At 62.5% G+C, this 55002-nt stretch carries 57 protein-coding genes and 1 pseudogene; 28 read left to right on the top strand and 30 right to left on the bottom strand.

All coding sequences use genetic code 11. From position 1 onward, the window contains the following. Positions 1 to 96: 96 nt before the first annotated feature. Genes CG51_RS06965 through CG51_RS06955 form a run of 3 tightly spaced genes read right to left on the bottom strand, consistent with a single transcriptional unit; the run spans position 97 to position 2247 of the window. Positions 97 to 699: a Smr/MutS family protein gene (locus CG51_RS06965; RefSeq protein ID WP_035743414.1), complete on the bottom strand. Its 603-nt coding sequence runs from the start codon at positions 697 to 699 to the stop codon at positions 97 to 99. 1 nt (position 700) lies between these two features. Then, positions 701 to 1588 (bottom strand): murein transglycosylase A, encoded by an 888-nt coding sequence (gene mltA, locus CG51_RS06960; protein ID WP_084695079.1) that lies wholly within the window; start codon positions 1586 to 1588, stop codon positions 701 to 703. Next, positions 1585 to 2247: a Tim44/TimA family putative adaptor protein gene (locus CG51_RS06955; RefSeq protein WP_035743412.1), complete on the bottom strand. Its 663-nt coding sequence runs from the start codon at positions 2245 to 2247 to the stop codon at positions 1585 to 1587. Before CG51_RS06955 ends, mltA begins: the two co-directional genes overlap by 4 nt. 139 nt (positions 2248 to 2386) lie before the next feature. Here CG51_RS06955 and CG51_RS06950 point away from each other — a divergent pair, with 139 nt between their 5' ends. Next, on the top strand, positions 2387 to 2878 hold the full coding sequence (locus CG51_RS06950; protein WP_035743410.1) for an FxsA family protein: 492 nt from the start codon (positions 2387 to 2389) through the stop codon (positions 2876 to 2878). 54 nt (positions 2879 to 2932) lie between these two features. Then, positions 2933 to 3427: a protein-export chaperone SecB gene (secB, locus tag CG51_RS06945; RefSeq protein WP_035743408.1), complete on the top strand. Its 495-nt coding sequence runs from the start codon at positions 2933 to 2935 to the stop codon at positions 3425 to 3427. A 4-nt stretch (positions 3428 to 3431) separates the two neighbouring features. Here secB and dnaQ read toward each other — a convergent pair whose 3' ends face one another. Genes dnaQ through CG51_RS06925 form a run of 4 tightly spaced genes read right to left on the bottom strand, consistent with a single transcriptional unit; the run spans position 3432 to position 6148 of the window. Continuing rightward, positions 3432 to 4121: a DNA polymerase III subunit epsilon gene (gene dnaQ / locus CG51_RS06940; protein WP_035743406.1), complete on the bottom strand. Its 690-nt coding sequence runs from the start codon at positions 4119 to 4121 to the stop codon at positions 3432 to 3434. Then, on the bottom strand, positions 4114 to 4719 hold the full coding sequence (gene coaE, locus CG51_RS06935; RefSeq protein WP_035743404.1) for a dephospho-CoA kinase: 606 nt from the start codon (positions 4717 to 4719) through the stop codon (positions 4114 to 4116). Before coaE ends, dnaQ begins: the two co-directional genes overlap by 8 nt. Then, a complete protein-coding gene (locus CG51_RS06930; RefSeq protein WP_035743402.1) occupies positions 4716 to 5552 on the bottom strand; it encodes a shikimate dehydrogenase in 837 nt (278 codons plus the stop codon). Before CG51_RS06930 ends, coaE begins: the two co-directional genes overlap by 4 nt. Next, positions 5549 to 6148 (bottom strand): Maf family protein, encoded by a 600-nt coding sequence (locus CG51_RS06925; RefSeq protein ID WP_035743400.1) that lies wholly within the window; start codon positions 6146 to 6148, stop codon positions 5549 to 5551. The genes CG51_RS06930 and CG51_RS06925 overlap by 4 nt, the downstream gene beginning before the upstream one ends. A 400-nt stretch (positions 6149 to 6548) precedes the next feature. Between CG51_RS06925 and hemJ the strand changes: the two genes are divergently transcribed. From hemJ to CG51_RS06890, 7 genes are all read left to right on the top strand, one after another. Next, positions 6549 to 6998, top strand: a complete 450-nt coding sequence (gene hemJ, locus CG51_RS06920; RefSeq protein ID WP_035743398.1) for a protoporphyrinogen oxidase HemJ — start codon at positions 6549 to 6551, stop codon at positions 6996 to 6998. Between the two features lie 121 nt (positions 6999 to 7119). Then, positions 7120 to 8391 (top strand): transcription termination factor Rho, encoded by a 1272-nt coding sequence (gene rho / locus CG51_RS06915; protein ID WP_035743547.1) that lies wholly within the window; start codon positions 7120 to 7122, stop codon positions 8389 to 8391. A gap of 24 nt (positions 8392 to 8415) precedes the next feature. Continuing rightward, positions 8416 to 9696: a tRNA uridine-5-carboxymethylaminomethyl(34) synthesis GTPase MnmE gene (gene mnmE, locus CG51_RS06910; protein ID WP_035743396.1), complete on the top strand. Its 1281-nt coding sequence runs from the start codon at positions 8416 to 8418 to the stop codon at positions 9694 to 9696. A gap of 2 nt (positions 9697 to 9698) precedes the next feature. Further along, a complete protein-coding gene (gene mnmG / locus CG51_RS06905; protein ID WP_035743394.1) occupies positions 9699 to 11573 on the top strand; it encodes a tRNA uridine-5-carboxymethylaminomethyl(34) synthesis enzyme MnmG in 1875 nt (624 codons plus the stop codon). Beyond that, positions 11573 to 12175: a 16S rRNA (guanine(527)-N(7))-methyltransferase RsmG gene (rsmG, locus tag CG51_RS06900; RefSeq protein ID WP_084695090.1), complete on the top strand. Its 603-nt coding sequence runs from the start codon at positions 11573 to 11575 to the stop codon at positions 12173 to 12175. The genes mnmG and rsmG overlap by 1 nt, the downstream gene beginning before the upstream one ends. Further along, positions 12168 to 12959: a ParA family protein gene (locus CG51_RS06895; protein ID WP_035743390.1), complete on the top strand. Its 792-nt coding sequence runs from the start codon at positions 12168 to 12170 to the stop codon at positions 12957 to 12959. The genes rsmG and CG51_RS06895 overlap by 8 nt, the downstream gene beginning before the upstream one ends. Positions 12960 to 12969: 10 nt before the next feature. Beyond that, entirely contained in the window at positions 12970 to 13845 is an 876-nt protein-coding gene (locus CG51_RS06890; RefSeq protein WP_035743388.1) for a ParB/RepB/Spo0J family partition protein, read from the top strand. Here the strand turns inward: CG51_RS06890 and CG51_RS06885 are convergent. Genes CG51_RS06885 through rph form a run of 5 tightly spaced genes read right to left on the bottom strand, consistent with a single transcriptional unit; the run spans position 13814 to position 17037 of the window. Further along, the gene (locus CG51_RS06885; RefSeq protein WP_035743386.1) at positions 13814 to 14176 is read right to left on the bottom strand and encodes a YbaN family protein; all 363 of its coding nucleotides are present in this window, start codon (positions 14174 to 14176) and stop codon (positions 13814 to 13816) included. The two genes, CG51_RS06890 and CG51_RS06885, sit on opposite strands and share 32 nt — an antisense overlap. A 2-nt stretch (positions 14177 to 14178) precedes the next feature. After that, the gene (gene hemW / locus CG51_RS06880; protein ID WP_035743385.1) at positions 14179 to 15351 is read right to left on the bottom strand and encodes a radical SAM family heme chaperone HemW; all 1173 of its coding nucleotides are present in this window, start codon (positions 15349 to 15351) and stop codon (positions 14179 to 14181) included. Further along, positions 15348 to 15722: a RidA family protein gene (locus CG51_RS06875; protein WP_035743383.1), complete on the bottom strand. Its 375-nt coding sequence runs from the start codon at positions 15720 to 15722 to the stop codon at positions 15348 to 15350. The genes hemW and CG51_RS06875 overlap by 4 nt, the downstream gene beginning before the upstream one ends. Further along, complete coding sequence (rdgB, locus tag CG51_RS06870; RefSeq protein ID WP_035743382.1) at positions 15719 to 16327, bottom strand: RdgB/HAM1 family non-canonical purine NTP pyrophosphatase; 609 nt, start codon at positions 16325 to 16327, stop codon at positions 15719 to 15721. Before rdgB ends, CG51_RS06875 begins: the two co-directional genes overlap by 4 nt. Further along, a complete protein-coding gene (rph, locus tag CG51_RS06865; RefSeq protein ID WP_035743380.1) occupies positions 16324 to 17037 on the bottom strand; it encodes a ribonuclease PH in 714 nt (237 codons plus the stop codon). Before rph ends, rdgB begins: the two co-directional genes overlap by 4 nt. 138 nt (positions 17038 to 17175) lie before the next feature. On the opposite strand from rph, the gene hrcA reads away from it, so the two are divergent. Further along, complete coding sequence (gene hrcA, locus CG51_RS06860) at positions 17176 to 18237, top strand: heat-inducible transcriptional repressor HrcA (protein ID WP_035743379.1); 1062 nt, start codon at positions 17176 to 17178, stop codon at positions 18235 to 18237. Positions 18238 to 18240: 3 nt separating this feature from the next. Beyond that, the gene (locus tag CG51_RS19970) at positions 18241 to 18783 is read left to right on the top strand and encodes a nucleotide exchange factor GrpE (RefSeq protein WP_035743377.1); all 543 of its coding nucleotides are present in this window, start codon (positions 18241 to 18243) and stop codon (positions 18781 to 18783) included. Between the two features lie 51 nt (positions 18784 to 18834). Here CG51_RS19970 and CG51_RS06850 read toward each other — a convergent pair whose 3' ends face one another. From CG51_RS06850 to CG51_RS20705, 3 genes and pseudogenes are all read right to left on the bottom strand, one after another. Further along, entirely contained in the window at positions 18835 to 20154 is a 1320-nt protein-coding gene (locus CG51_RS06850) for a cytochrome c (RefSeq protein ID WP_035743375.1), read from the bottom strand. Positions 20155 to 20166: 12 nt separating this feature from the next. Beyond that, positions 20167 to 21936: a GMC family oxidoreductase gene (locus CG51_RS06845; RefSeq protein ID WP_035743374.1), complete on the bottom strand. Its 1770-nt coding sequence runs from the start codon at positions 21934 to 21936 to the stop codon at positions 20167 to 20169. 151 nt (positions 21937 to 22087) lie between these two features. Further along, positions 22088 to 22471: pseudogene (locus tag CG51_RS20705) on the bottom strand (gluconate 2-dehydrogenase subunit 3 family protein); the annotation flags it as partial. A gap of 369 nt (positions 22472 to 22840) precedes the next feature. Here CG51_RS20705 and CG51_RS06840 point away from each other — a divergent pair. From CG51_RS06840 to CG51_RS06820, 5 genes are all read left to right on the top strand, one after another. After that, entirely contained in the window at positions 22841 to 23872 is a 1032-nt protein-coding gene (locus CG51_RS06840) for an LLM class flavin-dependent oxidoreductase (RefSeq protein ID WP_035743372.1), read from the top strand. Between the two features lie 139 nt (positions 23873 to 24011). Beyond that, entirely contained in the window at positions 24012 to 24536 is a 525-nt protein-coding gene (locus tag CG51_RS06835; protein WP_035743370.1) for an RBBP9/YdeN family alpha/beta hydrolase, read from the top strand. Positions 24537 to 24615: 79 nt separating this feature from the next. Then, positions 24616 to 25365, top strand: a complete 750-nt coding sequence (locus CG51_RS06830) for an ABC transporter permease (protein WP_035743369.1) — start codon at positions 24616 to 24618, stop codon at positions 25363 to 25365. Between the two features lie 29 nt (positions 25366 to 25394). Continuing rightward, positions 25395 to 26405: an ABC transporter substrate-binding protein gene (locus tag CG51_RS06825; protein ID WP_035743368.1), complete on the top strand. Its 1011-nt coding sequence runs from the start codon at positions 25395 to 25397 to the stop codon at positions 26403 to 26405. Then, complete coding sequence (locus CG51_RS06820) at positions 26402 to 27238, top strand: ABC transporter ATP-binding protein (protein WP_233141330.1); 837 nt, start codon at positions 26402 to 26404, stop codon at positions 27236 to 27238. The genes CG51_RS06825 and CG51_RS06820 overlap by 4 nt, the downstream gene beginning before the upstream one ends. Before the next feature lie 68 nt (positions 27239 to 27306). Here CG51_RS06820 and CG51_RS06815 read toward each other — a convergent pair whose 3' ends face one another. Next, positions 27307 to 28236 carry an XdhC family protein gene (locus tag CG51_RS06815; RefSeq protein WP_051930175.1) on the bottom strand — a complete coding sequence of 310 codons (930 nt, stop codon included), beginning with the start codon at positions 28234 to 28236 and terminating at the stop codon, positions 27307 to 27309. Between the two features lie 159 nt (positions 28237 to 28395). Here CG51_RS06815 and CG51_RS06810 point away from each other — a divergent pair, with 159 nt between their 5' ends. Next, positions 28396 to 29580 (top strand): MalY/PatB family protein, encoded by a 1185-nt coding sequence (locus CG51_RS06810; RefSeq protein ID WP_035743367.1) that lies wholly within the window; start codon positions 28396 to 28398, stop codon positions 29578 to 29580. A gap of 622 nt (positions 29581 to 30202) precedes the next feature. Here CG51_RS06810 and lpxK read toward each other — a convergent pair. The 6 genes from lpxK to CG51_RS06780 form a co-directional block, all read right to left on the bottom strand. Continuing rightward, positions 30203 to 31195: a tetraacyldisaccharide 4'-kinase gene (gene lpxK, locus CG51_RS06805; protein WP_035743365.1), complete on the bottom strand. Its 993-nt coding sequence runs from the start codon at positions 31193 to 31195 to the stop codon at positions 30203 to 30205. Then, positions 31195 to 32478: a 3-deoxy-D-manno-octulosonic acid transferase gene (locus CG51_RS06800; RefSeq protein ID WP_051930173.1), complete on the bottom strand. Its 1284-nt coding sequence runs from the start codon at positions 32476 to 32478 to the stop codon at positions 31195 to 31197. Before CG51_RS06800 ends, lpxK begins: the two co-directional genes overlap by 1 nt. Beyond that, complete coding sequence (locus CG51_RS06795) at positions 32471 to 32713, bottom strand: DUF4170 domain-containing protein (RefSeq protein WP_035712519.1); 243 nt, start codon at positions 32711 to 32713, stop codon at positions 32471 to 32473. The genes CG51_RS06800 and CG51_RS06795 overlap by 8 nt, the downstream gene beginning before the upstream one ends. Before the next feature lie 73 nt (positions 32714 to 32786). Continuing rightward, complete coding sequence (locus CG51_RS06790; RefSeq protein ID WP_035743363.1) at positions 32787 to 33572, bottom strand: 3'(2'),5'-bisphosphate nucleotidase CysQ; 786 nt, start codon at positions 33570 to 33572, stop codon at positions 32787 to 32789. After that, entirely contained in the window at positions 33559 to 34899 is a 1341-nt protein-coding gene (locus CG51_RS06785; RefSeq protein WP_035743361.1) for a TldD/PmbA family protein, read from the bottom strand. The genes CG51_RS06790 and CG51_RS06785 overlap by 14 nt, the downstream gene beginning before the upstream one ends. Positions 34900 to 34959: 60 nt before the next feature. Then, positions 34960 to 36537: a DUF2125 domain-containing protein gene (locus tag CG51_RS06780; RefSeq protein WP_158212560.1), complete on the bottom strand. Its 1578-nt coding sequence runs from the start codon at positions 36535 to 36537 to the stop codon at positions 34960 to 34962. A gap of 105 nt (positions 36538 to 36642) precedes the next feature. Between CG51_RS06780 and CG51_RS06775 the strand changes: the two genes are divergently transcribed. The 3 genes from CG51_RS06775 to CG51_RS06765 are packed head-to-tail and all read left to right on the top strand — an operon-like array spanning position 36643 to position 39195. Continuing rightward, positions 36643 to 37398 (top strand): SDR family oxidoreductase, encoded by a 756-nt coding sequence (locus CG51_RS06775; RefSeq protein WP_035743357.1) that lies wholly within the window; start codon positions 36643 to 36645, stop codon positions 37396 to 37398. Then, a complete protein-coding gene (locus tag CG51_RS06770; protein WP_035743355.1) occupies positions 37395 to 38012 on the top strand; it encodes an enoyl-CoA hydratase/isomerase family protein in 618 nt (205 codons plus the stop codon). Before CG51_RS06775 ends, CG51_RS06770 begins: the two co-directional genes overlap by 4 nt. Next, the gene (locus CG51_RS06765; protein ID WP_035743353.1) at positions 38005 to 39195 is read left to right on the top strand and encodes a TIGR03862 family flavoprotein; all 1191 of its coding nucleotides are present in this window, start codon (positions 38005 to 38007) and stop codon (positions 39193 to 39195) included. Before CG51_RS06770 ends, CG51_RS06765 begins: the two co-directional genes overlap by 8 nt. A 3-nt stretch (positions 39196 to 39198) precedes the next feature. On the opposite strand, the gene CG51_RS06760 is transcribed toward CG51_RS06765, so the two are convergent. The 3 genes from CG51_RS06760 to CG51_RS06750 are packed head-to-tail and all read right to left on the bottom strand — an operon-like array spanning position 39199 to position 40961. Beyond that, the gene (locus tag CG51_RS06760) at positions 39199 to 39405 is read right to left on the bottom strand and encodes a Trm112 family protein (protein ID WP_035743352.1); all 207 of its coding nucleotides are present in this window, start codon (positions 39403 to 39405) and stop codon (positions 39199 to 39201) included. Next, a complete protein-coding gene (locus CG51_RS06755; RefSeq protein WP_035743539.1) occupies positions 39402 to 40028 on the bottom strand; it encodes an LON peptidase substrate-binding domain-containing protein in 627 nt (208 codons plus the stop codon). The genes CG51_RS06760 and CG51_RS06755 overlap by 4 nt, the downstream gene beginning before the upstream one ends. 21 nt (positions 40029 to 40049) lie before the next feature. Beyond that, complete coding sequence (locus tag CG51_RS06750; RefSeq protein ID WP_035743351.1) at positions 40050 to 40961, bottom strand: thioredoxin family protein; 912 nt, start codon at positions 40959 to 40961, stop codon at positions 40050 to 40052. 204 nt (positions 40962 to 41165) lie between these two features. Here CG51_RS06750 and CG51_RS06745 point away from each other — a divergent pair, with 204 nt between their 5' ends. Beyond that, positions 41166 to 41501 (top strand): NirD/YgiW/YdeI family stress tolerance protein, encoded by a 336-nt coding sequence (locus tag CG51_RS06745; protein WP_158212559.1) that lies wholly within the window; start codon positions 41166 to 41168, stop codon positions 41499 to 41501. 1 nt (position 41502) lies between these two features. Here CG51_RS06745 and CG51_RS06740 read toward each other — a convergent pair whose 3' ends face one another. Together CG51_RS06740 and CG51_RS06735 are read right to left on the bottom strand one after the other, a co-directional pair. Beyond that, positions 41503 to 42291, bottom strand: coding sequence for an exodeoxyribonuclease III (locus CG51_RS06740; protein ID WP_035743347.1), 789 nt, complete (start codon positions 42289 to 42291; stop codon positions 41503 to 41505). Positions 42292 to 42486: 195 nt separating this feature from the next. Then, positions 42487 to 43173: a response regulator transcription factor gene (locus tag CG51_RS06735; RefSeq protein ID WP_035743345.1), complete on the bottom strand. Its 687-nt coding sequence runs from the start codon at positions 43171 to 43173 to the stop codon at positions 42487 to 42489. A 172-nt stretch (positions 43174 to 43345) separates the two neighbouring features. On the opposite strand from CG51_RS06735, the gene ribA reads away from it, so the two are divergent. Then, a complete protein-coding gene (gene ribA, locus CG51_RS06730) occupies positions 43346 to 44434 on the top strand; it encodes a GTP cyclohydrolase II (RefSeq protein WP_035743343.1) in 1089 nt (362 codons plus the stop codon). Between the two features lie 50 nt (positions 44435 to 44484). Further along, on the top strand, positions 44485 to 44979 hold the full coding sequence (locus tag CG51_RS19475) for a L,D-transpeptidase family protein (RefSeq protein WP_084695086.1): 495 nt from the start codon (positions 44485 to 44487) through the stop codon (positions 44977 to 44979). Here CG51_RS19475 and CG51_RS06725 read toward each other — a convergent pair. Continuing rightward, positions 44928 to 45584 (bottom strand): YggS family pyridoxal phosphate-dependent enzyme, encoded by a 657-nt coding sequence (locus tag CG51_RS06725; protein ID WP_035743342.1) that lies wholly within the window; start codon positions 45582 to 45584, stop codon positions 44928 to 44930. The two genes, CG51_RS19475 and CG51_RS06725, sit on opposite strands and share 52 nt — an antisense overlap. A 127-nt stretch (positions 45585 to 45711) precedes the next feature. Then, positions 45712 to 46725: a porin gene (locus CG51_RS06720; RefSeq protein WP_035743341.1), complete on the bottom strand. Its 1014-nt coding sequence runs from the start codon at positions 46723 to 46725 to the stop codon at positions 45712 to 45714. A gap of 252 nt (positions 46726 to 46977) precedes the next feature. Here CG51_RS06720 and CG51_RS06715 point away from each other — a divergent pair, with 252 nt between their 5' ends. The 5 genes from CG51_RS06715 to CG51_RS19095 all read left to right on the top strand — a co-directional run bounded on the left by CG51_RS06715 (position 46978) and on the right by CG51_RS19095 (position 52268). Continuing rightward, positions 46978 to 47487 carry a DUF3576 domain-containing protein gene (locus CG51_RS06715; RefSeq protein WP_035743340.1) on the top strand — a complete coding sequence of 170 codons (510 nt, stop codon included), beginning with the start codon at positions 46978 to 46980 and terminating at the stop codon, positions 47485 to 47487. 97 nt (positions 47488 to 47584) lie between these two features. Beyond that, on the top strand, positions 47585 to 50122 hold the full coding sequence (gene leuS / locus CG51_RS06710) for a leucine--tRNA ligase (protein ID WP_035743339.1): 2538 nt from the start codon (positions 47585 to 47587) through the stop codon (positions 50120 to 50122). Beyond that, positions 50109 to 50600, top strand: coding sequence for a hypothetical protein (locus CG51_RS06705; protein WP_035743337.1), 492 nt, complete (start codon positions 50109 to 50111; stop codon positions 50598 to 50600). The genes leuS and CG51_RS06705 overlap by 14 nt, the downstream gene beginning before the upstream one ends. Then, on the top strand, positions 50597 to 51622 hold the full coding sequence (gene holA, locus CG51_RS06700) for a DNA polymerase III subunit delta (RefSeq protein WP_035743335.1): 1026 nt from the start codon (positions 50597 to 50599) through the stop codon (positions 51620 to 51622). Before CG51_RS06705 ends, holA begins: the two co-directional genes overlap by 4 nt. Positions 51623 to 51722: 100 nt before the next feature. Continuing rightward, the gene (locus CG51_RS19095; protein ID WP_051930171.1) at positions 51723 to 52268 is read left to right on the top strand and encodes an acyloxyacyl hydrolase; all 546 of its coding nucleotides are present in this window, start codon (positions 51723 to 51725) and stop codon (positions 52266 to 52268) included. A 3-nt stretch (positions 52269 to 52271) separates the two neighbouring features. Here the strand turns inward: CG51_RS19095 and CG51_RS06690 are convergent, their stop codons facing one another. After that, entirely contained in the window at positions 52272 to 53975 is a 1704-nt protein-coding gene (locus tag CG51_RS06690; RefSeq protein ID WP_035743333.1) for an ABC transporter ATP-binding protein, read from the bottom strand. Positions 53976 to 55002: the final 1027 nt, after the last annotated feature.

The raw sequence follows: 55002 nt of genomic DNA, 5'->3' as shown, positions 1-55002 counted from the left end.
TCACAAGCCAGAATTCATGGTTTCCAGGGCGCTCTTCAATAATGTGAGGAGTATCTCCACTTGAGAGCAGCCCCGGAGTGCTTTTTCAGCAGCCTGCTAGGCCCGGTTCCGGCGCAGATAGACATAATAGGCCCCAGTGCCGCCATGGCGGATATGCGCCGGGGTCACCTGCAAGACGAGCCCGCCCAGCGGTGGCAGTGTCAGCCACTGCGGCACCTGATGTCGAAGCGCCCCCATACGTACGGGAATAGGCCCCTCATCGCTCGGGTTTCGGCCCTTGCCCGTAATCACCAGCAACAGCCGACGCTGCCGACGATGACCATCCATCACGAAGCGGACAAGCGCGCCATGCGCCTCTGCCAGCGTCATCCCATGGAGGTCGAGCCGCCCTTCAGGCGAGATCTTGCCGCGGTTCATCTGATCGAAGGTGCGCCGGTCCATCCTGACGCCCCCCGAGGCCAACCGTTCCGGCAGAGAACCAAGCAAGGTATGGGGCCGCCTCGCATCCGCCCGCTCCCCGACCCGGAAGGCCTGAATCGCGGCCTGTGTAGGCTCCTCCGTACGGGGCAGGATGGGCCGCGCGGGACGTTCCTCCGGCTCGGGCAGGGGTTCGATGCGATGCATCGGCAGAGTGGAGCGCGCCACGCTTTGCCAGAGTTTCGCCTCCTCCGGGGTGATGTCCCGCCGTTTGCGCCCCATTTCAGTCCTCCCTTGGGAGAAGCAGAAAAGCCCGTCCGTGGTGCCGTAGCCGCCCCGCACGTTGCCCCGCCTCCACGCCCGAGCCGAAGAAGATGTCACCCCGCGACCCCTTGATCGCGCTGCCGGTGTCCTGCGCCACCATCAGGCGCGCCATGTTCTCCACCCTTATCCAGACTGCTGCGCCGAGCGGCACGACAGAAGGATCCACGGCTAGGCTCCGGCCAGCCGTCAGCGGTCGCTCCATCGCGCCCAGAGGGCCCACCGCCGGGGGAAGATCCAACAGGCGGAAGAAGACGTAAGAGGGGTTGGTGTTCAACAGGGCGGGCAGCCGGTCAGGGTTCCGGCGTGCCCAGTCGCGAATAGCTTCGGTGGACATCGCTTCCAGCGGGATTTCGCCCCTGAGAACAAGCTGCCGGCCGATGGAAACGTAGGGATGACCATTCCGACCGCCATAACCAAGGCGCAGGACGCGTCCATCCTCCAGCACCAGACGCCCGGAGCCCTGAACCTGCAGGAGAAACGCCTCGAGCGGGTCTTCCAGCCACGCGATCTCCTGCCCGCGAAGCAGGTCGCCCGCAGCGATCTCCGCACGGCTGAACCAGGGCCTCTGTGCAGGCAAACCCTCAGGCAGACGGTGAACCGGATAGCGGAAGCGGGCATCCGGCTGGGTGCGAGCCGGAAGTTCAGGCTCATAATAGCCGGTGAACATCCAGTCTCCAGCAAGCTCCACAGCTCGGAACCCCTGCTCCCAATAGCGTCGCGCGGGACCGCCCGTCGCGGTCGAAGTGACCAAAAAGGCGGCCAAGGCCGCCTCATGATCGTCCTCACTCCACCCCGGCAGGGCGTCAGGTGACAATCCCGCCCCTGCCCCAGCCAAGCGCTCCGTCATTCTCCGGTCGCGACAAGCTGCCAGTTGGGGTCGTTCGATCCCATGATTCGGGCGAAAGTCCAAACATCGCGCTGACGGCGGATCTCGTTCGGATTGCCCTCCACGATCTGTCCCGCCGCATCACGGACGACCGACGTCAACTCGCCGGTGAAGCGCACGGTGACTGCCCCTTCCCTGCTTGCCTGATCGAAGCTTGCATCCGCCAGCGAAAGCTCCCGGATACCGACGAAGGTGGACTGAACTGTCAGCCCCTCCCGCCTGCGGCTTTCGATCACATCCGCAAATGTGGCATACACCTGCTCTGAAACATAAGGTTTCACGCTCTCGATCTCGCCGCGCTCAAATGCCATGAGGATCATTTCATATGCCGCACGGGCCCCATGCAGGAACTCGCCCACGTTGAAGGCAGGGTCGACCTTCTTCATGCTGGTGAGCGCTACGGCAGCGGGAGAGCCGTCAGGCACATGATCCGTGATGTCCTGATCGGGACCACCATCGATGACCTCGAAATTCCGGCGGGGCGTCGGGCGAGCCTCATCTCCCACAGGAAGGGGCGGCTTTTCAAATCCTTCGCGGCTGCCCAGAACGCTCCGCAGCCTCAGGATCAGGAACACGGCGATCCCGGCAAGAACGATGAGTTGGATAACGGCGGAGCTCATTTATACCTCGGGGTGCGTCAAAAGAGGTCGGAACATGGCATTCGGCGGCTGTTCTACCTATGTAGGGGAGCAGGGGGCCTGAGTCCACCGCAGCGCCTCGGATCAAATGACGCAACCCCATAAAGGCCTCGAACCGGATATGTATTTGCTCCTCGCCCTTGTCCTTCTTCCGTTGGTCGAGATTGCGCTGTTCATTCTTGTCGGAGGATGGATCGGTGTGTGGCCCACGCTTGGCCTGATCGTGCTGTCCGCGCTGGCAGGCATGGCGGTCGTGCGGCGGCAGGGCCAGGGCGCGCTCAACGATATGCGGCGGCGGTTTGAGACGCTGGGCGATCCATCCGCACCGATGGCGCACGGCGCCATGATCATGATGGCTGGATTCCTGCTGATGCTTCCTGGATTCTTCACCGATGCCGTGGGTATCCTGTTGCTCATTCCGCCCGTCCGTCGCTTCATTCTGAGAGAGGCCTCACGGCGCATCCAGGTACGCACCTTTGGGGTGCGCACGGCAGGTGACGCGCGCCGTCCGAATGAGCAGAGCCCTAAGGATATCGTCATAGATGCGGAGTTTGAGGAAATTCCTCCCGGCAAGAATCCCACGCATGGAAATTCCGGCTGGACGCGGCATTGAGGCAGGCTCTGCGACCTGATAGTCACGAACCCAAACGACCTTGAGGAGGTTCTGATGGCTGAAGTGGCGAATGGCGGGGCCCCCGAGGCGCCGCAAGTCAGGATGCAGGTGCTCGCGCAGTATACGCGCGATCTGTCGTTCGAGAATGTCGTAGCCCAAAAGGGTGCGCAGAACGGCGAGATGCAGCCCGACATCCAAGTGCAGGTAAGTCTTGATGCCCGCAAGCGCGGGACGACCAACCACTATGAAGTGGTAACCAAGTTCAAGATCACCTCGCGTAACAAATCCAACAACGAGCCGCTGTTCCTGTTGGAACTGGATTACGCCGGTGTCTTTGCGATAGAGGGCGTGCCAGAGGATCAGCTGCACCCATTCCTGCTCATCGAATGTCCGCGCATGTTGTTCCCCTTCGTGCGCCGGATCGTCTCCGACGTGACCCGCGACGGCGGGTTCCCTCCGCTGTCGCTCGACAACATCGACTTCCTTGCCCTTTACCGGCAGGAGCTGGCGCGGCGCGCGACGCAACCGCCGGCAATGACGCCGAACTGAAGTCTCAGGTGTAGCGGCGCCAAAGCGCAGCCTCGCCCATGCCCGCCACGAAGGCGGCATGGGCTTCCTTTTCTTCTTCCGTCAGGCGCGGAGGAAGAGCCGCGGGACGCGGGCCTGGGCGCCAGACACGGATCTCCGTTCTTTGCCGCGTTTCTTGGACGGCACCGAGCGCGAAGTCCGGCTGCCGCCCGCCGATCAGTTCCAGATAGACTTCGGCAAGTATCTCGCTGTCCAGCAGCGCGCCGTGTTTTTCCCGCCCCGAATTATCCACGCCGAACCGCCGGCAGAGCGCATCCAGCGACGCCGGTGAACCCGGAAACCGCCGTCGTGCGATGGCGAGCGTATCCAACGCCTGCTCGAACGGTATTCTCGGCAGGCCGAGCCACCCCAGTTCGGCATTGAGGAACTTCATGTCGAAGGCCGCATTGTGGATGACAAGCCGCGCGTCTCCGACAAACGTCAGAAAGTCCTGCGCCACTTCACGAAAGACCGGCTTGTCGCGAAGAAAGTCGTCGCCCAGCCCATGAACCTCGAACGCCTCCGCTGGCATGGAGCGTTCAGGATTGATGTAAACATGGAACGTCCGCCCGGTGGGCATGTGATTGAAGAGCTCAACCGCACCGATTTCGACGATGCGGTCGCCCTGCTCCGGTTCAAAACCGGTGGTTTCGGTATCGAGAACGATCTCACGCATGCTGGCTTTTCCTGATCTGCTCGATCAGGGAAAGCACAGCATTGCGGGCTTCTTCAAGGCTATTGGTCTCAATCACGTAATCCGCGCGGCCACGTTTCTGTGCATCCGGCATCTGTTTTTCCAGAATCGCATCGAACTGTGCAGGTGTCATCGTACCGCGAGCCAGCACCCGCTCCCGCTGAACGGCAGGATCGACAGTGACGACAGCCACCGCATCCATCCAGGTGTCATGGCCGGTTTCGAAAAGCAGGGGAATGTCCAAAACGACCATATCCACCCCGTCTGCCTCCGCTTGTTTCATAAAGCGCGCTCGGTCCACCGCTACCAGCGGATGTATGACGGCTTCGATCTGAACCAGCGCATGCGCGTCCTCGGCAATCCATTGTTTCAGGCGATCCCGGTCCACTGCGCCATCCACCAGCGCCGTGGGATGAAGCGACCGAATAGCTTCGGCGCCTTGTCCCCCCGCCGCGTATAGACGGTGTACTGCAGCATCGGCATCCCAAACAGGAATTCCTGCTTCTGCGAAAAATGCAGCGGTTGTGGATTTTCCCATCCCGATGGAGCCGGTCAGTCCGAGAACGAAGGGCGTCGTCATGATGCCAGCACTGCCTCCCGCGTTTCCTCATCCACCTCCGGTCGTCGACCGAACCAGCGCTCGAACCCCGGAACGGCCTGATGAAGGAGCATGCCGAGACCGTCCACCACGGTACACCCCCGGGCCTCTGCCTCCAGCAGGAACCCGGTGCGGAGCGGCGTATAGACGATATCTGTCGCCAGCGCCCTGGGTGAGAGGGCGTCCAGCGGCACCCGCAGTTCCGGCTTGCCAACCATGCCCAGCGAGCTCGTGTTTACCACGGTGAGGCAGTTCTCAAGCATCCCGCCTGCCTGCACCCAGTCGTGAACGACGATCCGGGTACCAAAGTCATGCCGCAGCGCCTCTGCACGCGGCTTGGAGCGGTTGGAGAGACGGATCTCGGGCACGCCCACTTCGATCAAAGAGGCAATGACGGCGCGGGCTGCACCACCTGCACCGAACACCGCGGCCGGCCCGGCCTTCGGATCCCAGAGCGGCGCATTCTGACGCAGGTTCGCGATGAAGCCGTAGCCATCGGTGTTATCCGCGTGGATTTTGCCATCCCGACGAAAGATCAACGTATTCGCGGCGCCGATCAAGGCCGCCCGGTCGGTGACGAGATCCGCCAGCTTCAACGCGCTTTCCTTGTGCGGGATGGTGACGTTCACACCCACGAATCCCGCCTTCGGCAGGCTGCGGATCACCTCGACCAGATCGGCCTGGGCGACATTCATGGGAATATAGAAGCCTCGGATACCGTATTGCTTCAGCCAGTGACCGTGCAGAATCGGTGATTTACTGTGTTCAACAGGGGACCCGATCACCCCTGCGAGGGGAATTCCGCCCTCCGTCATGACGGGATGACCTTTCGCGCAGCAAGGTAGTTCAGAAGTTCGACAAGTGGCAGACCAAGCACCGAAAAGTAATCTCCCTCGATCCGGGAGAAGAGACGAACGCCCTCTTCCTCCAGCTTGTAGGCTCCGACCGCGTGCCGGATGCTCTCCCAGTTCCGCGCGACATACCCGTCCAACCAATCGTCGGAGAATGTCCGCATCGTCAGACTGACCTCTCCGATCTGCCGCCAGACAGGCGCAGCAGCTTCATATACCACGGCTGCCGAAAGAAGCCGGTGCCGCCTTCCCCGAAGCTCCAGCAACTGTGCTTTCGCTGCATCACGGGTTTCTGGCTTCCCATAGATCCGCCCCTCGCACTCCAATACCTGATCACAGCCGATCACCAGAGCCTCGGGCCGCTTCTCCGCCACCTTGCGTGCCTTGAACTCCGCCAGCGCATCGGCCACGTCGCGCGGCTTCGCGCCCTCCGCCTCCAGGGCAGCCCGGATAGTCACCTCGTCTATCCGGGCTGGAACGGTCTCAAACGTCACACCGGCGTTACGCAGCAGCGTCGAGCGAATTTCCGAAACTGAGGCAAGGACAAGAGGCACCATCATGTATTATCCTGTGGACAACCGCGTTATAGTTCTGTGGAAGGCGTGCAGGTGATCCATACCGATCCCCGAAATCCAGATCCGCTGTCAAGCAACGGCCCTCTTTCCCACAGTGGGACGGATCCGTCATCGGCCGGTGGACGACTCGCGGGATCCGTGCGATTCGCCTCGGGTCGCCACAGCTATCCACAAAAAAATCACAAGCCATCTCATTGATCCCACAGATTGATTCACTGTTATCCACAATCCGGTTCCGGGATCCGTGACTCTTATCGACAGATCCGTCGCGCTGTGGAACAGATCTGGGGCAACATCCGGGATTCAGTTATCCCAAGGCCCTACATCAACTTCATCTTCTCTTTATTTTCTTATTTAAGAGTAGAAGTATGAGAGCGAGGTTCCGATGAGCGAGCTGCTGGCCACCCTCTATCCATGGACATTGTCCTTTCATGTCATCAGCGTGATCGCTTGGATGGCTGGGTTGTTCTATCTGCCACGGCTCTACGTGTATCACACCGAGCGGGTTCAACCGGGTGGTGAGACGGATCTGCTGTTTCAAACGATGGAGCGTCGGCTGCTTCGGGCTATCATTAACCCCGCAATGATCGCGGCATGGTTGTTCGGGCTTTGCTTGGTGCTGACGCCAGGGATTGTGAATTGGTCAATGGGGTGGCCTTGGGTTAAGGCGGCTGCGGTGCTGGCCATGAGCGCCTTTCACGGTTGGTTGGCTGCGCGACGGAAGGACTTCGTACAGGGGACCAATAGCGTCAGCGGGCGCAGCTATCGCATCATGAACGAGGTGCCGACACTGCTGATGATAGTCATCGTCATTTCGGTCATCGTGAAATACTGAAAACGTTGACTCGACCACGACGGATCTCTATATGGCGGCTTGCGTGACCGTCCGGTCCTTCGCGTTTTCCGCAGACAATTTTGTCAAACGTGCCGTCCGGCGCCTTCGAGAACCTATCCCCATGACCCAAGAACGCCTTAGCCTCGCCGATCTCAAGGCAAAGAGCCCCGCTGACCTCCTCGCCATGGCGGAGGAGTGGGAGATCGAGAACGCCTCTTCCATGCGGAAGGGGGAAATGATGTTCCAGATCCTCAAGGAACATGCCGAGGAGGGCTGGGAAATCGGGGGAGACGGCGTTCTGGAGGTGCTTCAGGATGGCTTCGGATTCCTGCGTTCGCCCGAAGCAAACTACCTGTCCGGGCCGGATGACATTTACGTCTCGCCCGAGATGATCCGTCAGTATTCCCTGCGCACCGGCGATACTGTCGAAGGCGTGATTCAGGCGCCGCGAGAGAACGAGCGTTACTTTGGTCTCGTTGCTGTCAACCGGATCAACTTCGATGATCCGGAAAAAGCGCGCCATAAGGTGCATTTTGACAACCTGACGCCGCTCTATCCCGATGAGCGGCTGAAGATGGAGATCGAGGATCCGACCATCCGTGACCGTTCAGCGCGGATCATTGATCTTGTGGCGCCCATCGGGAAGGGACAGCGGAGTCTCATCGTGGCTCCGCCGCGCACGGGCAAGACCGTGCTGCTTCAGAACATCGCCCATTCGATCGAGCGCAATCACCCGGAATGCTATCTCATCGTCCTGCTGATCGACGAGCGGCCTGAGGAGGTCACCGACATGCAGCGGAGCGTCCGTGGCGAGGTCATTTCATCCACATTCGATGAGCCTGCGACGCGTCACGTCGCCGTTGCGGAAATGGTCATAGAAAAGGCCAAGCGACTGGTGGAGCACAAGCGGGACGTGGTGATCCTGCTGGACTCCATCACGCGTCTTGGCAGGGCCTTCAACACCGTTGTTCCCAGCTCCGGTAAGGTCCTGACCGGCGGCGTGGACGCCAATGCGCTCCAACGGCCGAAACGCTTCTTCGGTGCTGCCCGGAATATTGAGGAAGGCGGTTCGCTAACCATTATCGCAACTGCTCTTATCGATACCGGCAGTCGGATGGATGAGGTGATCTTCGAGGAATTCAAAGGCACTGGTAACTCCGAAATCGTGCTTGACCGGAAGGTCGCGGATAAGCGGGTGTTCCCGGCCATGGATATCCTCAAATCGGGCACTCGGAAGGAAGACCTGCTGGTGGACAAGTCGGACCTGCAGAAAACCTATGTTCTGCGGCGAATCCTCAACCCCATGGGTACCACGGATGCGATCGAATTCCTGATTTCGAAGCTGAAGCAAACAAAGTCGAATTCGGAGTTCTTCGAGTCTATGAACGCTTGATTTTTACTTTAGAATCAATGAGTTATGGATACGATCTACGCCTTGGCGACGGCACGGGGACGTGCAGGGGTCGCGGTCATACGTATTTCCGGGCCTTTGGCCTGGGAGGCGTCGGCCGCGCTTGCCGGGGCGTTGCCTGAACCACGGCATAGCGCACTTCGGCGGCTGAGGTGGGCGGGCGATGTGCTTGATGAAGCTCTCGTGCTGGTATTTGAGGCTGGACGAAGTTTCACCGGCGAGCGAGTTGTGGAGTTGCATTTGCATGGCAGCATTGCCGTGGTTTCCGCAGTCCTATCTGCTTTGGGTGAGCAGCCAGGTCTGCGCCCTGCCGAGGCAGGGGAGTTTACGCGGCGTGCGCTTGAGAATGGACGATTGGACCTGACGCAGGTCGAAGGGCTCGCAGACTTGATCGATGCTGAAACGGAAATTCAACGAAAACAAGCTCTCAGAATATTTTCAGGCGCGATATCAGCGAAAACAGAAGTGTGGCGTATGCGGCTCATCAGAGCTGCTGCTTTGATCGAAGCCACAATTGACTTCGCAGATGAGGAAGTTCCTGTGGACGTAGGTCCAGAGGTTATGGAACTCATTGGTAGTGTTGTATCCGATATTCGAGATAACCTCAGGGGAGCTGCGGTATCCGAGAGAATCCGGGATGGCTTCGAAGTGGCGATCATCGGTGTACCTAACGCCGGAAAATCTACACTTCTGAACGCTTTGGCTGGGAGAGAAGCGGCCATCACCTCAGAGATCGCCGGAACCACTCGCGACGTCATAGAAGTCCGCATGGATCTTAAGGGATTGCCAGTTACGTTACTGGACACAGCAGGTCTGAGAGATACCGGAGATATAGTCGAGGCGATGGGAATTGAACGCGCTCAAGCCCGCGCAAAGGCAGCAGATCTGCGCGTATTCCTGACCGAGGATGATGTTCTTCCTCCTGGTGTTAACAGAGAGCCGGAAGACATCGTTGTACGAGGAAAGGCAGATCTACGCTGCGGCGACGGAGAAGCAGTGTCGGGCTTGACGGGGCAGGGGATTGATCGTCTTGTTGATCAGATTACCCATCTTCTGGATAAACGAGCTGCTGGTGGATCGCTTATGGTGCGCGAGAGGCACCGAAAAGCGTTGAGGAGCGCAGAGCTATCGTTAAGCGCTGCTACTGTTGAAATCGAAAGTGGGCAGGCGGAAATTGTCGCAGAACACATCCGTTTCGCTCTTCGTAGTCTTGAAACTCTCGTTGGTCGAGTTGATGTTGAGGATCTTCTTGGAGAGATCTTCTCGAGTTTCTGTATCGGTAAGTAGGAGTGTTTCACGTGAAACAATTCGATGTCATCGTCGTCGGCGGCGGACATGCTGGTGCAGAGGCCGCACACGCCGCTGCGAGAATGGGCGCAAACACGGCTCTCATAACTATTCGCCGGGATGATCTGGGAGTCATGTCCTGCAACCCTGCTATAGGTGGACTTGGAAAAGGACACTTGGTTCGCGAGATAGATGCGCTTGATGGTGCAATGGCGCGTGTTGCCGATGACGCCGGAATACAGTTCCGGCTCCTCAATCGTCGTAAGGGTCCCGCTGTGCAAGGACCGCGCGCGCAGATTGATAGGGCTCTTTATCGTTCTGGAATGAAAAAAGAGCTCGAAAAGCAGAAGAATCTGAGTGTTCTCGAGGGCGAGGTCGCTGATATCTTGGTGGACCGCGGCCGGGTTACCGGAGTAAGGCTTGCGGACGGAGCGAACGTACTCTCTAAGACTGTGATACTGACGACGGGAACATTTCTCCGAGGCGTAATACATATAGGGAATAAGCGCCATTCAGGGGGCAGAATGGGTGCGCGTCCCTCAATTGCTCTGGCGGAGCGCATCGCTGATCTTGGAATCGATTTTGGCCGGTTAAAAACGGGTACGCCGCCGCGGCTGGATGGTCGAACGATAAACTGGCCTATCCTAGAGCGGCAGATCGGCGATGAAGAGCCGACAATGTTTTCCTTTGCGTCTGCGCACCCCACAGTTCGGCAGGTGTCATGCGGTATAACACATACAAATGAGAATACGCATGCCATCATTCGCGAGAACTTAAATCTTTCCGCTATGTATGGGGGGATGATCGAAGGTATCGGACCAAGGTATTGTCCTTCGATCGAAGATAAGGTTGTACGGTTTGCCGATAAATCGTCCCATCAGATATTTCTCGAGCCGGAGGGGCTGGACGATTATACCGTTTACCCGAACGGAATATCCTCTTCGCTTCCCATCGAGGTCCAAGAACAATATGTTCGTTCGATTAAGGGCTTGGAAAACGCCGCCATCCTTCAGCCCGCTTACGCTATCGAATATGACTACGTCGATCCTCGCGCCCTGAAAGCGACTTTGGAAATCTGTGCACTTGATGGTCTTTATCTGGCCGGACAAATCAACGGCACAACGGGTTATGAGGAGGCCGCCGCTCAGGGACTGGTGGCCGGTCTAAATGCAGCATTGAAGGCCGCTGAGCGAGATCCGATCCTATTCAGCCGTACTGAGAGTTATATCGGCGTGATGATAGATGATCTTGTTACTCGTGGTGTAAGTGAGCCTTATCGCATGTTCACATCGCGATCAGAGTTTCGACTTTCGCTTCGTGCGGACAATGCTGACCAGAGATTGACCCCTTTGGGTATTGATGCTGGGTGTGTGAGCGAAACTAGACGTATAATTTTCGAAGAAAAAATGCATGAGTTGGAGCGGGGTAGGGCCCTTCTGTTGGGTATGCGTACGAGTCCCCGTGAAGCCCAGGCGGTGGGTATCGACGTTAGCCAAGATGGCGTTCGCCGAACAGGAGGGGATCTTCTGGCCTTTCCCGGAGTGGAACCGCGGCATCTTCTGCCCCTTCTGCCAGAACTGAAAGTTCTTTCCTTACCTGTTCAAGCTCAGTTGAAGCGGGATGCGCTTTACGCGAAGTATTTGGATCGCCAAATCTCCGTCGCGGAAGCGCTCAAAAAAGACGAGGCTTGGGAGATACCTTCCGACTTTGACTATGAAGTCCTTGATGGCCTGTCTAACGAACTGAAAGTCAAATTGAAAGCGGCGCAACCTGCCACGCTCGCGCACGCAGGTAGGCTTGAAGGAATGACACCAGCCGCACTCGCCCTCATTCTTCTTCGCCTGAAGCGCGCACATAGATACAGTGCATCGGCATGATGAAGGGTATTGAGTTCCCCGATGTTTCACGTGAAACGCTGGAGCGTTTAGAGGTTTACGAGAGACTGCTTCGGAAATGGAACCCCAAGATTAACCTCGTGTCGACGAGTACGCTAGACGACCTTTGGGGGCGGCATTTCCGCGATTCTGCTCAACTTTTGACGTTTTCACGCGATTTCGGTGCGTGGGTTGACCTCGGCTCTGGGGGGGGATTCCCAGGTATGGTGATTGCTATCCTCGGCATGGGGAAGGATCGATCGTTTACGTTAGTTGAAAGCGACCAGCGTAAAGCAGCTTTTCTGTCCACAGTGGCAAGAGAAGCTTCTGTGAAAGTGAATGTTATATCGCAACGCTCAGAAGCCATCCCGCCCCTAAAAGCAGATGTCGTTTCGGCGCGCGCTCTCGCTCCGTTGCCTCGCTTGCTTTCTATGGTTGAGCGGCACTTAGCTCAAAACGGCGTGGCGCTTCTTCCCAAAGGAAGAGGTGTAGAGCGAGAGATACATGAAGCCCTTGAAAAATTCCGATTTGACGTGCAAAAGTTTCCGAGCGAAACCGATCCCAACGGCGTTATCCTGAAAATCGAGGGGCTTTCCCGTGTCTGATACCGGCCGAGCACATATTATTGCCATTGCGAATCAGAAAGGCGGCGTCGGAAAAACGACGACGGCCATCAATCTCGCAGCAGCGCTGACAGAGCAAGGCAAGAAAGTTCTGGTGATAGATCTTGATCCGCAGGGGAACGCTTCTACTGGATTGGGCGTATCGCCGGAGGCGAGAGACTTCACAACATACGATCTTCTCATTGAGGCCATGCCTTTGGTCGATATCATCATGCCGACTCGCATTGGGGGGCTATCTATTTGTTGTGCGACTCAGGATCTCGCATCGGCGGATATTCAACTTGTGGCAAATGAGAAACGAAGCCTGCTTCTGCGAGATGCCCTTCGTGAAGGCTTGCCTCAGTTTGATTTCGATTATGTGCTTATCGATTGCCCGCCCTCGCTCAGCTTGTTGACCGTCAATGCGATGATTGCTGCGGACTCTGTACTTGTTCCCCTTCAGAGCGAGTTCTATGCCCTTGAGGGACTTTCTCAGTTGATGCTGACGATCCGGCAGGTGCGGCAGACAGCCAATCCGGATCTTCGAATTGAAGGGATATTGCTTACAATGTACGATGGACGCAATAACCTTTCGCAGCAAGTTGAGGCTGATGCGCGGGAAAATCTCGGAGAGCTGGTGTTCAGAACCATTATTCCGCGTAACGTGCGGGTGAGTGAAGCGCCGTCTTTTGCCATGCCTGTGTTGTCATATGACAGCAATTCACGGGGTAGCTTGGCTTATCGGTCATTGGCGCAAGAAATGGCAGATCGTCATGCGGGGGCCTGAAGGAAGCGTCATGAAGGAAAATAAGCGTAGCCTTGGTCGTGGGCTTTCGGCGCTGATGGCTGATGTTCAGGTTGAGCCTCAGTCGGTGAAGCGCCGTGCCGAGCTGTTGATTCCGATTGAAAAAATCGTCCCCAATCCGGATCAGCCGCGGAGGGATTTTTCGGTTGAGGCGCTGGAAGATCTGGCGAACTCTGTTCGGGAAAAAGGCATCATCCAGCCACTTATCGTGCGGGAGCGGCCGGGAGGCACATATGAGATTGTTGCAGGCGAACGCCGCTGGCGAGCGGCGCAGATTGCGCAACTTCACGATATTCCCGTTATAATCAGAGACTTCAGCGACACCGAGGTTTTGGAAGTCGCTATTATTGAGAATATACAGCGCGCTGATTTGAACGCCGTGGAAGAGGCTCTTGGGTATCGACAGCTGATGGATCGTTTCGGTCATACTCAGGAGCGACTGGCGGAAGCGCTTGGAAAAAGCCGCAGCTATATAGCGAATCTGTTGCGCCTTCTTCAGCTACCAGAAGAAGTGCTGAAATGGGTGAGGGAAGGCTTGCTCAGCGCTGGACATGCCCGTGCGTTGATTACAGTAGCTGATCCAGTGGCGATGGGTCGTCGGGTGATTGCGGAAGGGCTTTCGGTTCGCGAAACAGAGAAACTGGCACAAAAGCAAGCAACACCCAAGGAAGCCCGTCCTCGTTCAGAAAAGGACGCCGACACCCGAGCACTGGAGACGGATCTTGGGGCAACTTTGGGAATGCGGGTTGAAATCGCCCATCGCACCGGGCAGGGGAACGGTCAGCTTACTATTCGCTATGCTTCGCTTGAGCAACTGGATGATCTCTGCCGTATTCTTACGTCTTCGGTTCAGGCCGAGTCCATATGAATATGCTGACAATTGTCAGGATTGTTCCTTGAATCGCGAGTGCCCAAATGGGCAATCCGACGAATGCGGTGACAAAGGCGAACCCAACCGCCATGGACAATAAAGCTATCCATTTCGTTTGACGTCGGATGGCCCGATTCGTCTCCCAATTCCTGAGCGGCGGGCCGAAGATGCGATGGGTCATCAGCCAAACGTGCATCTTCTCCGATGAGCGACCGAAACAGAAGGCTGCCACGATCAGAAAGGGCACGGTCGGCATGATCGGCAGAACCGCGCCCACGAAACCCAGCAGCACAAAAAATCCGCCGAATATCAACCACAGGATGCGCATCCCTACCCCGGCAGCAGGTCGCGGATAATGCCGTTCAGAACCATGCGACCCTGCACCGTAGCACGCAGCCGATCATCACGTCGTTCGAGCAATCCAAGATCCTCCAGCGACAGGATTGCAGCCTCATCAAGCGGCTTGCCCATGAGCTTTTCATAACGCAGCGAATCCATGCCCTCTGTCAGACGCAGGCTCATCATCAGATACTCAGCGGCCTGTTCTTCGGCGGGCAGAGGAGTACGCGAGGCTTCACCGTTTCCGTGCCTCTCCACCTTTTCCAGCCATGCACCAGGCTGGAGGGGGGTGTCTGTTGCAAAGCGACCCGCCTGATTGCTCAATCGACCGTGAGCGCCGGGGCCGACACCCGCATAGTCTCCGTAGCGCCAGTAGATCAGATTGTGCTGTGACTTGGCTTCCTCGGCGGCGTGATTTGAAATCTCATAGCCCGGTAGACCGGCCGAAGCGCAGGTATCCTGAGTCGCGGCATACAGATCGGCGGATAGATCGTCATCGGGTAGACCGCGCAAGCCGCCCGCAGCGTGACGCGCCCCGAAAGCTGTGCCGTCCTCAATGGTGAGCTGGTAAAGCGACAGGTGATCAATCGCCATGGAAAGCGCCTCGCCAAGTTCGGCCTGCCATTCGGGCAGACCTTGATCCTGACGGGCATAGATAAGATCGAAACTGACCTTGTCGAATGTATCCCGCGCAATGGTGAACGCCTTGCGCGCCTCGCTGACTGTGTGCAGCCGCCCCAGACGGCGCAGATGTTCGTCGTTCAGGGACTGGATACCCATGGAAAGCCGGTTTACTCCGGCCTCACGGTAAGCACGAAAGCGATCGGCTTCGACAGAGGTCGGGTTCGCCTCGAGTGTGATTTCAATGTCATTGGCAAAGGGCCACGCACTTCGGGCGGCTTCCAGCACGCCGGCGACCGTCTCTGGCGCCATCAATGACGGCGTGCCGCCCCCGAAGAACACGGTATTAAGGACACGGCCCGGCGCATCCTGCGACAAACGCCGGATTTCGCTTTCATAGGCGGCAAGCCATCTCTTTTGATCGACCTCCCTCGCCACGTGGGAGTTGAAGTCGCAGTAGGGGCACTTCGCCTGACAGAACGGCCAATGGACATACAGCCCGAAGCCCGCGTTTCTCCAGTCCTCCGATGCGGTGAAGCTCATCCGCGCAGGGCCGTGACCTCAATCTCCACGAGCATTTCGGGATGGATGAGGTCTGCAAAGACCATGGTCGCCGCGGGGCGGATCTCTCCAAACGCTGCAGCCAGAACTGGAGCGAGATCATCCACCAGCTCTCGGCTGGTCACGGTATATTGAACGCGAACGACGTCGGAAAGGTCAAATCCCGCGTCGGTAAGCGCCTGCCGGATAACGTTAATGGCGTTTTCCGCCTGCCGCGCGATATCAGGCAGAAAGCGTCCGTCACTCTCCGCCCCGGTGCAACCGGAAACAAAGCACCAGTCACCGGCTACAATGGCGCGCGAATAACCCATCACTGCCTCATAGGGGGAGCCGCTGCTGATACGCTTTTTCATGTGAAGCACCCTTCCACCAGTTTGCGGAACGCCTCGGCCCGATGGCTGATGCGATTCTTTTCCGACGTTTCCATCTCTGCGAATGTGGTGTCTCGACCCGTCGGTTGAAAGATGGGATCGTAGCCGTGGCCGTTGTCGCCCCGCGGGGGCCAGACGATCTGCCCGGGCATCACGCCCTCAAAGGACTCGTCATGTCCATCCGGCCAAGCCAGCACAAGCATCGAGACAAAGCGCGCCGTCCAGGGCTGTGGGGCATTCTTCTCGTCCAGCAGGTCGTGGACCTTCCGCATCGCCATCGGGAAGTCCCGTCCGTTTTCCGTCTCGGCCCAATCGGCTGTATGCACGCCCGGCGCGCCGCCGAGGCCATCAACCTGAACGCCGGAGTCGTCTGCGAGCGCCGGAAGACCGGTTGCCTTGGCCGCGGCGTGGGCCTTGATCCGTGCGTTGCCGACGAAAGTTTCCTCCGTCTCCTCGGGCACCGGCAGGGCCATCTGTGCAGCGCTGGTGACCGCCACGCCATAGGGGCGCAGCAACTCCGCGATTTCTTCCAGCTTGCCGGAATTATGCGTGGCGACCAGAAGACGATCGGAGGTGAACTTCCTCATGCGACCGCCACTTTCTGCGCTTCTATCAAGGTTTTGACGCCGGATTCCGCGAGGTCGAGCAGCCCGAACATTTCCTCGCGGGAGAAGGTGGCACCTTCGGCCGACATCTGAACCTCGACGAGGCGGCCTTTGCCCGTGATCACAAAATTCCCGTCGGTGCCTGCTTCGCTGTCTTCCGCATAATCGAGATCAAGCAGGGCCTGACCCGCATAGATGCCACAGCTCACGGCTGCGACATGGTCCATGATGGGATCGCTTGTAATCACGCCCGCCTTCAGCAGCTTGTTGACGGCAAGGCGGAGCGCCACCCAACCGCCGGTGATCGCGGCACATCGGGTGCCGCCATCTGCCTGAAGCACATCGCAGTCCACGGTGATCTGCCGCTCTCCCAACGCAACCCGGTCAACCGCCGCACGGAGCGATCGGCCGATCAGCCGCTGGATTTCCTGCGTGCGGCCGGACTGTTTGCCCTGCGCAGCTTCCCGGCGCGAGCGGGTGTGGGTGGATCGGGGAAGCATGCCGTATTCAGCCGTCACCCAACCCAGTCCTGTGTTGCGCAGGAACGGCGGCGGCTTGTCCTCTACTGAGGCGGTGCAGAGCACGTGGGTGTTCCCGACCTTGATGAGGCAGGAGCCTTCCGCATGCCGCGTGAAACCCGGTTCGATTGAAATCGGGCGCAATTCGCTTACCTGTCTGCCGGAGGGGCGCATGGAAAATCCTCTCGTCATCTCATGTCGGGCTGGTTTCCGCGCCAGTTACAGGGCGCCCCCCTCACTATGCAACCCCGATCGACGTATCGCCGATTGACGATCCGTCGTGTCGATTCTTAAATCGTCGGTGGAAGTGCCATGCAGGACGGATCAAAAATTCTCTCTCAACTCAATGATCGCTCGCGGGAGGTATTCCGGCGGGTCGTAGAGGCTTACCTGCAGAACGGCGAACCCATCGGGTCGCGCACGCTGACGCGCGCCATGAGCCAACCGATCTCTGCGGCGACCATCCGCAATGTGATGCAGGACCTGGAGCTACTCGGGCTTCTGGACAGTCCGCATGTTTCGGCGGGGCGCATTCCGACCCAGCTTGGCCTTCGGATGTTTGTGGACGGTTTCATGGAAATCGGCACGGTGGAGACGGCGGACCGGCAACGGATCGAAGCGAATTTCGCCGCTGGATCCGGTGAGGTCAGCAGTGTGTTGGATCGCGTGGGTTTCGCGCTCTCGGGGATCACGCAGGGGGCGAGCCTCGTGCTGATGCCGAAGCATGAGGCTCCGGTGCGTCACATTGATTTCGTCAGCCTTGCACCGGACAGGGCGCTGGTGGTTCTAGTGTTTTCCGATGGTCAGGTGGAAAATCGCATTTTCACCCCCCCCGCCGGCCAGACCCCGTCTTCCATGCGGGAGGCAGCCAATTTCCTGAACGCGCTGCTGGAGGGCCGGACGCTTTCGGAATTGCGGGTCAGCATTCGTCAGCAGATGGAGGCACGTCGGCAGGAACTCGACACGCTTTCACGTGAGCTGGTGGAAAGCGGCGTCGCGCTATGGGACGATCACGGCGAGAGCTACGAGCGGCTGATTGTGCGTGGCCAGTCCAACCTCTTGTCGAATTCCGACGACCTTGATCGGATTCGCAGCCTTTTCGACGATCTGGAGCGGAAACGTGATCTGGCCGAGTTTCTGGAGCTTGCCGAGGAGGGGGAGGGAGTGCGCATCTTTATTGGATCGGAGAATAAGCTTTTCTCACTTTCGGGTTCCTCTCTCGTCGTGTCTCCCTATATGAACGCTGACCGTAAGATCATCGGCGCCGTGGGTGTGATCGGCCCGACCAGGTTGAATTATGGCCGGATCGTCCCGATCGTGGACTACACGGCGCAGCTCGTCGGCAAGCTCATGTCCGACCGGGCGAAAGGATAGGGAATGGCAGAAGAAAAGATCGATGGTGTGACGGACGGTGCGGATGAAGCGCTGGAAGCCAGCTTCGAGGCAGAGCTTGAGCAGGTGAAAGCCGAGCGTGACGAATTCCGTGACCGCTTCATGCGGACCTTGGCGGATGCGGAAAATTCCCGCAAGCGCTTCGAAAGGGATCGTCGGGAGGCGGAGCATTATGGCGGCACCAAGCTCGCCCGTGACATGCTGCCGGTCTTTGACAGCCTCAAACGGGCGCTCGACCATGTGACGGATGAACAGCGCGCGACATCGGGCGCCTTCATCGAAGGCGTGGAGTTGACGCTGCGGGAGTTGCGCAACATTTTCTCCAAACACGGCATTACCGTGATTTCGCCCGCTGTGGGCGACACCTTCGATCCGCAGATCCATCAGGCGATGTTCGAGGCACCGGTCCCGAATGTCGCCGCTGGCGGCATCATTCAGGTCATGGGCGAAGGCTTCATGATCCATGATCGTCTGCTGCGACCGGCTCAGGTAGGGGTATCCTCCACTCCCGCCGGCAAGGTTCAATAAGGTCAAAGCCCCCGGATGGGGGCTTTTTCATATCCATACATGGGTTCTCGCTCAATTGGACGCTGAGGCTTCGCCCGTTTGTCCTTCGCGGAGCGGCTCCACCATGGCCGGGGTCACGGGCGCGGCGTCGTTTGTCCAGGCTTGTCGCAGGAATGTCGCGAGTTCGGCTACCTCCGCATCCGACAGACGATGGCCGAAGTCGGGCATCCGCAGACGATAGGGCCTGATTTCGGTGGAGGGCGCAGTGGAGCCGTGCAGGATGACGTCGATCAGGCCGGTGGGAGAGGGCGCGTTGACCAGAAAGTTACCATCGAGTTCCGGGAAGATCTCATCTGCACCCTTGCCGCTGACGAAATGGCAAGCTCCGCAATTGTCCAGATAGAGCCGTGCGCCGAGGGGCATGTCGTTCGTCGGATGGGTCAGAAGCGCGACCGTGGGGGCGGGATCCCGTACGGGCCGGGGATCTGCCGGATCTGCGATGGACTTCAGATAGTCGACCATCGCGTCGAGGTCGCTTTCCGTCCAGTACTGGGTCGATTCTTCCACCACCAGCGACATCTCTCCCGTCACGGCGGCATGGGCGCTCCGGCCGCTGGCAAAGAGCATCTTGAGCTGCTCTGCACTCCAGAGAGCTACGGGGCTTTTGGCGCCGCGCAGGTCGGGCGCTGTCCAGCCGTCAACCTCTCCGCCCCGCAGGAAACTCTCGCTCGAGGCATCGGTGCCGTCCTGCGCCATGAGGAGATTCCGCGGCGTGTGACAGGCGCCGCAATGACCCGGCCCCTCCACAAGATAGGCGCCGCGTGCGATCTGCGGATCCTCCGCATGGGGGCGGAAGCCGGGCGGCTCCAGCGCGACCCAGTTCCAGGCACGGATGCCCCAACGCTGGTTGAAGGGGAAGGGCAGGCTCGTCTCCGGCCCCTGATGGCGCACGGGGGCCACTTCTTCGGTGAAGTAGTGGTAGAGTGCGCGTACATCCTCCTCCTTCAGCTTGCGGTAGTTCTCATACGGCATCGCCGGATAGAGATGCGCGCCATCCGCGCGGATGCCGTCGTAGAGCGCCGCGCGGAACTGATCGAGCGTATAGCGCCCAATACCGGTTTCGGGGTCGGGCGTGATGTTCGTCGAGTAGATCGTGCCGAGCGGACTGTCTATCGGACGCCCGCCCGCGAAGCGCTCACCGCCTTCGGCGGTATGACACGCGGCGCAATCCCCCAGATACATCGCATATTCCCCCGCCCCTGAGGGAACCTCGTAATCGGCGGGCAGAGTGGTGAGCGGCGGCGTCGGGCGGTGCGGCACGAAGATCATCGCCAGCGCGACAACGATCCCCAGGAGCACGAGGCCGAGGAGCAGGCGCAGAAACGTCAGCATGGCGCTACCTCCTCAGACCAGCGGGCGGGGGTTGGAAAGGTACTCGGTGCGGATCGCGTGAGCTGCCCAGTAGGCCAGTGCACCCACAAGGCCGGTGGGGTTGTACTGGATATTCTGTGGAAAGGCTGATGCCCCCATCACGAAGACGTTGTGCTTGTCCCATGTCTGGAGATAGCGGTTCACCGCCGAGAGCGACGGATCCGCCCCCATGATCGCCCCGCCGACGTTGTGCGTCGTCTGGTAGGGCCGCACATCGTAACGGCTGGCATGGGTCATGTAGGAGGAAGTCTGGAAGTAGGGAGCCATCGACTCGGCGATGGGCTCGATCTTTGATTTCATGAACTGCGTCATGCGGATATCGTTCGGCTTCCAGTCGAAAGTCATCCTGAGGAGCGGGCGCCCGAACCGGTCCTTGTAGGTCGGATCGAGGTCGAGATAGGTATCCCGATACGACATGTTGGACCCGTGAGATCCGATGGACATGGACCGCCCGTACCATTCCTTCACACCGCTCTTCCAGCCGCTGCCCCATTTTGGCGTTTCGGGCGGCAGGCTCATGGAGCGTATCGGCTGGCCATTGGTGATCCCTGCGGAGATGTAGCTGCCGCCGATGAAGCCCTCGCGCCCGAAGTCGATCTGGCTGATGGCGAAATCGTCGATGCACATGCCGTTCGATCCCGCTCCGACGAACGGGTTGAAATTACGCTCCCGGAAAAAGAGCGAGGTATCCCCCATGACCTGATAGGCATAGTTGCGCCCGGTGACGCCCTCCCCGCTGGCCGGATCGTACGGCCTGCCGATCCCGGACAGCAGCATGAGATGCACGTTGTGAAACTGGTAGGCGCAGAGAACGACCAGATCAGCGGGCTGAAACACCTCCTCCTGCGTCGCTTCGTCGAAATAGGTGACGCCGGTCGCGGTCTTGCCGTCGGGGGCAAGTTCCACCCGCATCACTTCCGCCTCCGTGCGATAGGAGAAATTGGGTTTCCGTCGCAGCGCGTCCAGAATGCAGGTCTGCGGGGCGGATTTGGAGTAGTTGAGGCAGCCGTAGCGTTCGCAGAACCCGCAGAAGTTGCAGGGGCCGAGCTGCATCCCGTATTCGTTCACATAGGCGCGGGAGGCGTTGCCCGCTGGGCGCGGAAAGGGATGATAGCCCATGGCGCGCGCCGCCTCTGCGAACATCGTGGCGTCCAGCGTCTGCGGCAGTGCAGGCATCGGGTAATCGCGGGAGCGGGGGGCCTCGAATGGATTGCCGCCCGGAATGATCTGCCCGCGTATGTTGCCCGCCTTGCCGGAAATGCCCGCCATGTATTCGAACCGGTCGAAGAACGGCTCCAGTTCCGCATAGGTGAGAGGATAGTCGTAAAGATCCATGCCCGCGGGAATGATCCCTTCGCCCCAGTTCTCGCGCACATAGGAGCGCAGGCGGAACTCGTTCTCCATCGGGCGCCAGTTCTGGCCGTTCCAGTGGACTCCCGCCCCTCCCACACCGTCGCCGGGCAAAAAGGAGCCGAGCTGCCGGTAGGGCAGCGCCCGCTCCGTCAGCGTGCGCCGGATCGTCAGGGTGGAGCGAGCGGGCTTCTGCATGAGCTCGAGCCGCACGCCATAGCGCAACTCGTCGATTATGTTGGGATACTGGAAATCCGGCACGGTCGCCCGGTCCTTGCCACGCTCGAGCGCGACGACTTCCAACCCCTCGGTTGCGAGTTCCATGCCAAGGATGGCGCCTGTCCATCCGAGCCCAACGATGACCGCGTCCTTCTTCTTCTCGGTGCGCGCCATCGCTCAGGCCCTGTCGCCAGAGATCGACACGGGGCCGAGCGGATAGGGCACGTCCCGTTTGATCAATCCATTCAAGAAAGCTGCCGCGCGCGCCAGGAAAGCCGATATGCACCCAGGCCTGCATACCGTGGTTGCCGCCATACATCGGGTCCGCGAAATAACCCTCCTTCGTATTCTGGAGAAGAAGGTCACCGAAGTCCCGCATCTCGGGCGGTAGGGGAACCTCTTTCGCCATAAGCGCCGTGATCGCCTCATCCTGCTCTGCGGCGGCGAGGTCGGCAAAGCCCGCGCCCTTCTGGCGGATACACCAGTCGTTGAAGATCGGGATTGCGCCCCGGTAAATCTGCGCGGGTGACAACGGGCTTTGATAGCCGAGATTCGGATCGGCATCCGGCACATGCGGCCCCTGCATATAGAGGGTCGCGGCCCTCCCGAAGTCACCCGAGAGCTGACGGTCGATGAACACCGGCACCCGCGCCTCTATCGCCCCGGGCCCCTCGCCTTCCGAAGGGATGAGTCGCGCCACCGCCGCCATGATGAAGACCCATTCCGCATCGCTGAGAAAAACGCGCTGATAGCGGTCGAGCGGGGGGACATCCTCTGTCCGCTCCACCCCCGTACGTGCCAGTGCGGGCCGGGAAAAAGCCGCCACAGTGACGCCGACCGCCCCACCCTGAAGAAAGCCACGCCGTGTGGGTGAGAGGTCGCGCGTCGAGCGAGGGGGCATGAGCTGTCCTTTTTGGCTGGGCAAGAAGCCTCTGGCGATTTGCGGGGAGGACCGCCCCTCGGGGACGGACATATGCTCCCAACGCGGGAGGGCGGGGTGGGTTCCTCAAGCGGGCCGCACGATCTGGAACATTTTGGCCGGAGTGCCTATCTGCCAGAAAACTACTGAGGAATCCCCATGGCACAGGCTTTGGAACTCGGTCTCGACACGTTCGGGGACGTCATGAATACTGCCGCCGGCAAGCCGGAAACCCACGCGCAGGCCATACGTAACGTGGTGGAGGAGGGGGTCCTGGCCGATAGCCTCGGCCTCGATTTCTTCGGTGTAGGGGAGCATCACCGCGCCGATTTCGCCGTCTCCGCACCAGAGGTAGTTCTGGCTGCCATCGCAGCGCGAACCCAACGGATCCGTCTTGGCTCTGCGGTGACGGTGCTGTCCTCGGATGAGCCGGTGCGGGTGTTTCAGCGGTTCTCCACGCTCGACGCCGTCTCCGGCGGGCGGGCGGAGGTGATCGTGGGGCGCGGCTCCTTCACCGAGAGCTTTCCGCTCTTCGGCTATCCGATGGACCAGTACGAGCGGCTTTTCGAGGAAAAGCTCGCGCTCTTTGCCGAGCTGGCGAAGGGCGGGCCGGTCACTTGGCAGGGCAGTGTGCGTGCGCCGCTGAAGAACACCGAGGTGTTTCCGACGCTGGAGCGGGGACCGCTGCGCACCTGGGTCGGGGTCGGTGGCAGCCCGGAATCGGTCGTGCGCGCGGCGAGCTATGATTTGCCGATGATGCTGGCTGTCATTGGCGGCGATCCGAAACGCTTCCGCCCCTATGTGGATCTTTATCAGAAGGTCTTTGCCCAGACCGGCGCGCCCGTGCAGCCGGTGGGAATGCATTCTCCCGGCTATGTAGGGGTGGATGACGAGACGGCCAAGGCGGAGTTCTTCGGCCCCTATGCGGAGATGCACGACCGGATCGGCGCGGGCCGGGGCTGGCCACCGCTCCGGCGCGAGGATTTCGAGCGGGAGGTGGAGCACGGCGCGCTTTGCGTCGGTGGGGCTGAAACGGTGGCTCGCAAGATTGCTCGCTCGGTGAGGGCGCTGGGTCTCGTGCGGTTTGATCTGAAATATTCCGCCGGACCACTGCCGCATGACAATCTGATGCGGTGCATCGAACTCTACGGAACCCGTGTCGCACCGATGGTGCGGGACATGCTGGCCTGACCTCGAACTGACCCGGCCTTCAGCCGCCAAACCCCCGGATCGAGCCATGTTTTGGGAACCATCCCGGCTTTCGTCCGTTCATGACGCGGCAGTACTCTCCCCGCAAGACGTGGAGACGTTGCTTTTGTCCGGAGGTTTCATGGTCAAGATGCTCATCGTTCCCGGTCTGGGAGGCGCTCCTGCGCCGCATTGGCAGCACTGGTTGGCAAGCACGGTTCCCGGTGCGCTTCTGGTGGAGCAGATGGATTGGCATCGGCCCTGCCCACGACAATGGGAGGTGGAACTGGCCGGCATTCTGCTTCAGCATCCTGGCGCTGTTCTGGTAGGGCATGGTCTGGGGGCCTCGCTGATCGCGCGGGTGGTCGCCTCCTGGCCGCAGATCCGGGTGGGGGGCGCATTGCTAGTTGCGCCGCGTGGGCTGGAGAGTTTCGCGCCGCCAAAATTGCCTTTGAATGTTCCCGCCGTGCTGGTCGCCAGCCGCAATGATTCCTCTCTGCCATGGCTGAACGCCCGGCGGCTTGCCGAGATATGGCAGGCCGATATGCTTGATCTCGGCCATGCAGGCGGCATCGATAGCGACAGCGGTTACGGTCCGTGGCCACTTGCTCGCCATCTCGCACAGCAGTTGGTGATGGATGGGGGCGGACGGCGCACACTGCCCTGAACGATTACGCAGAAGGGCTGGAAATCTTCCCGCCCCTCTGCTCTCTTGTCCACCGCGGCGGGGAGCAAGGATTGACGATGTGAAAGTTATCGGCCTCAGGCTGCTGTTTCTCGCGTTGGTCCTTCTCGCATGGCAGATCACGGCCGAGAGGCTTCCACCCGGTCTGTTCGCGACGCCTCTTGCCACGTTATCCGCCGCGCGCCGGTTGTTTGCCGATGGCGAAATCACGACCGCGCTTCTGGCGAGCCTGAGGGTTTACCTTCTCGGCACGATCAGCGCAGGTGTCGTGGGTATCGCCGTGGGCGTGCTCATGGGCGTGGTGCGGCCCCTCGGGCGCATGCTGGACATTTTTGTCTACGCACTGGCCGCAACGCCCCGTGTGGCATTTGTGCCCCTCATCATCGTACTCCTTGGGCTGGGGGTGGAAGCGAAGGCCTTCATCGTCTTCATGGGGGCGGTGATGCCCGTCATCCTCAACGCCTACACCGGCGTCTCCGAAGCCGATCCCGATCTGGTGGAAATGGCCCGCGCGACCGGTGCGTCGCCGGGACGGATCTTTTTGCATGTCATCCTTCCGGGATCCTTGCCGATCCTTATGGTAGGGCTCAGGCTCGGTGCGACGATCGGGTTGATAAACACGGTCGTAGCGGAGCTTTACACCGCGGTCACAGGGCTTGGTGGCCTGCTGGCGATCTACGGTAACTCCTTTCGGATGGCCGAATATTTCGTCGTCGTGCTCACTCTGTCTCTGGTGGGCGTTGCGGTCACGGAGACGCTCCGTCATCTGGAGAACCGGCTGACACGGTGGCGAACCGCATCGGCTCGGTAAGGGAGTGAAAGATGGGGAGAGAAAAACGGATGACTGTCAGGGCTTTGTTCGCGGCGGGCGCCGTCGCAATTCTGCTTGCGGCGCCCGCGATCGCAGCACCCTTCCGGGTGATCGTGACCGACATGGAAACACCGCTGGTTCCCAATTCCGTCATGGAGCTGGCGAAGAGCGAGGGGTATTTCGACCGCGCTGGGGTGGATGTGGAATTCGTACGCGTGCAGCAGACCCCGCTTGCCATCGCCGCCCTGCGCTCGGGTGAGGGGGAGATGGCCAATGTCGGGGTGGAGGCGCTCCTTCAGCTCAGCCTTCAGGGGGTGGACGACCTGCGCGCCGTGACTTCGCCCAACAAGGCACTTCCCTACATGATCGTCGCTTCCGGTCTGACCTCCACGTCAGAGCTTCCGGGCAAGGCGTTCGGGATCGGGCGCATCGGCAGCGTGGATCACCTGCTCTCACTTCGGGTTCTGGCGGCAAAGGGAGTGGACCCGGCCACGGTCGATCTCGTGCCGCTCGGGCAGCCGAACGTGCGAGCGCAGGCGCTTGTGGCGGGTCGGATCGCGGCGACGACCATGTCGATCGGCACCTTTCTGTCCATGCCCGAGGCGGATCGCATGTCCGTTCTGGTCGGAGTTGAGGATTTCTACGCCGCCGCGCCCATCGTCTCCAAGGTCAATGCCGTCACGACGGCAGTGCTGGAGCGGCGTGGAGAGGACGTCCGAGCGGTCATCGAGGCGATGACCCTTGCCGCGCGGGATTTCGCCGCCGATCCCGCGACATGGGTTGCAGCTATGGAGAAGGCCCGGCCCGACGTATCGCACGAAACGCTCGTCAAGCTGGGCCAGGCCTTCGCGCAGAGTTGGAGCGTAAACGGCGGTCTGGAGAGGGGTGAGTTGGACACCACGGTGGACTGGCTTTGGGAGACCGAAGATTTCGCCGGCAAACCCAAGCCGGCAATGGAAAGCTGGGTGAATTTCGGACCTGAGGACGCCGTGCTGGGCACGATAGGAGTGGCAGAGGGAGGGGATCGTCCCAGCAGATGATGGACCCAGCGGAGGATCGCCTGCCGATGACGAGTGCCGATCCCTACCTTTCCTTTGAGCATGTGTCGCACAGTTTCGCAGGTTCGCCCGTGGCGGCGTTATCTGACATCAACCTCTCGGTGCGGCAGGGGGAGACGGTCGTGCTGCTTGGCCCCTCGGGCTGCGGCAAGACCACGCTGCTGCGCATCGCCGCCGGACTGGTGCGGCCCTCGGGCGGGAGGGTGGTGGTCCGGGGGAAGCGTCCGGTACCGGGCGTTGAAAGCGCGATCGTCTTTCAATCTTTCCGGCTTCTGCCATGGAAGACCGTCGCGGGAAATGTTGCCTTCGCGCTCCCCGACCTGCCCGAAGCGCAGCGTGCAGAGCGCGTTCTGCGTTATGTCGATCTCGTCGGACTGGCCCGGTTCGCCGACGCCTATCCGGCACAGCTTTCCGGCGGCATGCGCCAACGCACCGCGCTGGCGCGGGCCTTGGCGCGCGAGCCGGGTCTTCTGCTGATGGATGAGCCTTTCGCCAGCCTCGATGCTCAGTCACGTGAACTCATGCAGACAGAGACGATGCGCCTGACGGAAAGCGCAGCACACGGGCCTGCGATTCTGTTTGTCACGCATAGCGTGGATGAGGCGCTCTTGGTGGGTGACAGGGTGGTGTTGCTGTCACCGCGACCGGGGCAGGTGGCAGAGGTGATCGACGTCCCGTTCCCCCGCCCGCGCTGGCGGCGGGATCCACGGGGAGAACCGGAATTCAGCACGCTTCGCCGTCATCTCTGGCAGCGGCTGCGCACCATGGTGCTGACGGATCCGGCTTCGGATTTCTACGGACGCCTTTCAGAGTAGCGGAGTCGGGATCCTGCCGGTCGGCATGGTGGATACGAGCGGTACCCGTGAATGTACGCTAGAAAGGTTCAGAGAGTGATGCGTTGCGCCTCTCCCAGCACCTCCGCCAGAACGGACGCGGCCAGCGTCCGGGGATCGCGTGCTGAGGGGATGAGGCCGACGGGGCCGCGTGCCCGGGCAATATCCGCCTCGCTCACTCCGAGTTCGCGCATCCTTGCCGATCGCACGCGCCGTGCCCGCTGGCTCCCGAGAGCGCCGATATAGAAGGCCGTTGTGGTCAGCGCACCCTTCAGGATCTCGGGCTCCCAATCGTGATCGTGGAAGAACAGGATGATTGCCGTCCACGGATCGACCGCGACATCGGGCATGACCGGGCGCGGAAGGGAGGTTACGACGAGCCCGGAACCGAGGAGGCTCTCCGGGTCCGGAGAAAACGCCTCTATGGGCCAGCCCGCGCTTCGCACGAAGGCTGCGAAAGTGGCGGCCTCCGGCCCCCGACCGAACACCAGAAACCGTAGTTCCGGCGTCAGGCACAGGTGGAACCGCTCGCCCTCAAGCCCGGTCGCGGTGCTGCCCGCGGGTTCTTCCATGATGCTTCCGTCACTCTCCACCACGAGAGAGATCGTTTTGCGCGCCTCTCGCGCCGCCACCGCCCGGGCAAGAGTTGCCCGATCAGGGCGAGGCAGGATCAGGATGTCCAACCCGCCTCCGCAGGGCAGTTCTATGTCCATGAAGGGCGAGCCCGCGCCGTAGCGCAATCTGCGTGGAGAGCCATCCGCCATGGCTTCGGCAGCATGAAGCGCCACATCGCCGTCGATGCAGCCCGAGGACAGCATTCCGACGCGCCCGCCGCCCGGCAACACGGCCATCATCGCACCGACAGGCCGATAGGATGGCCCCTCCACATGAGTGATGATCGCAAGCGCACCCTCCGGTGCGGCGGAAAGCGAGGCCAGCGGGTCTTCGGCTCGGGCACTGGCAAACATCGTATCGGCCATGGCTTGCTCCTTGATCAGCGGGCGGCTCGGTGGCGCATGTATCGGCAAATATGGGGACGCCGCGGAAAATCGCCACCACTTTCTCTTTCGCCGCCGAGGATAGGGGGTTGCACGCCGAAACCCCGGAGATAAGGCTTTGGCCCAGAAAAGGAGATGCTCATGACCTCTGCCCCAGATTTCGATGAGGTAATCGACCGCCGCGGCACGCATTCCTCAAAGTGGGACATGATGAGCCGGAACTACGGGGTGCCCGCCGATAGCGGCATTGCGATGTGGGTGGCGGACATGGATTTCCGTCCGCCCGAAGCGGTGCAGCGCGCGGTCGAAAGCATGGCGAGGCATGGTGTCTATGGCTATTTCGGCGATGACGGGGCTTATCTTGAGGCGATCCGCTGGTGGATGGCCGAACGGCACCACTGGGATGTCGCGGCGGAAGCGATCACGACCACGCACGGGCTGGTGAACGCCACGGGTCTCTGCGTACAGACATGGACGGAGCCCGGGGATGGTGTCGTGCTGTTCACACCGGTGTACCACGCCTTTGCCCGGGTCATTCGCGCCGCCGGCAGAGAGGTCGTAGAATGTCCGCTGGCACTGGACGACGGTCGTTACGTGCCCGATTTCGCTGCTGCGGATGACAGGATGACCGGACGGGAAAAGATGCTTATCCTCTGTTCGCCGCACAATCCGGGCGGTCGTGTCTGGACGGTGGAGGAGTTGCGCGGATTTGCCGATTTCGCCAAGCGGCACGGCCTGATCCTTATCTCCGATGAAATCCACCACGATCTGGTCTATCCGGGGCAGAAGCATACGGTCATGTCGCTGGCTGCGCCGGACATCCTCGACCGGCTGGTGATGATGACCGCGACAACGAAGACCTTCAATATTGCCGGCTCTCATACCGGCAATGTGATTATTCCAGACCCGCATCTGCGCAAGCAGTTTCAGGAGACGTTGGGCGCGATGGGGATCTCGCCCAACAGCTTCGGTCTGCACATGGCCACCGCGGCCTATTCGCCAGAAGGGGCGGCCTGGCTGGATGCTCTGATGACCTATATCGACGGTAACCGCCGGCTTTTCGATGAGGGCCTTTCGGCTATTCCGGGCCTGTTCTCCATGCCGCTGGAGGCGACCTATCTTGCCTGGGTGGATTTCTCCGGTCTCGGCATGACCGAGGCCGAAGTGCTGCGGCGGGTGGAAGGAGAGGCCGGTATCGCGGCCAACCACGGCACCACCTTCGGGCGCGGGGGGGACGGGTTCCTCCGCTTCAACCTCGCCACGCCGCGCAGCCGGGTGGAGGAGGCTGTGGATCGTCTCCGCCGCGTCTTTGCCGATATCCAGTAGCTGACAGGCTGTTGAAAGAGTTCTGAAGTCTCATACGTGCTCTGAAAATCGGGAAATCTGCCCAGGACTGACCCGAAGTATGCAGACCACGAACGATTTTCGCTCCAGTATAGCTCTGGAAGCTTGTTTCAGCAGCCTGCTACGGGTGCTGAAACAAGCTTCCGAGGTTGCTCCACTGTGAAGAGCTTCCATATATGGTTGAAGATCTACCGGAAACTGCGGGTTTGGGCTCGTGAACGGATCGCTTTTCTGGTTTTCAACGCATGGCTGGATAGGCCCGCGACTTTCCTAGCGGTCCGCTAACGGACTGCTGAAAAAGGATTTTTTGCCTATGTTGGGGCGGGAATCGTTTGCCATCTGAAAATCCAGCCGAAAATCCATATAATTCCGGGCGTTTCCGCGCTGATTGCCGATTTCCGGCGCGTGGCATGACACTTTAGAACGTTTTCAGCAGCCCGCTAACGGACTGCTGAAAAAGCATTACACGATTCCCCCTGAGGCGGAGATCTTTCCCACAATGTTGAGATGCGCCCCGGAAACCGCCAGTTTTGGCCCGTGACGGGGCACATTTTCTGGCTTTCGACGCAAGCCTGGGGAGGTGACCGACTTTTTCGGCAGCCTGCTAAAGGCCGATCCGATCGAGGGCCGCATCCAGCGGCTCCCAGTCCTCCAGTACAAGGCGAACGGGCAGGGTGAGCACGCTGGAGCGGAAGGAGGCAGGCAACCGTGCCGCGTCCTTTTCCGTCGTGACGAGCTGCAATCCTCCTGCACGTGCATCCGACTCCAACCGGTTGAGCAGGGGAGCGGAAAAGGCTGCATGATCCGGCAGAGCCTCCGCCCGCACGATCTCCGCACCAAGCGAGCGCAGGGTAGCGAAGAACTTTTCAGGTCGTCCGATCCCCGCAAAGGCCAGAACGCGAAGCCCTGCCCAGTCCATCCCGGTCTGAAGCGGGATCAGTGCGCCGCGCAGCCGGGGCACAGGGATATCCGCCCCCCATCGCCCATCGAACCGTGCCTGCGCTGCGGCATCGCCGATCGTCAGCAGCAGGTTCGCCCGCTTCAACCCTATCGCCACCGGCTCACGGAGCGGCCCGGCGGGCAGGACGCGGCCATTGCCAAACCCCGTCGCCGCATCGGCGACCACGAGGGAGAGCGACTTGGCAACGGCAGGGTTCTGCAATCCGTCGTCCAGCAGCACGGCCTTCATTCCGCTCTCGATGGCCGCCCTTACCCCTGCCGCTCTGTCGCGTGCAACCCAGACCGGCCCGAAGGCGGCGAGCAGCAGGGGCTCGTCACCCACCTCCTCTGCCCTATGGCGGGCGGGATCGACCCGGCCCGGCCCGGGAAGTCTGCCTCCATAGCCGCGGGACACCACGCCTGCCGTGACGCCGCGCTCAGCCAGACGCTGAAGAAGGGCGATAACGGTCGGCGTCTTTCCCGTGCCGCCCGCGTTGATATTGCCCACGCAGATCACCGGGACATCCGGTCGAAGCTCGGGGGGACGCGCGACACGCCGCGCAGTGGCGGAGGCGTAGACGCAGCCCAGCGGGGCGAGGAGCCGCGCCCGCCAGTCCAGGCGATCCGGCGCGGTAAACCAGAACCTCGGTGCCTGCATCATCCCGCTCCACCGATCTCTGCCGCCGCAGCCTCATCAAGCATGCGGAGCAGAAGCTCCACGACCCGATCGGTGACCTCGGCACCGCTGGATGTCACTTCCCATGCATTGTGAGCCAGCTGCGCCGCCCGGTCGGGAGCTAGCAGTTCGCTGAGTGCGCTACCGAATTCCGGCGCTCCCCGCAGGACCCGCGCCGCGCCGCCACGCCCCAGCCTGGCATAGGCCGCCGTATGGGGGTCGGTCTTGGGTCCGTGCAGGATGGCGGAGCCGAGTGCAGCGGCCTCATAAGGATGTCGCGGCTTGCCCTTGCCCGAAAGCGTGCCGCCGAAATAGGTCACAGGGGCAAGACGATACCACAGGCCAAGCTCCCCCTCCGTATCCGCGATATAGATCTGCTCTGCCTCCACCGGTTCCTCCTCGCGCGAGCGGAGCGCCACGTCCCAGCCGTCGTCCTGAAGGCGACGTGCAAGGGTCGGGCCGTTTTCCGGGTCTTCGGGAACGACGATCATCATGAGGCGGTGCCGCAGCCCCAGAGCCGCACGATGCGCGGCGATGGCCACCGCCTCCTCCGCCTCGGGAAGGCCGATAGCGAGCCAGACAGGCCGCGCGCGGAGTGTGTGGGCGAGATCGTCACGCTCCGCCTCGGTGCAGGGAAGCGCGCCGTGCCCCTCTTCCAGGCGGCCCGAGACCTCCACCTGGTCTGGGCGCGCCCCCATGCGCCGCCAGTCCCGGAGCGCCGCATCGTCCTGCACCAGTATCCTGGAGATCCGACGAAGCATTGCGCGGGAAACACCGGGCCACCAGCGCCAGCCGCCCCGTGCGGGCGCTCTCACCCCATCGATCACGATGATCGGGGTTCCGCGACGATGACCGGCATCGATTACCGCGGGAACCAGCTCTCCGCCGACAAGAACGATCAGTCCGGGCTGCCAGTGTTCCAGAAACCGGGAGGCCGCGGCCTCCGTCTGGGGGCTCGACGTGCCGGTTTCTTCGCCCGTCATCACCACCTGCACAGCAGGACGAACGCGGCGGAGGCGGCGGACAAGCTCATCGGCCGCGGCCCGATGGCCGGCGGAGGCCAGATGGAGCCACAGGACAGTCCCCTCAGGCCGTGCGGGAAGTGCCCCCGCGTCCGAAGCGCCGGGCGGCGGGGGCGCTCCGATCCGCAGATAGGTGCGCAGCGCAAAGGATCCGCCGGTTTTCCCGGTGGCTATCGGTTTGGCATCCGCCGTGGCGGAAGGAACACTTTCCGTCCGTGAAGCCTGTGCGCCGGGGTCAGCCACCGAGCTCCTCAGTCGTGCTCGTTTCCCGCTCCTCATCGCGCAGGCGATGGAGATGCGCGATGAAGTAGCGGGTTTGGGCTTCGTCCACCGTGCGTTGTGCGGCCGATTTCCATGCCGAATAGGCGGAAGCGTAGTCCGGGAAGATGCCGACGATATCAATCGCCTTCACATCGCTGAAAACGGTTGAGGAGACATCTTTGAGCTCTCCCCCGAACACGAGGTGCAGGCGTTGCATGGGCGGTCCTTCCACGCTTGTTGAGGATGGCGGAAGTTACGACATGTACCCGCGGGCCTCAAGGGAGGCCGGTTCACGGATGGGGCACAAGCCCGTCCAGCAACTTGCCCTGCAATTCGGGGGAAGCGGCGACGATGCCGGCCACGAGCGGCACCCGCCGGTTGAACCTTGGCTGCTCTCCACGCCGATCCGTCACCACGGCACCCGCCCGTGCGGCGATCAGCGCACCTGCTGCCATATCCCATTCCCAGGTGTCGCGAAGCACGACCAGAGCGTCGAACCGCCCCTCCGCGATCAGGCAGAGGCGAAAGGCGATGGAGGCGCGGAATACCTGCCGCATAGGCGGGATCAATCCACCCCGCCACATGCCCGATTGAAGCACGGGCCGGGTCGCGAGGATCGTCCCGCCAGACGGATCCGTCCGCCCGCTTGCCCCGATGGGCACGCCGTTCAGTGCCGCCGGTCCCTCGGCTGTGGCGGTATAGAGCGCGGACATCTGCGGAAGATATACGACGCCCGCGATCACGCGCCCTTCCTCTGCTACGGCGATGGAGTGGGCAAAGCTCGGCTCTCCCGCCATGAAGGAGCGTGTGCCGTCGATGGGATCGACGATGAACACCCGCCGCGCGCCGAGGCGGGCCTCGTTGTCGTCGCTTTCCTCAGACAGCCAGCCGTACTCGGGGCGCGCCGTGGCCAGATGCTCCCGGAGCATCCGGTTGACGGCGAGATCGGCCTCGGTCACCGGCCCCGCGCCCCCCGGCTTTTCCCATGCCTCCGGCTCCCGGCGCCAGTAGCGGGAAGAGATCTCGCCCGCTCGTTGCGCCGCGTCGATCAGAAGGGTGAGGTCATGATCCGGCAACCGTCATTTCCCCGACGAAAAGGCTCGGCACAACGCGCGACAGGTGAGTGCGCGCGTCGTTGGCCGGAACGATCCGCGCCAGCATGTCGCGCAGATTGCCCGCGATCGTGCATTCGTTCACCGGATAGGCGATCTGGCCGCCCTCCACCCAGAATCCCGATGCGCCGCGCGAATAATCCCCCGTATTGGGATTGATCGTGGCCCCGATGAAGGAGGTAACCAGAAGCCCGGTTCCCATGGCGGCAAGCAACTCGTCGCGCGTGGCCTGCCCCTGGCTCAGCGTGACGTTGGTGACGCCGGGAGAGGGGGGCGCGCTGGTGCCGCGCACGGCGTTCCCCGTGCTCTCCATGCCGAGCTGCCGCCCCGTAGCGAGATCCAGCGTCCAGCCCGTCAGCACCCCGTCACGCACGATCTGGCGGGAGCGGGCCGGCAGACCCTCCGCATCGAAGGGGCGGGAGCCGAAAACACCTGGCCGGAGCGGGTCTTCGGTCAGGCTCATTGCTTCCGGCAGCACGACCTCTCCCAGTGCATTCCGCAGCCAGGAAGAACCGCGGGCGATGGCGCTGCCGTTCACCGCCTCCAGCAGGTGCCCGATGAGCGAGCTGGAAATCCGCTCGTCGAACAGCACCGGGAACATGCCCGTCGCCGGTTTCCGCGGGCGAGCACGGTCGAGCGTCCGTTCCGCCGCGATGCGGCCTACGGTTTCGGCGCTGTCCATGTCGGCCAGTCGGACGCGGCTGTCGGCATAGTAATCCCGCTCCATGCCGGTGCCCGTCCCGGTGATGGCGAGGCAGGAGAGGGAATGCCAGGACCGCGCATAGCCCCCCGAGAACCCGTTGCTCGTGGCCAGATGGATGCGGCGCACCCCCGCCGTGGCAGAGCTTTCCGCCTGTTCGATACCGTTGTGCGAGAGCGCTGCGGCCTCCGCCTCTCTCGCGCGGTTTTCGAGATCGGCGGGGGTAGGTGGTTCCTCCTCCGCCGAAAGCTCCAGCGCCGCCGTGTCCCAGTCCCGCGCCAGTTGCCCGGGCTCCGCGAGTCCGATCCAGCGGTCCTCCGGCGCGGCGCGCGCCATGGCGACGGCGCGTTCGGCGATCTCATCCAGCGTGCGCGCACTGACATCGGAGGCGGAGACACAGGCCTGCCGCTTGCCGATCAGCACACGGAGGCCGATCTCCACCCCGTCGGAGCGGGACGCCTGCTCCAGCCGCCCGTGACGGACATCCACCTCCACGCTGGAGCCGTCCACGGCCAGGGCGTCCGCCGCCTCTGCCCCTGCGCGGCGGGCCGCATCCAGCACCGCCACGGTCAGTTTCTCAAGATCCGCCATTCTTTCGGGCCTCCATTACCGTTCTGAGGTAGGCCACCCCCGGCGTGAGGGCAAGCGCGCTCAGGGCAGCAGGCCCTTGCCATTGGCGCGGATCGACCCGCTCTGGGTCAGTTCGATGCGGGTCGTCAGCGTGCCGGGTTCCGGTCCTGGGCGGGAGAATCCCTGCAGCATCATCTTCGCGACCATCGCCTGTTGGGGCGCGAGCAGGCCGAGCTGTACGAGCTTGTCCATGGCCTGATCGCTGCCACGGATCGTCAGGTCCAGCCCACCCACGGGTTTCGGCAGGCCGTCCCATGTCGTCAGGTCGCTGTTGTCGATGGTGAAGCTGCCGCGCCCCTTCACTCCCGCGCCGATGGCGGAAATGTCCAGATCGTCGATATTCACCGTCTCGAACTGATACGGCGCCTCGGCCATGGCTGACGGGTCGGACGGGTTGGCCAGCCAGCGCATGGTCCCTGAGAGCGCGAGCGAGACCAGCGCGGGGTCGCGCGGCAGAATGCCGGTGGGATCGACCTGTTGCCACAGCAGGTCGTCCGCACGCACCCCTTCCAGCCTGCTCATGAAGCGGAAGGGTTCGGCGGCCTCCGCGACCCGCGCGGGAAAGGCCGCGTCGAAATTCGCACGGTCCGCGGTGAGCGACATCGGGGGCGCTTCCGGCCCGCCGCTGACGCTAAGCCGCCCGGCCTCTGTCTCCCCCTTGTAGGCGACCTGCCCGTGGGTGAGCGCGTAATCCGCGCTGCCGCGCTCGGCTGTCGCCTCCACGATCCGCGGCTGGCCTTCCGGATCGGTTTCGGTGAGTGTCAGGCTCACCGGTCCGTGACTCAGAGTCCCGCTGGCGGAAAGGCGGATCAGGTCGGCGAAGGTCGCGCCACCGGCGATCACCGGCAGCGCCCCGGTGGACCGGGTTTCGATCGACTGGGCGGACAGCACCATCTGATAGTTTCCGCCGGGGCCGTCGGTCATCGCCTCCTCCCCTTCGGGTCCGCTCTGGGAAAGGGTAAGGCCGGCGGCCTCCACCTGCGTCCGAGTGTCGATCTCGTGGTCCGTGTTGGCGGCACCGGTGATGCGGTAGGTGCCCGTGATACCGCTTGCCGTCATCTGAAGAGCGAGCGATCCGTCCACCGTCTCGCCACTTTCCATCTCCTGCAGCGTGGCGGTGAGGTTGGGCATGGTCATCTGGTAAGTGACGTCCTCGGGCTGGCCCGTGGCATGGAGAGCGAGGCCGGGATGGCTGATGAGAAGTGTCATCCGTGTCGGCACGGCCTCATCCTCCCCATCGGCAAGCGCCTCGGGATCGGGGGGGAGAGTACTCTCCACCAGAACGGGATATTCGGGGCTGAAGGTGACGTCGACGCCGCCGCCCGCGCCGGTCAGGGCGATCTGCGGGATGGTTCCGCTGACCCGGTCCGACCCGTGCATCGCGCTGAAGGCGACATCCGTGAGTGTGAGCGTCCCGGCCGCTTCCGCCGTATTCCCAGCCGAGAGTTCCTGACCCGCGGCGTGCGCCTGCGCCTGCCAGTCCTGCCACAGTCCTGCCGGGGTCAGATCTGCCCGCGCGGCGAGCGTGGTTGCCATGAGGATCGCCGCCGCGCTAAGCACGGGGCGGGCGAGCTGCGGCATGAACTTCCGATACGGCATCGTCGAACCCTTCGCGTCTGGAGGCCGGGCCACCATCTGGTGCGCAGAAAGGCAGGTCAAGCCCTTCACCCGATCCCCGACGCGTGCTGACGGAGAGGTGACAGGATGGCGGAACTAGAAGGGCGGATCGCGCTGATAACCGGCGCAGGGCGTGGCATCGGCGCGGCGACGGCACGGCTTTTCGTGGCCGAGGGCGCGCGCGTGGGGCTGGTGGGCCGGAACGCGGCGCAGCTTGCCGGGCTAGCGGCGGAACTCGGGTCGAATGCCCATGCGCTGCCCTGCGATGTCGCCGAATTCGGACAGGTGAGCGCCGCGGTGGACCGGCTGGCGGCGGTGTTCGGCGCGCCCGATATCCTCATCAACAACGCGGGCGTCGTCGACCCGATCGCCCCGCTCGTGGACAGCGATCCGGCGGATTGGGCGGCCTCCGTCACCATAAACCTGACCGGCGTCTATAACGGCATGCGGGCGGTTCTGCCGGGGATGCTGGCGCGGGGAACGGGCACGATCATCACCGTCTCCTCCGGCGCCGCGCACAACCCGCTGGAAGGGTGGAGCGCCTATTGTTCCGGAAAGGCTGGCGCGGCGATGCTCACGCGGGCCTGCGATCTGGAGAACCGTCAGAAGGGGATCCGCATCATGGGCCTGTCGCCCGGAACCGTGCGGACGGAGATGCAGGTCCGCATCCGGGCTTCCGGCATCAACCGGGTGAGCCAGCTTGATCCGTCTGTTCATGTGCCGCCGGAATGGCCAGCGCGGGCGCTTTTGTGGATGTGCGGCCCGGATGCTGACGGCCATCTGGGGGAGGAGCTCGCGCTCCGGGACGAGGGCCTTCGCGCAAGGCTGGGGCTTTCCGCTTGATCCGTCTGACTGAAACGGCGGAAGGGGCGTGGATCGTCACGCTTGACCGTCCGGAGAAGGCGAATGCGCTGACCCGCGCGATGCTGGTGCGGCTTGTGGAGATCATGGTGGAGGCCCGCCGGGCGGAGGCCCGCGCCGTGATCCTGACGGGCAGCGGCAAGGTGTTTTCCGCCGGGGCCGATCTGGACGAGGCGCGCGCGGGACTTGCGACCGATCCCATCTGGGTGGAGCTTTCGGCCGCCGTGGCAGCGGTGCCGGGGCTGACCATCGCGGCGCTGAACGGCACGCTGGCAGGCGGCGCGCATGGCATGGTGCTTGCCTGCGACCTGCGGATCGCGGTGCAGCAGGCAACGTTCTTCTATCCCGCGATCCGGCTCGGCTTTGTCCCGCCCGCGCCGGACCCCGGCCGTCTGGCGGCGCTGGTCGGCCCATCGCGGGCGCGCATGATCTTCCTTGCCGGTCAGCGGATCGGAGCGGAGGAGGCACTGCGCTGGGGGCTGGTGGACCGTCTCGTTCCTGGTGAGGCGCTGATGGAAACCGCGCTCGACCTCTCCGCCGCCGCGCTTGCCGCGAAGGAAGGGGTGACCGCGGGGATCAAGGCGCTCCTTGGCTGAGCCGCCGGAAACCGTCGATGCGCTAGTGATCGGCGCGGGGCCGGCCGGGCTGATGGCGGCGGAGGCGCTTGCTGCCGCCGGTCGCCGCGTCGTGGTAGCGGAGGGCAAGCCCTCGCCCGCGCGCAAGTTGCTGATGGCGGGGAAATCCGGCCTGAACCTGACCAGAAACGAACCGCTGGAGGCGTTTCTTGCCCATTATGGACCGGTGGAGGAGAGGCTGCGCCCCATTCTCACCGCCTTCGGGCCGGAGCAGGTCATGGATTGGGCGGAGGGTCTGGGGGAGCAGGTTTTCACGGGTAGCACGGGCCGGGTTTTTCCGCGGGTCATGAAAGCCTCTCCGCTGCTCCGCGCTTGGCTCCTGAGGCTCAGGCAAGGGGGCGTGGAGATCCGTACCCGCTGGCTTTGGACCGGATGGGAGGAAGGGGCCTTCGCCTTTGACGCGCCCACGGGGAGACGACGGATCTCCCCCCGAGTGACGGTGCTGGCGCTTGGTGGGGCAAGCTGGGCTCGTCTTGGCTCGGACGGGGCATGGGCAGTGTGGCTGGCGGCAAGGGGTGTGCCGCTCGCGCCGTTCAGGCCCGCGAATGCAGGGCTGATCGTTCCGTGGTCGCCGATGATGCAACGCCATCACGGTGCGCCGCTGAAGGGAATCGCCCTTTCGGCAGGTGCGCTTCGCAGCCGGGGGGAGGTGGTGATCTCTGCCCGCGGGCTGGAAGGCGGCGGGCTTTATTCCGTGGTTGCGGACGTCCGGGACGGGGCGCCCCTGCTGATGGATCTGATTCCAGACATGACGCAAGCGCAGGCAGCGGACCGGCTTGGCGCGGGCCGGAAGGGCGAGAGCCTTGCCAATCGCCTGCGCAAGGCGCTCCGTCTATCGCCCGCGGCTATCGCGCTGATCCAAGAGTTCGGCCGACCGCTGCCAACGGATCCTCCGGCACTTGCGATGCTGTTGAAACATCTTCCCATCTCGCACGGTGGCCTGCGTCCGCTGGACGAGGCGATCTCTACGGCGGGCGGTGTGCGCTGGGAGGCGGTGGATGCGGATCTCATGCTGCGTGACCTGCCCGGCACCTATGTCGCGGGCGAGATGCTGGATTGGGAGGCACCCACCGGGGGGTATCTCCTTACCGCGTGCTTCGCCACCGGTCGCCATGCGGGGAAAGCCGCGGCGCACTGGCTCTGAACCTCACAGGCAGCGCGCCTCGCTCACCAGCATGATCGGGATGCCGCTGCGGATCGGGAATGCCAGCTTCGCCGCGCGAGAGACCAGTTCCTGCCGCTCCGCGTCGTAGGACAAGGCTTGATGGGTGACAGGGCAGACCAGCGATTCCAGCATCCGGCGGTCGAACAACGGGGGTTCTGCTGCCTCGGTGGGAGCAAGGTCAGGGGTCATTGCATAATCTCCTCTTTCGATCCGCCGCGCAGCCCATATTCGAGCAGGGTTGTCAGCACTTCCCTGCGTTCAGGCAGGGTCGGGGCCTCCAGCAGGGCCTGCCGGTCCTCCACCTCGAGGGGTAGAAGTTGCGAGAGGGCGTTGATCAGCATCTCGTCCTCCGCCTCTTTGAGGCTGCCCCAATCGGTTGACAGGCTGTGCGACTCCATGAAGCGGTGGAGCAGGTCCAGGAACTCCTCCCGGTCAAGGGACGGATCCGTCTCCGCGTGGCCGATGTCGCGGGGGTAATCGGACCACTCCACCCGGGCCCGCAGATAGGGGGTGAAGCCCGGCACTTCCTCCAGCAAACGGAACCGCGCGATCCCCGTCAGCGTGATGAGATAGCGCCCGTCCTCCGTCTCAGAAAAGGAGGAGATCCGCCCTGCACAGCCGATGGCGAACACTCCTTCCTGCTGGGGCTGGATCATGCCGATCAGCCGCTGGCGGGTACGCAGGCAATCCTCCATCATCGCGAGATAGCGCGGCTCAAAGATATGCAGCGGTAGCTTCGAGCGCGGCAGAAGCAGGGCCCCCGGCAACGGAAAGAGGGGCAGCGTATCGGGCAGGTCGGCTTCCTTGATCATCGCCATGGCGGGCGCCGCCCGTCAGGAGAAGATCATGGAGCTGAGACGGCGGCGCCCCTTCAGCACGATCGGATCCTGCGGTTTCAGCGCATCGAAGATGGTGAAGAGTTGCGCCTTGGCGGCACCGTCGTTCCATTCCCGGTCACGGCGGAACAGGTCCAGAAGTTCGTTGACCCCGCCCTCCACATCGCCGCTGGCATGAAGCGCTTGGGCGAGATCGAAACGCGCCTGAAGATCCGCTGGATCAGCCTCGACCCGCGCGCGGAGCTCCGCCAGCGGGCCCGCATTCGTGGCCTGCCGGGCAAGTTCGATCTGGGCACGGGCGGCGCCGATCTCCGGCGCCGCGGCAAGCTCCGGCGACAGGTTGTCGAGCAGGGCTGCCGCTTCCTCGACCTGTCCGAGCGCAAGCCGCGCCCGAACAAGTCCGCCAATGGCGGCGGCGCTGGCCGGATCCTCGCCCAGAATGGCCGCAAAGGTTTCAGCGGCGTCCTCCGCCGCGCCCTCTGCCAGCATCTGCTCCGCTACGGCGATCGCCTCTCCGAGACCGCCGTCACCGGCCAGTGCCGCGACGCGCTCCACGAAAGCACTCACTTCGGAATTGGGCAATGCACCCTGAAAACCGTCAACGGGCTGGCCCTGCCAGAAGGCATAGACCGTGGGGATGGACTGAATGCGGAGCTGGGACGAGATCGTCTGAGCTTCATCAACATTCAGCTTCACCATGCGGACGCGACCGCCCGCTGCGGTGACCGCCGCTTCCAGCGCCGGGCCGAGCTGGCGGCAGGGGCCGCACCACGGCGCCCAGAAATCCACGATGACCGGAATATCCCGGCTTGCCTCCACCACGTCGGCCATGAAGGTTGCTTCGGTCGTGTCCTTGATCAGCTCGGCGTCTGCCTGCGGTGCTGTGCTCTTCTCGCTCAGTCCCAGCATGGATGTGCCCCCTTGGAAAATCGTTGCCCTCTATATGAGGCGACCGATCCGAAACACCAAGAGCGAAAGCGAGACGCGGTATCTTTGCCGCAACTTCTGCGCACTCGACGGGAACCGTTACAAACCCTTTGCGGTTTCAATGCGAGATAGGTGACAACCGTCAAGCGATTCCGAGAAAGGTCTCTCGTCATGAAGATGCAGCAGATGCCCCTCGCCTTCGTGGTTCTCGCTGGCGCGGCCGCGGCTCCGGCGTTGGCGCAGTATATGGGGACGTCCGGGCGGAGCACGATCTCTTCGGTTGCGGAGGTACGGTCTGCAGGCGAAGCGTCGCGCGTCAGCCTGAACGGCGCGCTCATTGCCCATCATGCGGAGGATGTCTTCATCTTCCGCGATGCGTTCGGCGATATTCCGGTGCGGATAGACATGGCGCTTTGGCGCGGCGCCGACCTGGCCCCCGGAACCGAGGTGCGCCTGACCGGTGCTACAGCCGGGCGCGGGGAGCGCCGCAGGGTAGAGGTCAACGCTTTCGACCTGCAATAACCTAAAGGTCGAAAGTGGCGAAAACCGGCACGTGGTCGGAGGGTTGCTGCCAGCCCCGTGCCGCCCGCAACACCCGGCTTCCGTGACCGGCTGAAACGATATCCGGCGTGGCCCAGATATGATCGAGGCGACGCCCCTTGTCTGCGGCGTCCCAATCCGGGGAACGGTAGGACCACCAGCTGTAAAGTCGTCCGTCTGGTATGTCCTGCCGCGTCACATCCACCCAGCGCCCGGACTCCCGCACCTGCTCCAGATGCTCGACTTCAACGGGCGTATGGCTGACGATGCGCAGCAGTTGCTTGTGGTTCCACACGTCGTCTTCCCGCGGTGCGATGTTCAGATCGCCGACGAGAATGGCCTTATGTGGCCGCTCCGTCTGAAAGAACCGCGTCATGTCGGTCAGGAAGTCGAGCTTCTGGCCGAATTTCACATTGGCCTCCCGGTCGGGAATGTCGCCGCCGGCTGGGACGTAGAAATTGTGGATCGTCACACCGTTCTCAAGCTCTGCCGCGACGTGCCGCGCATGGCCCAGCGTGGCAAAGTCCCGATCGCCGGCATCGCGGAGCGGTAGCTTCGACAGGATTGCGACGCCGTTGTAGCCCTTTTGCCCCCGTGCGACCATGTGGGTGTAGCCCAGGGCGCGGAACTGCTCGACCGGGATTTTCTCAACCGGCGACTTGCATTCCTGCAGACACAGGATGTCAGGCGATTCCTCTGCCAACAGGCGCTGAACGAGTCCTTCGCGAAGGCGGATGGAGTTGATGTTCCAGGTGGCGATTGTGAAGGTCATGGGGGTCTCCGGCTGGCGGCGGGACCATGCCAACCGGGCGCAGGGAGGGCAAGGGAGCTGGACAAAAAAGGGCCCGGCGCAGGGCCGGGCCTTTGAGGTGCCAACAGGGAGTTTCCGTATCCTGACCCCGATACGGGAGGGCTTCGCGGACCTAATGCGCCGGGAGACACATTGGTTCCGCCATAGCGCGTGAAATCAGGCGACCAGCCGGTAGCCGCCCGACTCGGTGACAAGAAGCCGCGCGTTCGACGGATCAGGCTCGATCTTCTGGCGAAGGCGATAGATGTGGGTCTCAAGTGTGTGGGTCGTGACACCCGCGTTGTAGCCCCAGACCTCATGCAGCAGCACATCGCGCGGCACCACGCCCTCCGAGGCGCGATAGAGGAACTTCAGGATGTTCGTTTCCTTCTCCGTCAGGCGGATCTTCCGCTCCCGCTCGTCGATCAGCATCTTCATCGAGGGCTTGAACGTATACGGGCCAAGCTGGAACACCGCATCCTCGGATTGCTCATGTTGGCGAAGTTGCGCGCGGATGCGGGCGAGCAGGACCGGAAACTTGAACGGCTTCGTGACGTAATCGTTCGCGCCCGCGTCCAGCCCCAGAATGGTGTCGCTGTCGCTGTCATGGCCGGTCAGCATGAGAACAGGGCATTTCACCCCCTGCTTGCGCATCCGGCGGCAGAGTTCCCGCCCGTCGGTATCCGGCAAGCCCACGTCGAGGATCACCAGATCGAAAATGCCACCCTTCACTTTCTCCATCGCGTCCTGACCGTTCTCGGCTTCGAACACGTCGAAATCCTCGGTCATGACCAGCTGTTCGGAGAGGGCCTCGCGGAGATCGTCGTCATCATCGACGAGCAGAATTTTCTTCAGGTTGGCCATGGCTCTCTCCTCTCGGTATCGTGTGCAGGGGACATTGGCATCCCGATGCTGTCCGGCAAGGGAAGCGGGCGAATTGCTACAAAGCCTCACGCCGACGTGTCGCGGGGCGGGGAAATGTTTCAATTTCCTGCAGTAGCGCCTAGATGGAGGATGTCTTGAAAGGGGCAGGTTCATGAGTCTCATTCCCGGTATCGTCGAACGGATCGCGCGGGCGCGTGCGGACCTTCGGATGGGTCTGCCCGTGGTTCTGATGACCGATACCGAAGGTGCGCTGGCGCTGGCCGTGGAAACGCTGGATGAGGAGCGGCTTCGCGATCTGCGCGCGATCGGGCGCCCTGTTCTCGCCATCACTGGCTGGCGGGCGGAGACACTGAAGGCGCGAGCCTATGACAATGATCTCGCCCGGATCACCGTGCCCGGCGATGTGGATGCGCGCTGGCTCCGGTCCGTGGCAGATCCGGCGGATGATCTCCGCGTGCCGATGAAAGGGCCGCTCCTGGCGGAACGGACGGGCGGAGCGGAGTTGCATCGTGTGGCGCTCCAGCTTGCGAAATCCGCGCATCTGCTGCCGTCTGCAGTGCTGGTGCCACTCGATCATCCTGCAACTTTTGCAGCGGAGAATGAGTTGACGCTTCTCTCCGCCCCGGCCGCCGCTGAGGAGCTTCGGCAGTCTGTGCCCCTGCTGCCCGTCGTTTCCGCGCGCGTGCCCATGGCTGCGGCGGAAGCGGGGCGTCTGCATGTCTTTCGGCCGGAAGATGGAGGGGAGGAGCACTATGCCGTCGAAATAGGTCGCCCGCCCCGGGCAGAGCCGGTTCTGGCACGGCTGCATTCGGCCTGTTTCACGGGCGATGTGCTGGGCAGTCTGAAATGCGATTGCGGCCCGCAGCTTCATGCCGCGCTGGAGCGGATGGGTGAGGAAGGGGCGGGTGTGCTCCTTTACCTCAATCAGGAGGGTCGCGGGATCGGTCTGGCCAACAAGATGCGCGCCTATTCACTTCAGGATCAGGGCTTCGACACCGTAGAAGCCAACCACCGGCTGGGTTTCGAGGATGACGAACGCGACTTTCGTATCGGCGCGGCCTTATTGCGGCGGCTTGGATTTTCTGAGGTTCGGCTGCTCACCAACAATCCCGCGAAGGTGCGGATGATGGAGGCCAATGGTATCCGTGTCGTCGACCGTGTGCCGCTGAAAGTTGGCAGGACCGCATTCAATGAGGGGTATCTGGCCACCAAGGCCCGGAAGTCGGGACATCTGCTTTGACGCGGGATCTCGTCCTGACGCCCACCGGGTTGCGCTATGGCAACCGGTTGATGCCCTGCACCATAGGGCGGGGCGGTATCGTGACCGACAAGCGCGAGGGGGATGGCGGAACCCCGGTTGGACGGCATGAGATCGTCGCCATTCTCTACCGTCCCGACAGGATTGACCGGCGGCGGCTCCCTCGCTGGGCCGTCCCGATCCGGCCAGGGGACCTGTGGTCGGACGATGTGGCTGACCCGGAGTACAATCAGCTCGTCGCAGCGCCGCACGACTGGAGTCATGAGAGCCTCCGGCGGCCCGATCCGCTTTATGATCTGGTATTGGTTACGGATTGGAACTGGCCCGATGCACTGCCGGGGCGAGGGTCTGCAATTTTTCTGCACAGTTGGCGACGGCCCGGGGCGCCGACGGCTGGGTGCATCGGACTCTCGCGCCCCAACCTGTTGTGGCTGGCCAAACGCCTGACACCCGGAGCGGCGCTGCGTGTCAAGGATCAGCCCTGGGGGTTGCGGGCTCCGAAGAGAGCGGAGCCGACCCGCACGTAGGTCGCACCATGGGCGATGGCGGTCTCGAAATCATCGCTCATCCCCATGGAAAGCTCGTCAAGACCGTTCCGGGCTGCGATCTTTGCCAGAAGTGCAAAGTGAAGGGCGGGTTCCTCCGCCACCGGCGGTATGCACATCAGCCCGATAACAGGCAGGTCCATCGCCCGGCATTCGGCGAAAAAGGCATCCGCTTCTGAAGGCAGGCAACCGGCCTTCTGCGGCTCCTCTCCGGTGTTGACCTGAATGAACAGCCGGGGAGATTGACCGCGCTTTTGTGCGAGTTCGGCAAGGACTTGGGCCAGTTTCGGACGATCCACGGCGTGGATCGCCTCGAACAGCTCCACGGCCTGCTTGGCCTTGTTGGTCTGCAAAGGGCCGATCAGGTGAACTTCGGCTTCAGGAAATCTGGCGCGGAAATCGGGCCATTTGCTCGCGGCCTCCTGCACCTTGTTCTCTCCGAACAGGCGCTGGCCTTCCTCCAGAACAGCCTCAACCCGCGCGTTCGGCTGGACCTTTGACACCGCTATGAGGTGAACCGATCCTGGATTGCGGCCCGCCTGTGCTTCAGCCTTGGCTATACGGTTCCTGATATCGATAAGCGGCATTCTGGATTCCTTTCTTTGCGGGGAAAGGGATCACAGCAGCACAAGAATGAACAGATCCGATGACCCGCCAGATCAAATGAAAAGAGCGGACCGCAAGGCCCGCTCTCTTCGTAAGATGATCGTCGGATCAGAACTTGAACACGACGCCGAAGTCGGCGACGGTTTCGTCCTGCGCGATGATCGAGCCGGACTGGTTGTCCTGGATGTAGGCACCATCCGGACGGTCCATTTTCATGACGCCGCCTTTGAGGGTCGCGCCACCGCCGAGGTTGTATGCCGCGCCGAGGCCGTAGTATTTCGCGTCGCCCGTCTTGTCGAGGCTCAGCTCACGGTAGAACGCAGTGACCGTGGTCGGGCCCATCTTGTAGTCGAAGGACACGCCGTACTGGTCGAACTTCTGGAATTCGGACGGGGCGATCAGGTCGCCGGTCACGACGTCGTAGTCGTTGCCAGCGAAGTTGTAGGCTTTACCTTTGCCGTAGAAGCCTTTCAGAGCCGCGTCGCCGAAGGCGGCATTGGCGCTGACGATCCACTGGTATTCACGCTCGTAGTTTTCGGCCTTGCGGGATTCGTAGCCACCGGCCACGCCGAAGTCGCCGAAGTCGTAGGTCGCGCCGACCGAGTACTGCTCGAAGCGCGGGGTGTCCTTGTCGGTGTTGCCGTGCATGCCGCCGGCGGTGCCGTCGCTCATGCCAGCATAGAACCCGAAGTCACCGAAGCTGTAGGAGTACAGCAGGTAGGGGTCCTGAACGTTGGTGTAGTTCAGGTATTCGGTTTCGTACCATTCCATGATGGAGTTGGCGTTCGAATAACCGATCCCGGAGAGATCGCCCACGGCGTTCTCAAGAGCGCCATCGACGTCGCCCATGGCGATCTTGCCGAATTCGCCCGAGATGAAGATGTTACCCGCGGCGCCCACGGTACCGTTGGAAGAGTTGTCGGCACGGATGGAGCCGCCGAAGGTCAGACCGCCGTCCGTTTCACCGGCCATGGTGAAGATGGCGCGGATACGGCTGTTGAAGTTGGCGTTCTCACCATCGTAGACGATACCCATGCGGCCGTCGCCGGTGACCGCGACTTCGGCAGCGGCGACACCAGCGGTCATCACCAGCGCGGTCGTCGCGAACAGGATCTTTTTCATCGTTTTCCCTCGTGGTTCAAGGTGCAGCCCAATCCAGGGAAATCCGAACTGGGAATGAGACTGTATTTCCTGCCCGGACCCCATATTGCAAGCGAGCCGCGTCCCCTTCCTGACAAGGGATGATGCATGGTGCAGCTTTGCCACACCGGGTTTTCCGCTCTGGCGCGATGGAAAAGGCTTCAGGGACTTGTCCGCTTCGGGACCGTCGGATAGACAACGAGGAAGACAGACTGCGCAGAACGGATCAGACGGATGGCCCTTGGCACTCTCTCGCAAGTCACCCTGAGCGGAAGCCGGGCGGCTGTCGGACTTCTCTGTTGCGCTCTGCTTCTTGCAGGCTGCGCCAATAATACCACCGATCAGAACATCCCGGTCGGGTCGCTGGAAAAGGAGCTCGCCGCCGGGCGGGCCGAAGGTGGCACGATCTGGGATCTGTTTTCCGAGCGGGACAACCCGAACACCACCGTCAACGTCAACAAGTATATCTGGAACGCGGCGCTGGACGTGCTGAACTTCCTGCCGATCCAGACGGTCGATCCCTTCGGCGGGGTGATCGTGACGGGTTACGGCACCCCGCCGGGTGGCGGGCGGGCGTATCGTGCCACGGTCTATGTGCGTGATCCCGCTCTCGATGCCCGGTCGCTGAAGGTTTCGCTCCAGACACAGGGCGGCCGCGCGGTGAGCGCGGAGACGGTGCGTCAGGTGGAAGATGCGATTCTGACCCGCGCCCGGCAGCTCCGCATCCAGGACGGTCGTCTCTAACAGCCGGTCTTGCTGCGACCGCGGGCGAATGGCCTAGACCTTGGCGGCGTGGCCGGTGTATTCCGGCCCGGATCCCGAGCCGCCTGAGGAAGCCCATATGTCCCGCTACGATCCCTCCGCCAGCGAAGCGAAATGGCAAGCCGCCTGGGCGGAAGCGGACGTGTTCACCGCCAGACACGATCCCGCCCGGCCAAAGTACTACGTGCTGGAGATGTTCCCCTATCCTTCGGGGCGCATCCACATGGGGCACGTGCGGAACTACACCATGGGCGACGTGGTGGCGCGCTATAAAATCTCCTCCGGTTTCTCGGTGCTGCATCCCATGGGGTGGGACGCGTTCGGCATGCCGGCAGAGAACGCCGCGATGGAGCGGGGCGGCCACCCGAAGGAATGGACCTATTCCAACATCGCCGACATGAAGTCGCAGATGAAGCCGCTCGGCCTCTCCATCGACTGGAGCCGCGAGTTCGCCACTTGCGACCCTGAGTATTATGGCCAGCAACAGGCGTTGTTCCTCGACATGCTGGAGGCGGAGCTGGTTTATCGCAAATCCGCGCAGGTCAATTGGGATCCGGTGGATATGACCGTGCTCGCCAACGAGCAGGTGATCGACGGTCGTGGCTGGCGGTCGGGCGCGCTGGTGGAGCGGCGTGAGCTGACGCAGTGGTTCTTTCGCATCTCCGATTTCGCGGGCGAGCTGTCACAGGCGCTGGACGGTCTGGAGAAGTGGCCGGAAAAGGTCCGGCTCATGCAGCGGAACTGGATCGGCGAATCGAAAGGGCTGCGGTTCGCCTTCTCGACCGTCGATGCGCCGGAGGGGCATGACCGGATCGAGGTCTACACAACCCGGCCCGATACCCTGATGGGGGCGAGCTTCGCGGCCATCTCGCCGGATCATCCGCTTGCCAAGGCGCTGGAGCGGCATGACCCCGACGTTGCCGCCTTCGTGGAGGACTGCCGTCGGATCGGCACCTCCGAGGAGGCGCTGGAGAAGGCTGAGAAAAAGGGCTTCGACACAGGCATCCGCGTGCGGCATCCGTTCGATACCTCCTGGGAACTGCCGGTCTACATCGCGAACTTCGTGCTGATGGACTACGGCAGCGGGGCGATTTTCGGCTGCCCCGCCCATGACGCGCGCGATTTCGAATTCGCTACGAAATACGGACTGCCGATCGAGCCGGTGTTCGAACCGCTGGATGGCGCCGCCGAACTGCCCTTCGTCCCGCCGAAGTCGGAGCCTGTCCGCTACATCCGCGGTTTCGCGGGCGAGGAGGTGCAGACCGGGGAGGCGGCAGTCGCCGCCGCCGTCGCCTTCTGCGAGACGAACGGGGTGGGGCAGGGTGTCACCAACTATCGCCTGCGCGACTGGGGCCTGTCGCGGCAGCGCTACTGGGGCTGTCCGATCCCTGTCGTGCATTGCGCGGCCTGCGGTGTCGTGCCGGAGCGGAAGGAAAACCTGCCCGTCCGGCTTCCCGATGATGTCACCTTCGATCAGCCGGGCAACCCGCTGGACCGCCATCCGACCTGGCGGAACGTGTCCTGCCCGGCGTGCGGGGGCCCGGCCAAGCGCGAAACCGACACGATGGATACGTTCGTCGATTCGTCCTGGTACTATGCCCGCTTCACCGCGCCCCACGCATCCACGCCGACCGACAAGGCCGAAGCCGATTACTGGATGAATGTGGACCAGTATATCGGGGGTATCGAACACGCGATCCTGCACCTGCTCTATTCGCGGTTTTTTGCGCGCGCGATGAACATCACCGGCCATCTGCCGGCAAAGGCGGCGGAGCCGTTCGACGCGCTGTTCACGCAAGGTATGGTCACCCACGAAATCTACATGACCCGCGATGAGCGGGAGCGTCCCGTCTATCACCTGCCTGAAGAGGTGGAGAACGGCCGCCTGAAGGCCACGGGCGAGGCGGTGGAGATCATCCCCTCCGCCAAGATGTCCAAATCCAAGAAGAACGTCGTCGATCCGTTGAGCATCATCGCGGAATTCGGCGCGGATACTGCGCGATGGTTCATCCTGTCCGACAGCCCGCCTGAACGGGATGTGGAGTGGACGGCGGCGGGTGCCGAGGCCGCGTTCAAGCATCTGTCGCGGGTCTGGCGTCTGGCCGTGGAAACGGCCTCATCGGAGGCCGCGCCCAATGCGGAGGACGAGCCGCTGATTCGCGCCACCCACCGCGCGATAGACGAGGTGACACGGACCATCGACGGTTTCGCCTTCAACAAGGCGGTGGCCAAGCTCTACGAACTGACCAACACCCTCTCCCGCTCCGCCGCCGGTGCAGAAGCGAAGCGGCAGACGATGCGCGTGATGGCGCAGCTCATGTCGCCCATGGTTCCGCATCTCGCGGAGGAGGTCTGGGCGCTGCTCGACGGGGAGGGAATGGTCGTCTCCGCCCCCTGGCCCAAGGCCGATCCCGCCCTGCTGGTGGAGGACAACGTGACCCTGCCTATCCAGATCAACGGCAAACGGCGGAGCGAGATCACCGTGCCGAAGGACATGCCGCAGGGTGAGGTGGAGAAGCTCGTCCTTGCCGACGAGACGGTGGTGAAGGTGCTGGCGGGCGCCGCGCCCAGGAAACTGATCGTGGTGCCGGGGCGGATCGTCAATGTGGTCGCCTGACCGCCGTTCCTTTCTGCTGGCTGCTCTGGTTCCGCTGGCGGGCTGCGGCTTCGCCCCTGCCTACGGGACAAACGGACGGGCCAATGCACTTCGGGGGGCGGTGCGGGTGGATGACCCGACCGACCCCGAAACCTATGCCTTCCTCGCACGGGTTGAAGAGGTGCTGGGCTCGCCGGAAGCGCCGCGCTATGCTCTTTCCTACCGGATCCGCACGAAGGAATGGGGGGTGAGCATCTCCCGTGATGACCTGACAAGCCGCTATCAGCTTTTCGGCGAGGTGGCCTATTCGGTGAAGGATCTCTCGACCGGAAAACAGGTGCATAGCGGCACCGGCTCCAATTTCGTCGGCTATTCGGGCCTTGGCTCTGCGGTCTCCAGCCGCGCGGCCAAGGTGGACGGAGAGAAGCGCCTGATGCGGCAGCTTGCCGATCAGGTGACGGAGCAGCTCATCGCCACCTACGGGAGCTGGAAGGCGTGAAGTTCTCCGCCCGCGATGCGGCGCGGTTTCTTGCCCGGCCCGATCCGGCCGTGCCGGGTGTGCTGATCTACGGAACGGATCCGATGCGGGTTGCGCTCCGCCGCAAGGAAATGATCGCAGTGCTCATCGGCCCTGAGGGCGAGGCGGAGATGCGCCTGACCCGCATTCCCGGCGGCGATCTGCGCAAGGATCCCGCGCAGGCAGGCGATGCGATGCGGGCTCAAGGCTTCTTCCCCGGTCCCCGCGTCGTTCTGGTGGAGGAAGCGACGGACACCGTCGCCCCCGCCATCACCACGGCGCTTCAGGACTGGGGGCCGGGAGATGCCCAGCTCGTGGTGACGGCAGGCGCGCTCACCCCCCGTTCCGCTCTTCGCAAGCTTTTCGAGGGCCACCCGAAAGCCCCGGCCATCGCGCTTTATGACGATCCCCCCAGCCGGGAGGAGATCGAGGCCACGCTGTCGCGCGAAGGTATGGGTGCCGTCTCGCCCGAGGCGATGGGGGAACTTCTGCTGTTGGGCCGGGAGCTGGAGCCGGGCGATTTCCGGCAACTGGTGGAAAAGCTGGCGCTCTACCATCTGGGCGACGCGGCGCCCGTCAACGCTGCCGACGTGGCCGCCGTGGCTCCCGTGACGATGGAGGCGGAAACGGACGATCTGCTTCACGCCGTCGCCGAATCGCGGACGGGGGAGATCGGCCCCCTCCTGCAACGGCTGGAGGGGCAGGGCGTGAACCCGGTGACGCTCTGCATTGCGGCCACGCGGCATTTCCGGGCGCTCCATGCCGCCGCGTCCGATCCGGGTGGTCCTGCTTCCGGCATCTCGCGGGCCCGCCCCCCGGTGCCGTTCCGCAGCCGCGAGCGGATGCAGCGACAAGTACAGAGCTGGGGCATTCGGCGGCTGGAGGAGGCGATCCGGCTGTTGGTCGATACGGACCTCACGCTCCGCTCCTCGCAGCGCGCGCCCGTCATGGCGGTGATGGAGCGGGCTTTCCTCCGCCTGTCGGAAATGAACCGCCGCCGCTGACTGTGACCGGCTTGCCCTGGCCCATCATTTCTCACGTGCGCGTGATGGACAATGAACGGTCGCGCGTTAAACCTAGGACAGTGGTTCTTGGGAGCGCAGCATGGTCGGAGCGACAGATGGAAATTCGGGGCGGAACCCGATCTTCGCGTCTCTGACGCTTCTTGCAGTCGCCGCTACGGCAGGCTTCATGCTCGTCGCGCCCGCCACCGCACAGTCGCTGACTTTTGCCGCCGGCTCGACCGCAGATGGTGATGCTGTTTTTCGAGTGGGTTATGTCCACCCATGGTCCGGCAGCTATCTGGAGCGCTGGGGTTTCGAACGGCTGGTCGAAGTGACTGTTGCCAACTGGCAAACCGGCCCGGGCGACGACTCCGTGCAGCTCATCACGCTTGCGCCCGTTTGGCACCGCCAGATCTGGGGTGATCTCGGATTGGAACTGATGATCGGGCTCGGCTTTTTCAGCGACCAGCAGGTCGGCAAGCATGACATGGGCTCTCAGGGCCATTTTCAGACAGGCTTCGGTCTCTCGTATCCGGTCGGGCCAGGTTATATCACGGCGGACATCCGGCATTATTCGAACGCCGGGCTGGCCAAGCCAAACCCGGGGATCGAGGTCTATACGGTCGGCTATTACTACCGGTTCTGACTCTTACGCGGCGCTGAGCCGGGCATATCGCCCGCCGGAGGCCGCGAGTTCGGCGTGAGTGCCGGTCTCCACCACACGGCCATCCTCCATCACCACGATACGATCCGCATGCCGGATTGTGGCCAGACGGTGCGCGATGATGAGTGTCGTACGCCCCACCGCCAATGCGTCCAGCGCCATCTGGATCTCTCGCTCCGTCTCATTGTCGAGAGCGGAGGTCGCCTCGTCCAGAATGAGGATCGGCGGATTCTTCAGGAAGGCGCGCGCGATGGCCACCCGCTGCTTCTGTCCGCCTGATAGGGTCACGCCCCTTTCTCCCACCACGGTATCCAGCCCGTCCGGCAGACGTTCGATCATCGGGCCGAGCTGCGCCTGCCGGGCGGCCTCAATGATGTCGTCCTCCGTCGCACCCAGCCGTCCATAGGCGATGTTCTCGCGCAGGGTGCCGCCGAACAGGAACACGTCCTGCTGGACGATGCCGATCTGACGCCGCAGGCTTTGCAGGGTGAAGGTGTCGATCGGGGTGCCGTCAATGGTGATACGGCCCGATGTGGGTTCGTAGAACCGGGGCAGAAGTGCGAGAAGTGTCGTTTTTCCCGCGCCCGAGGGACCGACGAAGGCAAGCGTTTCTCCGGGATGGACGGTGAGGTTCACGTCACGGAGCACTGGCCGGTCCTCCCGGTAGGAGAAGCTCACGTCCTCGAATCTGATCGCACCGGTGAGTGCGGTGGCAGGGCGCGCGTCGGGCCGGTCGGCCACTTCAGGTTCCGTCTCCAGCAGTTCGAGGTAACGACGGAAGCCCGCGATGCCCCGCGGATAGGTCTCGATCACGGCGGCGATCTTGTCGAGGGGACGGAAGAATACGCCGACCAGCAGCAGGAAGGCGACGAAGCCCCCCGTGGAAAGCGACCCGTTGAGCACGAAGCTCGCGCCTGCCACCATCACCACCACCTGAACGAGTCGCATCCCCATGTAGGACAGCGACTGTGATGCGGCCATCACCTTGTAGGCGGACAGCTTCGTTTCCCGGTATCGGGCGTTGTCCTTGGCGAAAAGCGCCTTCTCGTGATCCTCGTTGGCGAATGCCTGCACGACGCGCATGCCGCCTACGTTCTCTTCCAGCCTGACGTTGAAGTTGCCGACACGGGAGTAGATTGCCCGCCACGTTGCCGTCATCTTGCCGCCATACACCATGACGATCAGGACCATAGCCGGAACGATCGCCGCCGTGATGAGGGCGAGCGGCAGGCTGATCCACATCATGAGGATAAAGGCGCCAGCGAAGGTCATCACAGCGATGAACAGATCCTCCGGCCCGTGGTGGGCGACCTCGCCGATCTCCTCCAGATCACGGGTGACGCGGGCCACAAGCTTGCCCGTTCGCACCTTGTCGAAGAAACCGAATGAAAGCTTCTGGAGATGCTCGAAGGCCCGCCGCCGCATCTCCGTCTCGATGTTGATGCCCAGCATGTGGCCCCAGTAGGTTACCACGACCATCAGCCCGGTATTCAACAGGTAGATGACCAGAAGCCCCAGCGCCGCCAGCCAGGTGAAGGACCAGTCTCCCTGTGGCAGAAGCCTGTCGATGAAACCCTGCACGGCGAGCGGGAATGCAAGCTCCAACATCCCGGACAGCACGGCACAACCGAAGTCGATGAAGAAAAGCAGCTTCCACGGTCGGTAGTAGGAGAAGAACTGTCTGAGCATGTCGCACGTCCTGCTGGGGCTGCGTCTTCATGACGTGTTGCCGAACAGATTTCCACCCCGGAGAGGCCAGCGGCGGAACAGCGGAGGCACGATCCGCGTTATGCGGCGGAAACTCAAGCGGGAGATTACAGATGCCGAGATTGATCCGTACACTTGCTCTTCTTGGCCTCGGCTATGCTGCCGTGCGCTATCTCTCCTCCTCGGCTCCGGCGACGGAACCGCAGAAACGACTGTCCGGCCCGAAAGCGGAGACTCAGCCGCAAAGAACCACCACCAAGGCCCGAAGCGACAAGGCTCGCAGCCCCGCTGCCCGCAGAGCTGTCCGGTCTTGGCCGTCCGGTCCCGAGGGCAAAGGGGCAAGAAAGAGTTAGTGTCCCCTATAGCGCGCCCGGCCATTCGCCAAGTGCGCAGGTGGGGAGGTAGATCTCATGAAGGGAGCGGTCGGGAGGGGTGTACTCGTTGCATCATCAGCCGGCCGGTGAGAGGGACCAGAACCTCGGCCTGATGCGGCTGATCGACTGGCAGTTTCTGGATACGCCCCCTATTGGGTTCGCCAGATGACTTGGCACCTGCGGAGAGAACTGTCCTAGGACCGGGAAGTAGCTCGGCACAGGTTCAGCGGATGACTCTTGTGCCGGGGCATGTGCGGCACAAGGGCGAGCGGTTTCGCTCTACTCCCCAAGTCAAGACTGTCACTTGCCGACTCAAAGCACCCCTTCACCTCTGCTTCAGAAGGTAATCCGCCGGGAGGATGGTGTGCGGCACATGCCGTGAGATCTCCACATAAACCACTCGCCCAATGGGTTTAAGAGAGCCATCTCACGGAGAAGACGCGCCCAAGTGACTTGGTATATTGGTAATCTTTAGCCTGTCCGCAACCGCTGTCGATAAACCACGATGGCTGGAGGGGACTAGGTGTTTGCTCCCCCGGTTTGATGGTGCGATGCACTCTTCGGAATGGACGGTGCCCTATGGGACAAGTTCGTCACGGCAACGCCACAACCACGCACGCTGTCGGAGCAGCAAT

Source organism: Haematobacter missouriensis, assembly GCF_000740775.1.
GTDB lineage: Bacteria > Pseudomonadota > Alphaproteobacteria > Rhodobacterales > Rhodobacteraceae > Haematobacter > Haematobacter missouriensis.
The sequence above is the reverse complement of the archived record's forward strand: the minus strand, read 5'-3'. Positions and strand labels throughout refer to the sequence as shown.

What these genes read in the sequence shown, in the direction of transcription:
- CG51_RS06965 (WP_035743414.1), bottom strand. Translation starts at nt 699, where the DNA reads ATGGGGCGCAAACGGCGGGACATCACCCCGGAGGAGGCGAAACTCTGG.
- mltA (WP_084695079.1), bottom strand. Translation starts at nt 1,588, where the DNA reads ATGACGGAGCGCTTGGCTGGGGCAGGGGCGGGATTGTCACCTGACGCC.
- CG51_RS06955 (WP_035743412.1), bottom strand. Translation starts at nt 2,247, where the DNA reads ATGAGCTCCGCCGTTATCCAACTCATCGTTCTTGCCGGGATCGCCGTG.
- CG51_RS06950 (WP_035743410.1), top strand. Translation starts at nt 2,387, where the DNA reads ATGTATTTGCTCCTCGCCCTTGTCCTTCTTCCGTTGGTCGAGATTGCG.
- secB (WP_035743408.1), top strand. Translation starts at nt 2,933, where the DNA reads ATGGCTGAAGTGGCGAATGGCGGGGCCCCCGAGGCGCCGCAAGTCAGG.
- dnaQ (WP_035743406.1), bottom strand. Translation starts at nt 4,121, where the DNA reads ATGCGTGAGATCGTTCTCGATACCGAAACCACCGGTTTTGAACCGGAG.
- coaE (WP_035743404.1), bottom strand. Translation starts at nt 4,719, where the DNA reads ATGACGACGCCCTTCGTTCTCGGACTGACCGGCTCCATCGGGATGGGA.
- CG51_RS06930 (WP_035743402.1), bottom strand. Translation starts at nt 5,552, where the DNA reads ATGACGGAGGGCGGAATTCCCCTCGCAGGGGTGATCGGGTCCCCTGTT.
- CG51_RS06925 (WP_035743400.1), bottom strand. Translation starts at nt 6,148, where the DNA reads ATGATGGTGCCTCTTGTCCTTGCCTCAGTTTCGGAAATTCGCTCGACG.
- hemJ (WP_035743398.1), top strand. Translation starts at nt 6,549, where the DNA reads ATGAGCGAGCTGCTGGCCACCCTCTATCCATGGACATTGTCCTTTCAT.
- rho (WP_035743547.1), top strand. Translation starts at nt 7,120, where the DNA reads ATGACCCAAGAACGCCTTAGCCTCGCCGATCTCAAGGCAAAGAGCCCC.
- mnmE (WP_035743396.1), top strand. Translation starts at nt 8,416, where the DNA reads ATGGATACGATCTACGCCTTGGCGACGGCACGGGGACGTGCAGGGGTC.
- rsmG (WP_084695090.1), top strand. Translation starts at nt 11,573, where the DNA reads ATGAAGGGTATTGAGTTCCCCGATGTTTCACGTGAAACGCTGGAGCGT.
- CG51_RS06890 (WP_035743388.1), top strand. Translation starts at nt 12,970, where the DNA reads ATGAAGGAAAATAAGCGTAGCCTTGGTCGTGGGCTTTCGGCGCTGATG.
- CG51_RS06885 (WP_035743386.1), bottom strand. Translation starts at nt 14,176, where the DNA reads ATGCGCATCCTGTGGTTGATATTCGGCGGATTTTTTGTGCTGCTGGGT.
- hemW (WP_035743385.1), bottom strand. Translation starts at nt 15,351, where the DNA reads ATGAGCTTCACCGCATCGGAGGACTGGAGAAACGCGGGCTTCGGGCTG.
- CG51_RS06875 (WP_035743383.1), bottom strand. Translation starts at nt 15,722, where the DNA reads ATGAAAAAGCGTATCAGCAGCGGCTCCCCCTATGAGGCAGTGATGGGT.
- rdgB (WP_035743382.1), bottom strand. Translation starts at nt 16,327, where the DNA reads ATGAGGAAGTTCACCTCCGATCGTCTTCTGGTCGCCACGCATAATTCC.
- rph (WP_035743380.1), bottom strand. Translation starts at nt 17,037, where the DNA reads ATGCGCCCCTCCGGCAGACAGGTAAGCGAATTGCGCCCGATTTCAATC.
- hrcA (WP_035743379.1), top strand. Translation starts at nt 17,176, where the DNA reads ATGCAGGACGGATCAAAAATTCTCTCTCAACTCAATGATCGCTCGCGG.
- CG51_RS19970 (WP_035743377.1), top strand. Translation starts at nt 18,241, where the DNA reads ATGGCAGAAGAAAAGATCGATGGTGTGACGGACGGTGCGGATGAAGCG.
- CG51_RS06850 (WP_035743375.1), bottom strand. Translation starts at nt 20,154, where the DNA reads ATGCTGACGTTTCTGCGCCTGCTCCTCGGCCTCGTGCTCCTGGGGATC.
- CG51_RS06845 (WP_035743374.1), bottom strand. Translation starts at nt 21,936, where the DNA reads ATGGCGCGCACCGAGAAGAAGAAGGACGCGGTCATCGTTGGGCTCGGA.
- CG51_RS06840 (WP_035743372.1), top strand. Translation starts at nt 22,841, where the DNA reads ATGGCACAGGCTTTGGAACTCGGTCTCGACACGTTCGGGGACGTCATG.
- CG51_RS06835 (WP_035743370.1), top strand. Translation starts at nt 24,012, where the DNA reads ATGGTCAAGATGCTCATCGTTCCCGGTCTGGGAGGCGCTCCTGCGCCG.
- CG51_RS06825 (WP_035743368.1), top strand. Translation starts at nt 25,395, where the DNA reads ATGACTGTCAGGGCTTTGTTCGCGGCGGGCGCCGTCGCAATTCTGCTT.
- CG51_RS06820 (WP_233141330.1), top strand. Translation starts at nt 26,402, where the DNA reads ATGATGGACCCAGCGGAGGATCGCCTGCCGATGACGAGTGCCGATCCC.
- CG51_RS06815 (WP_051930175.1), bottom strand. Translation starts at nt 28,236, where the DNA reads ATGGCCGATACGATGTTTGCCAGTGCCCGAGCCGAAGACCCGCTGGCC.
- CG51_RS06810 (WP_035743367.1), top strand. Translation starts at nt 28,396, where the DNA reads ATGACCTCTGCCCCAGATTTCGATGAGGTAATCGACCGCCGCGGCACG.
- lpxK (WP_035743365.1), bottom strand. Translation starts at nt 31,195, where the DNA reads ATGCAGGCACCGAGGTTCTGGTTTACCGCGCCGGATCGCCTGGACTGG.
- CG51_RS06795 (WP_035712519.1), bottom strand. Translation starts at nt 32,713, where the DNA reads ATGCAACGCCTGCACCTCGTGTTCGGGGGAGAGCTCAAAGATGTCTCC.
- CG51_RS06785 (WP_035743361.1), bottom strand. Translation starts at nt 34,899, where the DNA reads ATGGCGGATCTTGAGAAACTGACCGTGGCGGTGCTGGATGCGGCCCGC.
- CG51_RS06780 (WP_158212560.1), bottom strand. Translation starts at nt 36,537, where the DNA reads ATGCCGTATCGGAAGTTCATGCCGCAGCTCGCCCGCCCCGTGCTTAGC.
- CG51_RS06775 (WP_035743357.1), top strand. Translation starts at nt 36,643, where the DNA reads ATGGCGGAACTAGAAGGGCGGATCGCGCTGATAACCGGCGCAGGGCGT.
- CG51_RS06760 (WP_035743352.1), bottom strand. Translation starts at nt 39,405, where the DNA reads ATGACCCCTGACCTTGCTCCCACCGAGGCAGCAGAACCCCCGTTGTTC.
- CG51_RS06755 (WP_035743539.1), bottom strand. Translation starts at nt 40,028, where the DNA reads ATGATCAAGGAAGCCGACCTGCCCGATACGCTGCCCCTCTTTCCGTTG.
- CG51_RS06750 (WP_035743351.1), bottom strand. Translation starts at nt 40,961, where the DNA reads ATGCTGGGACTGAGCGAGAAGAGCACAGCACCGCAGGCAGACGCCGAG.
- CG51_RS06745 (WP_158212559.1), top strand. Translation starts at nt 41,166, where the DNA reads ATGCCCCTCGCCTTCGTGGTTCTCGCTGGCGCGGCCGCGGCTCCGGCG.
- CG51_RS06740 (WP_035743347.1), bottom strand. Translation starts at nt 42,291, where the DNA reads ATGACCTTCACAATCGCCACCTGGAACATCAACTCCATCCGCCTTCGC.
- CG51_RS06735 (WP_035743345.1), bottom strand. Translation starts at nt 43,173, where the DNA reads ATGGCCAACCTGAAGAAAATTCTGCTCGTCGATGATGACGACGATCTC.
- ribA (WP_035743343.1), top strand. Translation starts at nt 43,346, where the DNA reads ATGAGTCTCATTCCCGGTATCGTCGAACGGATCGCGCGGGCGCGTGCG.
- CG51_RS19475 (WP_084695086.1), top strand. Translation starts at nt 44,485, where the DNA reads ATGCCCTGCACCATAGGGCGGGGCGGTATCGTGACCGACAAGCGCGAG.
- CG51_RS06725 (WP_035743342.1), bottom strand. Translation starts at nt 45,584, where the DNA reads ATGCCGCTTATCGATATCAGGAACCGTATAGCCAAGGCTGAAGCACAG.
- CG51_RS06720 (WP_035743341.1), bottom strand. Translation starts at nt 46,725, where the DNA reads ATGAAAAAGATCCTGTTCGCGACGACCGCGCTGGTGATGACCGCTGGT.
- CG51_RS06715 (WP_035743340.1), top strand. Translation starts at nt 46,978, where the DNA reads ATGGCCCTTGGCACTCTCTCGCAAGTCACCCTGAGCGGAAGCCGGGCG.
- leuS (WP_035743339.1), top strand. Translation starts at nt 47,585, where the DNA reads ATGTCCCGCTACGATCCCTCCGCCAGCGAAGCGAAATGGCAAGCCGCC.
- CG51_RS06705 (WP_035743337.1), top strand. Translation starts at nt 50,109, where the DNA reads ATGTGGTCGCCTGACCGCCGTTCCTTTCTGCTGGCTGCTCTGGTTCCG.
- CG51_RS19095 (WP_051930171.1), top strand. Translation starts at nt 51,723, where the DNA reads ATGGTCGGAGCGACAGATGGAAATTCGGGGCGGAACCCGATCTTCGCG.
- CG51_RS06690 (WP_035743333.1), bottom strand. Translation starts at nt 53,975, where the DNA reads ATGCTCAGACAGTTCTTCTCCTACTACCGACCGTGGAAGCTGCTTTTC.